The following is a 57,671-nucleotide window of genomic DNA, read 5'->3' on the forward strand; positions in this document are numbered from 1 at the left end:
GACTTTTCTAGAAAGAAAATAGAAAAACCCCGAATGGTAGTCACTTTTTAAGTGTCTACCATTCGGGGTTCAGTTCAAGAGCAGATATAGCTCTTTTGAAAATTCATAAGTCTGCCGCAATCATTTTACTTGTTTCCGGATCCCTCCATGGTATTCTATCCATTATTAATTTTAATGAATATTTAAATGAATATGGAATAATTCCAAATACCTTGGGAATAATCGGTTTTCTAAGTTGTATTGTTTCTACAACTTTTTTTTATATGAGGAAGAGACTTAAAATACCAAAACTTTGGATATTGCACCATAGGTTTTATGCTGTAGTAGCACTATTTGCTTTGATTGGACATATCGTCTTATCCATCTAGAGTTATAAGACTCTATTGTTAATATGTACGATTCCCTACTTCCATTGCCGCCAGTTCCTGAGGGAAAATATCTTCCGGAGGTACCATGCGCTTTGGGAGGGTCCGTCCCGACATAATCTCTTGAGTTGCCTGCATCAATAGAGGCCCAAGGAGTGGATTGCATTCGACGACTGCATTAATATTCCCAGCAATCATTTGTTCAAAGGCCCGCCGCGTCCCATCAACAGAAATAATAATAATATCAGTACCCGGCTTCAGTCCGGCTTCCTCAATCGCTTTTACTGCACCAATGGCCATGTCATCATTATGGGAAAATAGCACCTTCGGCCATTTATCGTTAGGGAGACTTAGAAATTCCCTCATAACTTTATATCCCCCTGCCATAGTAAAATCTGCAGATTGCGTCAACGTAATATCAAAGGTATTCTGCCCCTTGATCATTTTCCGAAACCCTCGTCCACGGTCAATCGAAGGAGTTGATCCAATCGTACCCTGCAGTTCGGCAATTTTTATTCGTCCTGAATAGTTACGCATTTTGTCCAGCATATATTTAGCGGCCTTTACCCCTTCTTCAAAAAAATCGGAACCAATGCAGGTAACATATAGCGAGTGGTCTTTCACATTAACAGCGCGATCAAGAATGATGACAGGAATACCTGCCTGTTTGGCTTCCTCGAGAATATCATCCCAACCGGTCTGCACGACAGGCGCGATTGCGATAACATCTACTTTGCTCTCTATAAACGAACGGATTGCTTCCACTTGGTTTTGTTGGGATTGCTGAGCATTTTTCATAATCAAAGTAATGCCAGCCTCAAGGGCTGCCGCTTTTATAGAATTCGTATTTGCAGCTCTCCAAGCACTCTCTGAGCCTAACTGGGAGAAACCGAGTACAATCGTTTTGGCTACAGGGAGCTCCACAGATGGAATATTGATATTTAGTGGAATTTCCACTGGCGTAATCGAAGGTTGGGCGATCCTCTCTCCTGTTTCAAAACAACCAGTTAACAACAAAAATACTAGGCAAATCAACCATTTCACCACGTTAACTATATCCCCCCTTTAACCAATGATAGCGATTACATAAACACACAAAAAAACACCGGATAACCAGAGCTGGATTCCGATGTTAATTGTATCAACATTTCTAGCGTAAGGACAGCTGTTACTGCTTTAAAACAGAACGTCTTTCACTAAGTATTCGCTGAAACAGAATAAAGATGAAAAGAAGCAAGCCGATAACAATTTTAGTCCACCATGAGCTGAGCGTGCCATCAAAGCTAATTAGGGTTTGGATTACTCCCTGAATCAGGACACCAAAAAAGGTTCCAAGGACATAACCGACCCCTCCGGTAAGTAAAGTTCCACCAATTACGACTGCAGCAATCGTGTCAAGTTCAAATCCAACTGCATGTAGCCCATACCCCGACAACATATAAAACGTAAATACAACACCGGCTAATGCGGAACAGAATCCGCTAAACGTGTAGACCAGTACTTTGGTTCGCGCTACCGGAAGCCCCATGAGGAGCGCCGATTGCTCGTTCCCTCCAAGAGCGTACACATTACGGCCAAACCGAGTATAGTGTGCGATAAAGATCGCAGCGGCTGTGACAATCAAAGCAATAATAGCGCTAATAGAAATAAAGCTTCCTCCTGGGAGCGTGATCTTCGTCTGAGCAACAGCGGTATAGAAGGCATTATCTATCGTTATCGTATCAATGCTGATCACATAGCATAATCCACGAGCCAAGAACATTCCTGCTAAAGTCACGATAAAAGGTTGAATTTTAAAATAATGGATAATGGCTCCCATTCCGGAACCGAATAGGGCACCCATAACCAGTACTAGCGGAATAACGATTGCTGGAGACCACCCCTGCTGCTGAATCAAGCTCGCTGACACCATTGTCGTGAGCGCAATCATCGAACCGACAGACAAATCAATGCCACCCGAGAGGATGACAAAGGACATACCAACAGCAGTGATCAACAGAAAAGCATTATCTACGAAAAGATTCAACAGCACTTGAAGAGAGAAAAAACCAGTATAAAGAAAAGAACCTACAGCAAACATGACTAGAAACAGCGTTATCGTTACAATAATGGGAATGTACTTGCTTTTAAGATACATGGCGTGAAATCTCCTTCTCTCCTGGATAATGCCGCGTTCTCCAGCGCAAGGCGATGGCGGATCGGAAAGCAGATGACTGGACCAAACAGACCATAAGAACTACGAAAGCTTTGACAACTAACGTAATCTCCGGCGGAACGCCGATCATGTAGATCGTTGTAGTCAGCGTTTGGATAATCAAGGCGCCTACAACCGTTCCGAGCAAATAGAATCGTCCTCCGTTAAGTGAAGTACCGCCGATTACGACTGCGAGAATGGCATCGAGTTCATACCATAGTCCAGCGTTATTGCCATCCGCGCTAGATACGTTCGAACTTAACAGCAATCCGGCTATGCCTGCGCACAATCCGCAAAACATATAAACAGATATGATAACCGAGTGGGCTCGAATACCAGACATCAAACTCGCTACCGGGTTACAGCCCACCGATTCGATGAACAGTCCAAGTGCAGTTTTACGTGTGAGCAGTGCTGCAATTACGAGAACAGCCGCAACTACAAAGATGGAGAATGGTAATGTGGCAAGGGACCCGGAACCGATGTAAGAGAATTTTTCACTAGTTACGGTGATAATCTGCCCTCCCGTAATGAGTTGAGCTATTCCCCGCCCGGCCACCATAAGAATCAAAGTGGCAATGATCGGCTGAATTCCAGCAGCGGATACCAGCACCCCATTCCATATACCTAGAATAAGAGATAGTCCCACTGACATAAGTACCGACAACAGAATCAAGGAGAGCATATTCTGATCCGAAGCTTTACTGATAGAAAGACAGGAAATAGCACCTGATATCGCCACGATTGATCCGACGGACAAATCAATCCCTCTTGTAGCCACTACAAGAGTCATCCCAATCGCTACCAGGATCAGAGGGGCCCCAAAGTTGAGAATATCGATCAGACTACCGTATAAATGTCCGTTTCGCAGCGTAATTGAGAAGAAATCAGGAGAATAAATAAAATTAAATAACATCAGTGCAGCCAGTACGCACAGTGGCCAGAATAAATGATGTTTATAAATGGTTTTCATATGATCTCAACTCCCTGCTATCGCCTGCATGATTGTATGCTGGTTCATATCCTTATTTGAAATTTCCGTTACTATATGGCGGTCACGCAGCACGGCGATTTTATCGCTGACGCGTATTACCTCTTCCAGCTCTGCAGAAATAAACACAAAAGACATTCCCTCACGTGAAAGTGACAATACCAGCTTCTGAATTTCCGCTTTTGCACCGATATCAATACCGCGGGTCGGTTCGTCCAGTATTAACAAGTTCGGCTCCGTCAAAAGCCATCTGGCGAGTAATACCTTTTGCTGATTCCCTCCGCTTAAATTCTTGATCAGATGATCAGGATTGGGAGGATTAATATTTAGAATGCGGATATATTCATCCACAATTTCGTCCTGTCGCTTTCGGGATATTGTCTTGAACCAGCCCTGTTTGGCCTGCAAAGCCAAAACAATGTTTTCCCGGATCGTAAGGTCTCCGATAATGCCTTCCGTCTTTCGATTTTCTGAACAAAAGGCAATCTGCCGATGAATCGCATCACGCGGTGAATGTATGCTTTCTCCTCCATCAGCAAACTTCAGCTTGCCGGTATCGGCCTTATCCGCTCCAAACAATAACCGTGCTGCTTCGGTGCGGCCAGAACCCAAAAGACCTGCAAGGCCAACCACTTCTCCCTTATTGATCGTCAGATTAAATGGCTCAATTGCTCCCTTTCGACCAAGACCTTCAGCTTTGAGGAACTCCTGGCTTGGTTTATCTTTATTCGTTCCTGACAGAACAGGCAGTTCCTCCAACAAATTCAGTTCCTTGCCGATCATCTTCAAAACAAGATCAAGCCTAGTTAAATCTTCCGCCAGATATTCACCTACAAATCCACCATTCCTAAGAATAGTCACCCGATCCGAAATCTCATACATCTGATCCAAGAAATGAGTGACAAAAAGAATGGCAAGGCCGTCACTTTTCAACTTTCTCAGTACAAGGAATAATTGCTCAACCTCATTTTTATCCAAACTCGAGGTTGGTTCGTCCAGAATCAGAACCTTCGCAGAAATATTTAAAGCTCTGGCAATCGCAATCAGCTGCTGAATAGCCACAGAATACATGTATAAAGGCTGATCTACATCTATATCCAGATTCAGGCGATCCTTCAGTAGCTCTTCTGCCCTTCGGTTCATTTCTTTCCAAAAAATTCGGCCTAGTTTACGCGGTTCTCTCCCAATAAAAATGTTCTCAGCCACTGTCAGATTGGGACATAGATTGACTTCCTGGTACACCGTACTGATTCCGGCCGCCTGTGATTCTAACGGACTGTGAATATTTATCGGGTTACCTTCCATCTCAACAGTCCCTTCATCGATGGAATACACCCCGGTCAGTACTTTGATCAACGTGGATTTTCCTGCACCATTCTCACCCATCAGTGCATGAACCTCTCCAGGAAAGAGGCGGAGACTTACATCGGAAAGTGCTTTGACTCCAGGAAAGCGTTTATGTATGTTGGTCATTTGCAATAAGGGTGTAACATCGCTCATATCTTCATCCACTCCTTGGCTTATGAAACTACTACCACTCCGCTGGCTAAGAAGGGGGGCGGAGTGGCGATGTAAACATTTTTTTGATGAATATGCTAGGTTTAATATTGACGGTTCGGCAAGGCTTCTTTGGCTTCTTCTGAAGTAAACGTCGTTTCTTCAGTCACAATACGGGCTTCAACCGACTTTCCATCGACAACATCTTGAACCACCTTCATTAACTGAGGTCCGAGCAACGGGTTACACTCCACTATGAAGTTGATTTTTCCTTCGCTGGCAGCCTGCATTCCGTCCTTAACCGCATCGACTGAGATAATTTTAATATCTTCTCCAGGCTTCAACCCGGCAGCTTCAATAGCTTGAATTGCACCAAGCGCCATATCATCGTTATGTGCATATAAAACATCAATATCTTTATGGGCTTTCAGAAAAGCTTGCATAACTTCTTTCCCCTTGGCCCGTGTAAAATCGCCAGTTTGGGAAGCAATAATCTTAAGATTTGGATTGCTGGAGATCACTTCTTTGAATCCCTGCATCCGATCATTTGCAGGAGCAGAACCTGTTGTCCCTTGTAGTTCAACGATATTAATATCTTCAGCGGCATCCTTATATTGCTCAGTCAACCATTGACCTGCTTTCCGCCCCTCTTCTACAAAGTCAGAGCCGAGGAACGTCACATATAGCGAAGTATCCTTTGAGTCGACAGCCCGGTCAGTTAGGATAACGGGGATTCCTGCATCCTTGGCTTCTTTAAGTACCGTATCCCACCCGGATTCCACGACCGGTGAGAAAGAAATGACATCCACTTTTTGCTGAATAAATGAACGAAGAGCTTTGATTTGATTCTCCTGTTTCTGCTGTGCATCCGAGAACTTCAAGGTGTATCCGGCCTCTTTCGCGGAATCCTGAATTGATTTTGTGTTTGCACTGCGCCAGCCGCTTTCTGCTCCTACTTGAGAGAAGCCAAGCGTGATGCTGTTCGTTGATTTTGTTCCGGAATTTCCAGAGTTCTCCTCTGCAGTACCTCCGCCGTTATTACTACTACAAGCTCCAAGCATCATCATGGACAAGGTTAACGATAACACTAAGCTTATTCTTCCAAATTTCTTCATAACTGCTGTTCTCCCCCTCATCAATCACCATTCCTTGGCGTTGGCCTAATTATAAACCGCTTACAAAACAACATGATATGGACTGTCTTATGCGTTTGTTTCCTATTTTTTGATTTTCATGACAATCTTGTTCTTCATAGTGTAATTTTTTAATTGAAAAGTATAATATTTGGTTGCGCTTTCTTTTTCTACTTTCGAATAGATCATAGTTGGTATACACTATAAGTTGTTAGAACCATATCCCCTGAGAGGAACAAACTGATGAGGATGAAGCGATGGATTTCGTCAAGTCTAAGGACAAAACTATTGGCCTTGTTTATTGTCCTCACCACCATACCGCTAATGACGGTGGGAATGATTTCATATCAGAAATCCTACCATTCAGTTGCAAGCCACAGTAAAGCCTCCACTATGCTCCAAGCTGATATGCTAGGGACAAATATTGATAATTTGTTTATAGATACCGAGAGGCTTCTAGAATTAAGCAATAACCCCGAGGTTATCCATTTTCTCCTCTCACAGTCGGAGACTTATAAGGAAGCCAAAGATATTCTTCGGACTTTTTCTCTTTACCGAGACACATACAAATATGAAAGCGTGCTCAATATTAGCTTGATTAATCTTTATGGAAAAGGGATCAGCGAACGCAGAGGGATTTTTCAGTCCAATACGAATCCGCTGCGGAATCAACATTTTCAGACGCTTGCTGAGAACCCTGATTCCGTGCTGCGAATTCCATCCGCGCAAATGAACAGCCTTGATCAAATCGATGGTTTTACTTATGAAGATCGGGGAGTCATTTCGATTATGGCAGCAGTCAAGCAAAAAATTACCCATGAAGTAATTGGGTTTATTACAGTGGATTTAGACGATTCGTTTATTAAGACGTTCTGCGATCAGGTAAAGATCGGCAAGACGGGATTTTTTTATATTCTTGATCAGCATAACGATCCGATTTTTGTCTCTCCCATAGGGAACGATAACAGGAACATCATTCAAAATACGCCTCTTCCTTTTCCCGATCAGTCCAGTAGAGACGGATATGTACTGCGAACGGGCGGTCAGCCACGTTTTATCGTACATACGGCTTCTATTGCTACAGGCTGGACGATTATCGGTATGGCTCCGCTACAGGAGATCGTTGCCGAAGCTAACAGCATCAGGCAGCTGATCATACTTAGCGTAGTGCTCAGTATCGTATTTGCGATTACTCTTCATTACTTGCTGACCAAGCGACTAACCCGGCCTATCCAGCTTCTTCAGCATAAAATGAGACTTACTGCAAGCGGTTATCTTGAAGCTAAAGTCAAACCGGTTGGAACGGATGAAATCGCGGATCTGGGACAAAGCTTCAACATTATGGTGGAGAAGATAAAAGAACTTTTGGAACAAAGTATAAGGAAACAACAGCAACTGCAAAAAGCTGAACTGCGAACACTACAAGCTCAAATCAATCCCCACTTTTTATACAACACACTTGATTCAATTATCTGGATGGCCGAAGCGGGCAAAAACGATGGTGTAATCCAGCTCGTCAAGGCATTATCTGACCTGTTCCGAATCAGCTTAAACAAAGGTCGGGACTGGGTAATGATTCGCACTGAATTAGCGCATGCCAACAGCTATTTGGTCATTCAACAGATGCGATACCGGGATATTCTTGAATATCGGATCGAAATCGATCCTGAACTTTTAGATTACCCGATTTTAAACATGACTCTTCAGCCACTGATAGAAAATGCCTTGTATCATGGGATTAAAAATAAAAGAGGGAAGGGCCTTATTGTCATTGGAGGTTATTTGGAATTATCTTCCGTTATTCTTACCGTTACGGACAACGGGATAGGAATCCCAACAGACCGACTAGCTTTGCTAAGACAACAGCTCGAACAACCACTCCAGTCTGAGGAAGAAGAACCCGCCGAAGGAGGTTTCGGACTGCAGAATGTACATCAACGATTACGACTTTATTTCGGCAGTGAATATGGAGTCGATCTAGAAAGCATCGCAGGTGCCGGTACAACCATTTTTGTACGCATACCTAAGAACAGGGGGAACTGACTATAAAGAAGATCGTACTCGTCGATGATGAAATTTTGATTCGTGAAAGCATCCGGGATTCTATAGATTGGAAGAAGGAAGGTTTCTTATATTCCGGTGATGCTCCTGACGGAGAGTTAGCACTACCGCTCATTGAAGGACAAGTACCAGATATTCTAATTACAGATATTAAAATGCCTTTTATGAACGGTCTCGAACTTGCTTCCGTAGTTAGGCAAAGATTTCCTGACATGAAAATCATCATCTTAAGTGGACATGATGATTTTCATTATGCCCAAACAGCACTTCGGCTTGGCGTCGAGGATTACTGCCTGAAACCAGTCAGTGCTGCGGAACTACTCCAGTTGCTGAATGCTGTCAGTACGAGGATTGATGAAGAAAATAGAATGAAACAGAAGAATATGTATAGTCCTGATAAGCTATATGCCGACCTTTGCGGAGGACTAATTGGCACAGGAGCCGCGATCGAAGCTGCTGCTGAGCTGAATCTGCAGCTTATAGCCCCTTATTACGCTGTCGTGATCTTATCTATTGTTCCATCCATCTTGGACGAATCCAATCTTGTAAATTCTAAGATTCAGGCAGCGGAGCTTATCGTTACGAATACACTGATTGAATACCCCGAGCTTTATTACTTTAGGCGCAGCCGTACTGAAACGGTGATCATTCTAAAGGACGGCCTTCCGGATCAAATATCAAGCAGAATCGATCTTCTGATCCAAGTACTGGAACAACAAAGTATCCATTTTGGCTTGCAACTGTCCGTAAGCTGCGGAAGCGTCCACGAACGCCTTCAAGGTATACATCTTTCCTTCCAAGAGGCCGAAGATGACCGAATGATAAAGAAGCTGTCGAAGCAGAACAAAGCAGCTCTGATTGAGTCCTCGATCGACCAGACACCAGGCAGTGTGCTGCTTGACCGCTACCGCCTAATTGAGTTTCTAAAGGTAGGTAATTCCCAAGAGGCTCCTTCTTTTATTCGTCAGCTTGGGGTTGGCCTTCGTCAGATAAGTTTTAACTCGATGTATGCCTACTACCTGATCAATGACATTACCTTAGAATTAGTCCAGACCGCAAAGTTAACTTTTCGTACAGAAGGAAATCAAGCAGAAATGATACATGAGTTGCAAAAAGAAATTCGGAAAATTTCAAATGTTGAAGAGTGCCTTGATTATTTACTTGGAGTATATGAACAGCTATGGGTCTGGCGGTCTGAAGGGTCTGACAAGTATGGAGAGTTAATTGAAAAAGTCAAACTCTATATTCGGCAGAATTATCACAATGACCAGCTCTCCCTTCATGAAACTTCAAGACAGATTGGAGTCAGCTCCAGCCATCTCAGTAAGGTCTTCAGCCAAGAAACCGGGCAGACCATGACAGAGTACTTAACCGCCACGCGGATCGGCAAAGCGAAAGTGCTGCTTAAAACAACCCGCTGCAAAACCTTCGAGATTGCTTTTCAAGTAGGTTACAGTGATCAACATTACTTCTCTAACCTGTTCAAGAAGGTGACCGGAATGACACCAATGGAATACCGCAAACATGGCCGTGATGGTGAGTCGGTTGCGACCACTGCGAAAGAAGGAGATCGCTTGTGAATTTCCGATTCAAAGCCGTTCAGACGCTGACGTTACTACTTGGTATCATATTTATTCTCTGTGGATGTTTGGAGACTCGAACTACAATGGATACATGGAATCAGAATGAAGAGGTTCTTTCGCTCCCTTCAAAAGACGTTCCCGAGCTAACCTTTGGCATCATCTATCCTATGGTAAACGACACATACGAGATGATAACGGAAAATGCGGAAGACTCAGCCAGCGATCATAACATTAAACTGATCGTTCAAGCACCAGATGAAGCAAACCTAGAGCAACAGATTCGAATCATGGAGATGATGATCAAGCAAGAGGTTGACGGCATAGCTATTATCCCGGTTGACTCCGAAGCTCTAATTGACGTCATCAACAAAGCGGTGTCCAGCGGAATCATTGTGATATGCTTCGAGTCGGACTCTCCGTCCAGTAAGCGGAATCTATTTATCGGTGCGGATAACTATAAGACGGGTGCAATAATTGCCCAAACCGTAGACAATTTGCTTGGCGGAAAAGGCATGGTCCTGGTCCAGTCTGGCATGCCGCAAATGCTTGGATTAACTCAGCGGCTAAAAGGGCTTCAGGATTATTTAGATGAGTATACCGAAATAGACGTACTCGAAGTTCGCCATAACCATGCCAGCGAAGAAAAAGCCATTCAGCAGTTGGAAGAAATGATTACGGCTCACCCGCATTTCAGTGCGCTAATCAACCTGGATTTCGTTTCAAGTTCAAGTTCGGTTCTAGTCTGGAAAGCCAAAGGGCTTAAAAGATATAATGTCGCGCTCGGTCTTACTCCCTATGTCAATCAATCCCTCGAAAACGGTCAAATTACCCGCATCATCTCCCAAAATGAGCAGAATTGGGGCCAAGCGATCATTAACACCTTGCGCAGTCTATCACAAGATAAAACATTACCAGAATTTATTAATACAGAAATCACAGAAATGCATAGTTAATCATAATAACAAAGGCGAAGGGCATTCCCTAACTGGGATTGCCCTTCGCCTTTGTTTATAGATTTCACTTTATAACTTGATTACATCACTCTAAAACAACCCTGACTTTTTCATCAGTTCATGAGTCAATTTTGCCACTTCAGCGCGGGTAATATACGCTTTGGGCGCTAGAGTCGTTGCGCTTCTTCCGGAGACAATGCCTGCCTGCAAGCTATCTGCCACACCCGATTTTGCCCAGCTAGAGACGCGGTTTGCATCTTCATAACTGCTCAGTATCTCTTCCACTGTCCGTTCTGCCAACGTTCTCTTAAGCTCAGTAATTTCCATCGCTTGAGCAATAATGTGCATGGCTTGTTCCCGTGTAATCTTCTCATTAGGCCGGAAAGTGTCGTCTTCGTACCCAGTGATAAGGCCGTATGTTTGTGCCGTGTTTACATTTTCAGCAAACCAATCCGTTGTCTTTACGTCCGTGAACCCAAGTTTTCCTTTCTCTGATCGAAGTCCAAGCGCCCGTACTAGCAGTGCAGTAAATTCAGCACGGGTGATTTCCGTATTTGGATGAAATAAACCATTTCCCGTTCCGTCTATAATCATCCGAGATCCGAGATTGTTGACGCTATCCTTTGCCCAATGCGAGGTCAGATCCGTAAATTCTACCGAGTTCGTGACCACTGCAAAGGTACCGTGGGACAAGCTGCGAATTTTCCCGTAACGTATTCCATTCTCTGTAACGACTTGAGTTGGCACCTGATAAACTGTACCCTTTGGTTCGATCACAATACCGGTGGATAGCTGGTTAGCTGATGAATTATCCGACAGTGGAATCATTCTCTCCATATATCCATTAAGTGGAGTGACTTCTGTAACGTTATTTCCTTGTATCGTTGTAACTTTAAAGTCGAGCAGATCCGAGCTAAGCTTAAAGCCTTTTACCTCTGCTGCTTGTTCTGCAACCTTGGTCATCGATGTTGCTGGAACAGCAATCTCAATTTGAATCGTCGTCTTTGTGCTCGTTCCATCCCCTGATGACGCCAAGGTATTCAAACTGATTTTGGAAGCTGGAACCTTGAAGATCCCAAGGTCGGTCCGTAGTTCGATTACGATCTTCTTATCCTGAAGGGCTTTTAGAACATCCTTGTTAAATTGAGTAATTACACGCTCTGAGCTTGCCTTAACCGTAACGGCAATCACATCGGCCTCATTCGCTGAAGAGAGCCAAGTTTCTAGCTTTTTCTGATCAAGTGCAATTGTCGTTATTTTATGGTCTTGCTGCGTAGTCGTACCGATCGTACCCAAGTCCACTTCTTTGTCGCCAACTTTTATTTCTGCATCATTCTTACCGACAGGTAATGCTGCCTGTGGCGCTGTTGGAGTCAAAGGTCTATCCGATGGAGCTGGTGTAGAAGGGGCAGGACCCGGAACAGTCGGCGTACCGCTTCCTTCGTCTTCGGTGCTTACCTTAATTGTAATATGAGTAGTAATCTCTTTGCCGCCAGCGGTAACGGTTAAAGTCAACGTGCCATTGCCAGCTGAGATTCCCTTTACATTTACCGTCTCTTTATCACTGTCACCTGTAATCTCAAGATTATTAAATGCTTCCCAGCGGTATGTTGGATTTGTCGCATTAACTGGATTCAGCTGAGAATCAAACGTAAGGGAACTGTTCACTTTAACCGATGTAGCTTCTCCTAATATGGAGACAGACTCCAGAGGAATAACTTCCGGTTCAATAATACTCTTCGTAAAGTGCCAGTAATCCATTCGAAGGGAATCCTGACCTTTTGTCTTAAACATAAAGAAGATATTGTGAACACCGGTAACAGGTTTGACGTCTGTCTTCAGCGTCTTCCACTGATTCGCGCCGCCAGTTGGCTTCACATCAAGTGTACCAATGACATCTCCGACGGGACTGTCCTGACGTATTTCAATCGTCCCCCCAGTGGTTGTTGCTACGCTAGCTTCGAAAATACCTGGTCCACTCGTACCGAAGTCTGCGTTTGCAATTGCAAGCCAATCTCCATCATTTACATCCGTTATATTGAGGTTGATGCTGTCCACCATGCTTCCGGACTGTAAGGATTTCTCCGTCATAATTCCGGCCTGCCATGCCATGGTTTCAGCCTCGGTGCGCTGATAAGGAATCAGAGCAGCTAACTGTTCCACTCCTTCCATATCTCCCTTAATCGGTTTAATTAATCCGTTGTCATAAAACTCCACTTTATTGATATGTGTGGAGCGATATCCTTTTGCTTTATCCATAGCCTTAGCAAGCGTTTGGGCGTGATAGGCAACATACCACTGATCTTTAAATTCGAAAATGGCATGATGATTGTTTCCCCCAACATCGAAAAACACGTTTGGATTTTGCAAAATGGTTCCCACGTAAGTAAATGGCCCCATCGGATGATCGCTGACCATGTATGCAATTTCTCCCTTCGGCGGCGAACCTTCCAGATGTGTGCCGGCGAAATTGGAGCAATAAGAATAATAGTACTTACCGTTATATTTGTGAATTCCGGAATCTTCAAAAAGATAAGGAGCATCTATGAGTTTGGCTGACCCTACTGTGCTTATCATGTCGTCACCCAATTGAATTACTCTGCCGCTCTTCGGATGAGCAATTTGCTCTTCAGTCGGATTATTCCCGCCGGGAAGTCCCCCACCGAAATACAGATAACCCGTTCCATCATCATCCACCAGAACAGCCGGATCAAACATCCACACTACCCCGTTCGTTCCTGGAACACTGCTATTAATAAAGGATTTCCCCAGCGGATCAGTCCATGGTCCGATTGGACTATCGGCGGTAAGGACACCAATGCTGGAAGCATTATTAGCAAAGTACAAGAAAAATTTATCCTTTCCTTCAATTACCTTATGGGCAATAGCAGGAGCCCAAGAGTTATTAGCCCATTTGGCAGCGCCATTCGGACCTGCTACGGGAATCTCTCCATGATCGGTCCAGTTAACCATATCATCTGATGAGATGACACTGATTGTGTTGATCTTGGAATAACTATTATCTTTCAGGTTTCCATTTGCATCATATTCAAAAGCATCGCTTGTCATATAAATATATACTCTATCGTTAAAGACAAGCGCATATGGATCTGCCCCGAATTTATGACTGACTAGCGGATTCGCATATCCAGGTACTTTGGCAAGAGCTTTCGTGTCCAAAGCTTTCAAATCAATAGTAGCCACTGCTTCACTCACGTTGTAAACCACATGGCCACCTTCCGTTTTAATGTAATCTGTTCGGATTTTAACCACTTGATCCTTCGGAACAAAATCTTTCATTTTCAGTTTAATCGTGGCGAACAGGTCAGATGAGGTATTCGTGAAACTCACGTTACTGCCGGATACCTTCAGTTCCAGCCTGCGGTCAGCAAACGCATAGGATGGTGTACCACTAATATTGTCTGTATTAAATGATACTCCGGTTACGGATACGAAATCCGGAATATCGAAGGAAGCAGAAATTCCATTGTAGGTTCCATCAGGCAATGCCTCCATTTTTACCGGAACTTCGAATTCTATATTCGGAACGCCTAGAACGTCCGAGACATCATCCAGACTCGCTGTAAGAATGGGAGCTGACTCCCCCGTTCCTGTCATCTTGCTGTCTACTCTAAAATAGTCGAAATCGACATATCCACCTACCGTTTTGGTAGCATAATTAAATAATGCATAACGATAACCCATAAAATGAGGCAGGGTATACGACATTTGCAGTTGCTCTCCAATTGCTGTCCAACTTACTCCGTCAAGACTGTAATAGAAATAGGCTTTGTCTGTTTGCTTTTTGAAATCCATATCAATTTTCAGATATACTCGATCCTCAGCAAGCGGAATGCTGGCAACTTCTTTCGGTTGTTCACCGCTGCCGTTCACCATTACGATCGATTTAGAGGTTCCTGACTTTTTAACACCGACATAACCATAATTTTTTTGGAAAGCGGCAAGACCTGCTACATCTCCGTCTTTCATATGATCTGTTTCAACGGCAATGTAACCTGAACTTTCCGGTCCAAACGTTCTTTGTGTCAGTGTATTGCGTGCATCCAGAATTCCTGTGCTTTTTCTTCCCGTTGTAAGACGTAAGAATCCGGAACGCTGGGTCAACGACCAGTTGTTGTTATCTGGATTATGGTTCCACTGCCACGAAAGCCCTAGATTAGAGCCATTATCTTCACTCTCTCCTGGTTTTTGAGTATCCGGAATGGGAGCGGACGAAGCTGTAAATGAGATGTCGTCAACATAGAAGTCCATTAGATCTGTGATTGGGTCCGGGGTTCCGGTCCATGGTGTCTCAATGAAAATAAAAGTGTGAGATAAATCCGCATCTGAAGGGAGCGTATAAGTGCCACGGACTGTTCCCCACTCCCCTTTCTTCATCGTAGCCGAACCAAGCACCTTGATTCCTTGCCAGCTCGGACCGTTCTGAATATTAAAGTTGAACTGTTTCTGCTCTGGCCCTTCATCGTACCTTACCTTTGCAGAGAAGGAATAAGTGACATTGGTATCTACCTTTCCGGTAATCAACTGCATTGGTCCGTCTCCAGTCGCCTTGCGTCCAGTCGTCTTCAACGCTGAAACACCGCTGTTATATACATCATTTGTAACAGATACAGATGCTGCGCCATTAGCGGTCCAAGGTTCGATACCGCTTTCAATATCGCTATTGATAATAAGTTCCGAGACCGAGGTATCTGCAAAAGAAATGTCATCGACATAGAAGTCCATCAGATCCGTGTTTAGGTCCGGCGTCGCGGTCCATGGTGTCTCAATAAAAATAAAAGTATGGGATAAATCGGCGTCCGATGGGAGTGTGTACGTGCCTTGGACCGTTCCCCACTCTCCTTTGCTGATCATAGCCGAACCAAGCACCTTAATTCCTTGCCAGCTCGGACCGTTCTGTATGTTGAAGTTAAACTGTTTCTGCTCTGGCCCTTCATCGTATCTTACCTTCGCAGAGAAGGAATAGGTGACATTGGTATTTACTTTTCCGGTAATCACCTGCATGGGACCATCCCCGGTCGCTTTCCGTCCCGTCGTTTTCAGAGCGGATGCGCCGCTGCCATAAACATCATTAGTAACGGACACGGAGGCCGCACCATTCGCTGTCCAAGGTTCGACACCACTTTCGATTCCACCGTTAACTAACAGTTCCCTCCCAGAAGATCCTCCAGCCGTCGCAAGAATATCAGCTTCCGAGAGTTCTGAAGATACATCTGAAGTGCTACTGTCTTCAAAAGTATATGGGAGACCTGACCGTGTTGAGCGATTATAGAACTCATCAGAACTTACGATATTGGATTCCCCTTTATGTAATGGAAGAGAGAGTTCAGTAGGTACTTTGCCACTGACACCAAATACCGGCCAGTCGTTTTCCCATGTGACGGAAACTAAGTAAGGAATACGTCCGACGGAACCACGGTCACCAAAAAGAAAGGCATACCAATCTCCTGAAACCGTATCGATCAGTCCACCTTGTGCAATCCCCTCATCTTTCAGTACGACTTTTCCTTCATAGGGGCCGTCGATGGTGTCAGAGCGGAACACCAATTGTGTTCGCATGCCGCCACTCGGCCATGTAATTAGAGAAATATAATATTTCCCATTTATTTTTTGGATATGAGCACCTTCAGCTTGAAGTCCCACATTCGGTCCTGCAACTAGACTCGAATCCTTAATAATGATTTTATTCATTCCGTCTTCTTTCACCGCAGTGGCATCCGAATTCAGCTCGACAATACGAATATCGCCGCCTCCATATACGAGATACACTCGTCCGTCGTCATCGAAAAGAAGAGACATATCGTGATAAAAAGGGAGCGTTGAGTGTGTCCATGGTCCATTTTCGATATCCGTCGTTTGATAAATATATGTCTTTCCTGTTGTACTGGAAGAAAACACTACATAATATTTACCGTTATGGTACCTGAGACTGCTAGCCCAGGAGCCTTTTCCATACTCATTTTCATTATTACTCAATCTTTGATTATCGGTCTCATCCAAAGTATCATATACATAATTAACAATATCCCAATGTACTAGATCATACGATTTCATAATCGGAACGCCTGGATTCATGTGCATCGTCGTACTGGTCATATAATAGGCATCACCCACACGAATGACATCGGGATCAGGCACATCAGCCCAAATAATCGGGTTATTCGTACTTCCCAGCTCTTTGGGGGTTTCCTCTGCAAAAACAAGCCCAGCTGGCATCAAATTCAGAAATAATGCAACCGTTGTAAGAATCGAAATTAGCTTCTTTTTCCCCACTATACTGATTCTCCTTTAATATAATAATAAATAAAGCGCTTTCTAAAATGGCGAAAAAGTGTAACCGAGCTCGATATTATCCGATTGCCTCCCTCCTGGTTAATGTCGTTATAACTACTTTGTTTAAAGTTCGAGTTCATTATATCTTGCCCCTGCAAAAATCACGATGTAATATCTTTTTTAAAAGGTGAATTTTTTTGTTTTTCAAAATGGAACAGCCGCTTAGCGGACATCTTCGGCAGCCGTCAACGTTGAACTCTTCAAAATAAGCTACATCCTCTGCATTCCTTCTATGTATACAAAAATACACATACGTTCACGTATACGTAAACGTATGTGTATAATATTGGTGTACTATACTAGTCTCTTTACTTCGCATCACAGCTATGTATACCATATCTGTTTCTCTCAACTTTTACTTATGCGTTATTCAACAACTTCGGTAGATGTTTGATTGATTCCATTCATGGGCTCCAATCGTTTATGATGAATAAAATAGTAAAATACGATAGAGGCCAGCGCGACAATGCCAGCAACTGTAAACATCGTGCGATAGTTCGTATGAGAACTGATAGAGCCCATTACATAGGATCCAACCCCATATCCCAAATCAAAAAGGAGAAAAAATGTACCATTTGCAGCTCCTGTTCGGTGTGCGGGGGAAAGCTTCATGGCAAGTGCCTGGAAACAAGGAAAGAGTGCCCCAAAACCGATCCCCATAAATACTCCAGATATCAGCACAGTAGCTCCTGAATGCGCATGGCTCAAAAGGAGCAATCCGCCCCCAAATAGAATAATGCCCGGATAATACAAATAATGCTCGCTATACTTGTCAAAAAGTTTACCAACCAGCGGCCTAAAAATAACAATCATAATTGCAAAAACAATGAAAAACGTACCCGCCACTTCAGAATGATGAATTTCACTTGTGAAAGGAGCCATAAATCCCGCAATAGGACTATAAGAAAACGCCAGAATAAATCCAACAATTGAAATGGGTAACGCTTTTGTTTCAAAGATGTCTTTGATATGAAATTTATTTTGGGAAGCAAGTTGCTTCTTATCCTCTTTAGAGCGGCTTTTATCTTTTAGTGGAAGTACTAATAGCAAAGATATGAAGGCTATAACACTAATCGCAGCCAGAAGCAGCATCCGGTTTTGATCTTTCCACAGCAATAGGCCTAAAGCAGGTCCAATAACCATGGCTATACTCATAAACATACTAAAGTACCCCATTCCTTCTCCTTTTCGAGTGTACGGAATCATCGTAGCTGCTAGGGTATTTGTTGCCGTTGAAGCAACAGCATAGCTCATGCCATGTACAAAACGAATGAACAAGAATAGAACGATACCTTTTGCACCGAAATAGCTAATACAAGCGAGCGAGAAAATAATCATCCCGATCAGTGCAAGATTCTTTTTACCGAAACGATCTACCCACAGACCGGAAAATGGCCTGATCAAAACGCCTCCGATAACGTAGATGGTAATCACTAATCCCATTTGCTGTGCATTGCCACTTAAACTATCTCGTAAATATAGTGGAAAAGCTGTAGCTGAAACGTAAAAAGTAAGGAACATAAAAAAACTGCTTAAACAAATAATGACGAAATCTTTCGTCCATATCTTCTGTCGTTCTTCCGACATTTCTACCCCATCCTTCTAAGCTGTATGATATGTAAATTATTATACATACTATTTTTTATCATGTATAATACTAATTATATGATTTATATATTACATTGATGTGATATGGAGGATATGTATGGAATACCTGCAATTAAAGTATTTTCAAGCCGTTGCCCAATATGAAAACATGACCAAGGCATCCGCAATGTTAAACGTATCTCAGCCGTCTCTAAGCAACGCTATTAAACGTTTAGAAAATAAAATAGGTGTACCCTTATTTGACCGACATGGGAAGCATTTGAAATTAAATCCATATGGTAAAGTTTACTTAGATAAAATTGAAGAGGCATTTCGTGCATTAGGAGAAGGCGAAACGGAGATTAGAGAAATGGCCGGATTACGTCGAGGCCATCTTACGTTATGTATGATGCTTCCCCACATTATGCCAACACTATTAAAGGAGTTTTTGGCGGTTTATCCTGATGTCCGCATATCCCAGCGTCAACTAAACTCTACCACGGAAATGAAGATGGAATTAGACAAATCTAATATTGATTTCTGTCTATCAACCTTTCCGATCATCGGTCCCGATATTGAATGGCTGACTTTAGTGGAAGAAGAAATGAGCTTAACCGTTCCGAAGAACCATCGATTAGCTTCAAGAGAAAGCATTCGTTTGAGTGAAGTGTCTAACGAACCCTTTATTTCTTTGCCTCCTAGAACGAGCTTTCGAGATATTACGGATGAATATTGTCGTCAGGCAGGATTTGAACCTAATGTAGCCTTTGAGCTAGAAGAAACAAGTGCGATCCTAACATTAGTTGAGATGGGGCTTGGTATAACTCTTACACTTCCTTTATCACTTGGAAACAGAGTACATAACAAAGATACTGTTCAACTAAAGATTATTGAGCCCATTTGTATAAGAACGTTTGGAATTGCCTGGAACAAAAAACACTATTTATCTCAAGCGGCTGTTCATTTTCTCCAATTTGTTAAACAATACTTCTCCAATTACAAGTAATTTGCTACGAAAAATCCCCTCCATTCAACTAGATTAATAATACTCTAGAAACGTTTACAGTGCTCCTGGCTGATTTTCGGTCTGGGATTCCCCAGGAAGTTCGAAATGATTACTGCAAAAAAAGAGGTCTTATTCAGACCTCTTCCCTTAAAGATAATATATCTTTCTTAGGATGATTTAATGGTTGTTACTCTAGTCCCATCTTTCTCAATGATGTACTCTAGTATTTCGCCACTCCAAAAATGAAACTTCAAAGTCACTTGCCCGTCTTTGATCTCATCAAAGAAAGCTTTTGTTAATTTGATCTCATTTGTCTCATAGGATGGAACGAATGAGTGCCCAAATTCTTTAAACGAAGTCCAATCCGCTGGCCCTGCATTTCGCCCATCCTCATACAGCGATTCCATAGTAGCCAGTTGGTCTCCATTAAATTGTACTGGAATGATCAGTTCATCCGAAGATCCAGATGTCTCACTTAGCTCAGGTACATCGTAGGTAATAATGTTAAGTTTCCAATCGGCTCCTGAAGTAAAATTGATATTGAGCTCTGCTTGCTTCCCATAAGCAGTATCAGACCACTGACCAAGGAAATTGGCTTTTAGAGTGAGTATGTTCTCATGTATTGTGTAATCTTGATCTTTCTTTAGTGTCTTTCCGTTCATATTTACATTTTGAAATTCATTTCCGTTCGGCTCAAGAGGAATGGATACGTCCTGAACATTCTCTCCCTTTTTCAGATAGACAAGATCAGACATCGCATGGGAGGAACGACCTTTGAAACCAGCTTTGATAACAGCATACAAATCTTCATCAAACCAATTGAACTCCCTGCGGTTAAAGTGTTGACCATTATCCCATAGCATCGTTGTAAACCCTTTTTGCCCGGCATAATCATTTACAAAATCAAAGTATTTCAGTTTCTCTCCGTGCTGGATGGTCCCCAAAAACTTGTCAAAGCCCAATAACCCGAACTCACCCACAATGACCGGAATACCTTCCTTCGTAAACCGCTCATATGTCCGATCAAACGTATCTATGATATCTTTTTGAGCGTCTTCATTAAACTTAGTTGCTCCCGCCATATTGACACTAAAAGGATAAAATCCGTAATAATGAATGGTCGCAATCAGATTAGAATCGTTATAACTGGTTATTGTCTTGTATAGTTCCTCTAATCTGGCTTCGGAAGCAGAGGCCGTTATACTTGGAATAACTAGCGGGCGCTTTCCATTTTTCCCTCCAGAAGTCCGCACGATGTGATGAAAAGAATCATTCAATTCACCAAGCATCGTAAAATATTGAGGTTCATCTTTATTCCAATCCTCTGAGAATCGAGGTTCATTAATGCTCTCAAACATTAACTTGCTGGGATGATCTTTGAAATGATCTGCTATTTGTGTCCACAAGGCATTGAATCGCTCTAATACTTCATCATGATTCGTATCCATGTACCTCACCCATTCGCTAGAGTCGTGATGGATATTAATCATGACATAAAGGTCTTCATCCAGTGACCAATCTACAACTTCCTCAATTCTTCTCATAAAATCCGGATCAACCGTATAGTCAGGAGCGTCGCCCATACGGTGCTCCCACGTAATTGGAATGCGGATACTATTGTACCCTTGTTCGGCAATCTCAGCGATCAACTCTTTGGTGGTGAGTGGGTTTCCCCAAGATGTTTCATCACCCGTCGCATCAAACGTATTTCCGAGGTTCCATCCTGGCTGCATTTTTTCTACATAAGTTTGCATTTTACTCTTCTTCTGCTTTTCAGCTGAAATGATGGGACCCACTACAAAAATAACGCCTGCTATTAAAACCAAAGAGATCAGCATTGCCCATAAAGGAAAACTCTTTTTATTATTCATACCAAGTCCTTTTTTCATATTTTTGGCGTATACCATATGATGAATGGATCACGAAGATGTAAGCTGCTATTCGATGGTTCTCTTTACAAAGGTAAGAAAATACATTCCCTCCACTGTGATAATCTGTTAGAACATTGTGACGTGGATACGATTAAGGAGTAAGCTAACAAAGAGGAGAAGGATCACCTGCTTTCTTTTACTGTAATCGCTTTCTTTATCTGTGAGTATAAGCTTAACCCTTCTCTAACTCAATAGCTATAAGAGACATGAACCTTATATTTATTAACGAATTATGACCCCGCTCGTTAATACTAATGAAAGCAACGCGAAAAAAGTCGCCATATAGGCGACTTCTAATGGGACTATCTGCTTCTTTCCGAATAACTCCATTGATTCATCTTAACAACCTTAGAAAATAACAACCAAATTCAGACTCTTAATAAGCCACGAAAACCTCTGACACCATAATAAGAATCTGCACCATTGTGGTACACAAAAACAGTGTCGTAGCGACGATCACAAAAGATGGCACCGCCGAGTTGTCTAATATGATCAGGTGTTTTCACCCAGCTCGATGTCTTCGTATCAAATTTCCCAAGTCTCTGCAGCTCCCGGTATTGCTCTTCTGTCAGAATCTCAATCCCCATGTCAACTGCCATATCCATAGCACTATTCTGCGGTTTGTGTTGTTTCCTTGATTCCAACGCGGCCCGATCGTAACACACACTTCTGCGGCCTTTAGGGCTTTCTGCCGAACAATCACAAAAAACATATTCACCCGTCTCTTTATCATAAAAAGTAACATCAGGTTCGCCGCCGGTTCTTTCCATTTCAAAAAGTGACCACAGTTTTACTGCATTCTGTTCTAGTTTTGCTTCTACCGCAGCCCATTCAAGTCCTTCATGGCGATTCATGTTTTTCTCAAAACGAGCTTTTAATGTTCCGAGTATTTCGTCACGTTGTTCTGGTGACAACTCTTTATTTTCGTTGTTCATACTGAACCTCCCCATAATATGTTTAGATCTATATAAAAGCATCATCACTTTCATTTCTCGCTTAGAACATATGTAATTATTCGGTTAATTTCCGACTGTTTTCGCCAGTAATAATTTTATAATCGACCAAATAATAATTAGCCCCGGCAGTATCGTTCTTAAAGTATAGTTCGACGTTGTCCTCTTTGGGTCCTACTCTACATAAGCTTATAGTTAGCTCGAAGTATTTCCCACCATTCATTGCATCTACATTTATGCTTCTTTTTTCACTCTGATCTCTCATTGCTTCGGGCTGCTGAATATTTGATATCTCTGTACATCCAATCATAACATATTCTGTTTTATAAATACTTTTGAGTGCTCCAGTTATATTTAAATGAAGCTGTTGCAATAAAGCTTCCTCAAGCTGCTTTTCCCTAACATCTGGATTTGAAGCAAACGAAAGAGTTGGAATACTGAAAAAAGCACTCATTAAGATGACAAGGACCACACATTGCTTTAAGTTCAAATGAAACATCCTTTTTTAATATACGGTGCTTCATTTATATGGAATTTATACAATTCTTGCGTTTATTTCTCACACTATTCGGAAAGTTAACATACCAAAAAGCAACTGATCGCACTGACCAGTTGCTTTGTTTATATTCTAATCCTCTCAGCGGAATCGTCCCTCTACGGTGATTCGAGTGGTGACGGAGCCCAAAACACTCTACCCCTTATATGTAAAAAAATATTTAAAAATTTATACATTTGGCTCTATAATTGATATATACTATTTATACGAAAGAAGCAATGTCGGTACTTTTTGCTATAAGAATTTCATTCTACTTCGAAGACAGGTGAACCAAACTGAACATAGAATTATTTAATCAGGCTGTAACTGAGCTGCTGAAACGCTCAGGTAGCCGTGCGCTTGTCCAGATTGAATCCACTTTCCCGGACAATCGCCTCGTTGGTGGCAAATACCACATGAATAGCCATACCGTGTATCTATATCAAAAAGAAATTATGGAGCAATGCAGAATGTTATTCGGCTCACTCGCTCCCTTACATTCATATATTTCTGTCATTCTAGCTCATGAATTGGGTCATGCTGAGGATGCAGAATTGGAACATCTATCAGGTCTTCTTGATGGGCCTCTCACTGTCTCTGAACAAGCCGAAATCCGGCTGCGCATTGAAGAGAATGCTTGGCGTTATGCGGAATCACTACTATGGGACATAGATCCCGTTTTCTTGCATACCATCATTGACGAATCCCTATACAGTTACCATCAAGCTATTGAACCACATATCGCCTAACGTTATCCATGATACAGCCTTATAAATACAAGGTCAGTCTTCCCTTTTTCATAGGTGAGGTCTGGCCTTGTTTTTCTTTGCTGCACTTCATGATTAGACATTGAATATAACATCTATATCTTTATTACCCTCTCTTCGGGCTGTCAAACATACTTTAATCCTTTTCATATTCAGTCAAAGCAAGACTTTCGAAGATTGAATTCCTTGAAACATTTACATACTCTAGCTGCTTCATCCGTTGAAGAAAAGCAGGTTTCTGATCTATCATACAATTTTCTATGTTTAGAGACCTGAGACGCTTAAGTTTTTCTAACTCAATTGGTAGTTCTTGGATCGAAGTGTAATTGATCGTTAGCTGCTCCAACTGCTCAAGTTCTCCAATCTCGGGAGGAATACGATTTAAACTGATCTCTTCCTTTGATTTCGTCCGCCAAGTGGAATCCGGTCTATCTGAACTAGCACAATTGATTTGAAGCTCTTTTAGGTTCTTTAACTTGGAAATGGATCCGGGAATGCTTTCAAGGTCTGCTGTCATGATCCTCAAACTTTCTAACTTACTTAACTCGAACAATGCTTGAGGTAACCGATAAAGATCTTGTTCAAATATTTCTAACCATCGTATCTCTGTAAGTTCGCGGATTCGATCTGGTAGTTTGTTCAGTCTATATCCACTTATATATAGCCGATCCGTTTTTTGCTTAATAGCATCATCCAGCAGACGATTGAAGTCGCGGTGAGCCTCTATTTCTATGAAAAGTCCTGTAATTTGATCCATCAGCTCGATCGCTTCGTTCTCTGTCACATTTATCCCGTACATACCCTCATGCACAACGGAATAAAGATAGTCTTCGCCATCTTTTTTTAAGAAGCACAAGTCTTCTAGTAAATTAGGGAAAATCCAATCCGATAGGCTTCCTGCAAATTGCTTTAATAGAAGACCACTTTCTTCACAGGATTTATAAAAATAGTAGGTTCCCGAACAATAAAAGGCATGACTGCGATATGCTTCTCTTATTTGTATGACTTCCTCCATATTGTTGTTTTTGATCACAATTGTTTTGATTAAATAAGGTTTCAATTCTTCCAGTACACTTTGATACTTTTGATTCTCACTAGGCAAATCCCCCATTTTGTAACCCAGCACAAAACATTCCGAATTCTGTATCGCTACATCTATAACTTGTTTATAAGCTTCACCTTTAGGGTCTGTATACATTCTTAACATACTAGTTCTCCCCCTATAAAATACATATTATTCCTATTATAGATTAGCATCTCTTTCTCTCCAACTAAATATGAAAACGACACGAAAACAACGAAAATCCATCCATCTCATTTATGAGATGAATGGGTTTTAGGAATCCGTCTACGTTTCGTCATAACAATTTAATAGTCTTACTTATATATCAAGCAATTAATTGTGACCTACTATTGGGTGCGGTACATATGGCTCTTCAAGGAACGAAATTTCTTCAGGTGTTAATGTAACCGATAGAGCTTCTATCGCGACTTCAAGGTGAGATATCTTCGTCGCTCCGATAATAGGAGAAGTTACACCCTCTTTCTGCAGCAGCCAAGCAAGAGCGATCTGAGTACGGGGAACACCAAGTTTTTCTGCGATAGATGCAACACGCTCTACTACGATCCGATCCGCATCCATAGTTCCATCGTACTTAGACTTTTGAATTTCGTCAGTTTCGGAGCGAAGCGTAGTTTCTGACCAATCACGTGTCAATCTCCCGGATGCGAGCGGGCTATATGGAGTCACCCCGATTTTTTCTTCCTTACATAGAGGCAGCATCTCCCTCTCTTCTTCACGGTAAATAAGATTTAGATGATTTTGCATAGACACAAATTTCGTCCATCCATTCTTTTCCGCTACATGTAATGCCTTTTGGAACTGCCATGCAAACATCGCAGAAGCACCAATATATCTTGCCTTGCCTGCTTTTACGATATCGTGCAATGCTTCCATCGTTTCTTCAATGGGTGTATTGTAATTCCATCGGTGGATGATATACAGATCTACATAATCCGTTCCCAGTCTCTTAAGACTTTTATCTATTTCACTCATGATTGCCTTTCGAGAAAGCCCAGCACCATTTGGACCTTCATGCATACGGCCCCAAACCTTGGTTGCGAGGACAATTTCATCGCGATTTGCGTAATCTTTGAGGGCTCGACCTAGGAATTCTTCACTTTTCCCTATTGAGTACCAATTTGCTGTATCGAAAAAATTAATACCTTTATCCAAGGCTTTTTTTATAATCGTTCGAGAATCTGCCTCATTAAGCACCCATGGATGAACCCAATGCTTTGCATCACCAAAACCCATACATCCAAGACAAAGCTTAGATACATCTAAACCTGTGTTTCCAAGTTTCATATATTCCATTAGAATTCTCCTCTCTTTCGTTTGTTTTCAATCCGTATTATCTATCTCTCCCTTATTATGCAATAAATGGATGGATAAGTGTTATCCTATTTGTCTCAGTTCATTGCCCGATCCTCTCTGCAATATAGGATAGCGTCTATCGGCGATTGAGTTATCTTATGTATTGTTCGGTAACGAAAAACGGTAGCTGGAATAAGAGCAGCTACCGTTTTTATTATGATGAGTTTTCTCTGATCAATAGTTTTTCACTTTTCACGCTAGGATGTTCCAATAAGGTTTTGATCTGTATCCGCTTCTATTGGCTCAAATTTTTCCTTTAGTCGCTTTATGTCCGCCTTGGGAGGAAAGCCGAACATCCGAGAATATTCACGGCTAAACTGAGATGCACTTTCATAACCAACCCGATATGCGATCTCAGTAGCATCCCCTGACTCCATTAATAAAAGACTCCGGGCTTCTTGTAACCGAAGGTGTTTTTGAAATTGAAGCGGGCTCATATTAGTGATTTCCTTAAAATGTCTATGGAACGAAGAAGTGCTCATATTAGCGACTGCTGCAAGCTCTTCAATTCGTAAAGGTTGATCATAATGCTGGATAATTTGATCAATTGCTCCTCTGATACGATAAGTGTTACTTCCTTCCATTGCAATTTGTGCAAGCGCCCGCCCATATTGCCCCTGAAGGAGACGATAAATGATCTCTTTCTTATGAATAGGTGCAAGAAACGGGATGTCCCCAGGAGAATCGAGCAATTGAACTAAACGGAGCACGGCATCCAATATCGATAATTCAATCTGACCAACGAACATGGCTCTTGAAGCATTGTCCTTTGTATTGGTGTGAATTTTAGCGTCTTTCAACACCTCTAAAATTTCATTTTGATTAATCTCAAGTTTTAAACTTAAATACGGAACTTCAGGTGAAGCCTTTATTACCTGCCCAATTACCGGAAGATCCATAGAGGTTATCAGGTAATTCGACGGGCCATATTCCAGGCGCTCCTCAGCTAGGTAGATTTCTTTTAACCCTTGAGTAACAAAACAAAAGGAAGGATTAAATACTCTGTAGGCTGGCTCAAGCATCTTATCCGAACGAATAAGGTATAAAGAAGGAATCATCGTCTTTGATACTCCTGATTGTTTGCAATGGCGGTTAATCAGTCTTGTAATGTTTTTTTGTCTGATTTCTATTTCTTCAACCATTGGCCCCTCCTTAATGAGTGTTTTATATGATTATACGCATTCGTTTGTTGAAATGAAATCGTCTTGAGAGGATTAGGCAATGATTTGAGACGAATTAGATATCGGTTCTTTGTTCAGGGATGCATAATATAGACGTGCCCCAAAGGTATGACTATTAATAATAAGCGAGTTTTTTGGAATTAAAAGGAGCTTACATTAACTGCACTTTTCACAACTTATATCCGCTAGTCGTATGGCATGAGGGATAACTCTTTTATCGGGTAATAAATAAGATCAAATCTTATTTATAAATAACATTCAAAAACCAGGAGGATTTTACATGCAAAAAGTAACTTTAAATAACGGTGTTGAGATGCCGATACTTGGATTTGGTGTTTTTCAAATTGCAGATCCAAAAGAATGTGAACAAAGCGTTTATGATGCGATTACGGCAGGATATCGGCTGATTGATACCGCTGCCTCTTATGGAAATGAGGAATCCGTAGGCAGAGCGATTAAACGTAGTGGTGTGGCAAGAGAAGACTTATTTATAACGACGAAACTTTGGGTCCAGGACACTGGTTATGAGCGTACAAAAAAAGCATTTGAAAAATCACTGGAAAGATTGCAATTGGATTATTTGGATTTATATTTGATTCATCAGCCTTTTGGCGATGTTTATGGTTCTTGGCGTGCGATGGAGGAATTGTACCGTGAAGGAAAGGTCCGTGCAATTGGCGTTAGTAACTTCCAGCCTGATCGTCTAATCGATTTGATTATTCATAATGATGTAAGTCCTGCTGTAAACCAGGTCGAAACACATCCCTTCAACCAGCAAATGGAAAGTGCTAAATTCATGAAAGAAAACAATGTTCAGATCCAGTCCTGGGGTCCTTTTGCCGAAGGAAAAAACAACTTGTTCCAAAATGAGATATTGCTATCCATAGCTGAGAAGTATAATAAATCCGTTGCGCAGGTAGTTTTGCGTTGGTTGACACAAAGAGAAATTGTTGTGATTCCAAAATCAGTACACAAAGAAAGAATTGTTGAAAACTTCAATATCTTTGATTTCGAATTAAACCAAGAAGATATGGAGTTAATTACTACCTTAGATACGAAACAAAGTTTATTCTTCTCACATAACGACCCTGAAATGGTAAAATGGATTGGTACTCGTAAGCTTGATATCTAACAATATCTATTTCAAAACTAAGTAATGATCATCAACGTGAACAAGCTCTTACTCTCAGTTTGGGAGAAGAGCTTGTTTAATAGTTTAAGGGGGAAAACACTTAATGAGTGCGGATTTGTTAAAGAAGGTTACTTACGATGTGCTTGGGAAAATGATGATGGCAGTGTTTCCGACTCCATATGCTATGCAATAATTAGAGACGATTGGGAAAGTAATACATTAACATCTATTAAACTAAATGACTTACCTTTCTAAATACTACGCTCTTTAGCAACGATTAACGCAATCTATACAAAAAAAGCTCTATAGCCGTAAGGATCATTATCCATTCGGCCATAGAGCTTTAATCTAACTTATAATTAATTCCAGATCTCGTCAGCAATTTCTTTAATATATGCTAGCTTGCGCCATTGTTGCTCTTCTGTCAGGTGATTGCCTTCTTCCGTAGAAGCAAAACCGCATTGCGGGCTTAGGCATATCCGGTTTAAATCGACGTGCTGCTTCGCTTCTTCGATCCGCTTCAGAATATCTTCCTTGCTTTCAAGCTCGCCAAATTTGGAAGAAAACAGGCCCAACACGACCAGCTGATTGTCTTTCAGAAAACGTAATGGTTTGAAATCTCCTGCTCGCTCCGTATCAAACTCCAGATAATAGCCAGTATAGTTATTGATGTTTAGAAGCGTTTTCGCGATAGGCTCATATCCACCACCTACTCCTGCATAAGTAGAAACATAATTACCGCGGCATACATGTGTTGTTACAACGAGATCATCCGGAAGTCCTGAAACAACTTCCTCGTTCAATTTTGCAAATTCCTTTGCATATTCAGCTACATCTACGCCTATTTGCTTCATGATTTCCATGAACTGTTCGTCGCAAAGCGCTCCCCACGTACAATCGTCGATTTGAATACTGCGGCAACCCGCTGCATAAAAGGCAAGAATCGACGCTTTGTACGCTTTGGCAATATCTGAAATAAGTTCTTCACGATTGGGATAAATCAACTTCGTGCTTTCCTTATTTTCTGCCCGATCCAGCTCGAACAGGAATTGAGCAGCCGCTGGAATCGCTTGACGTGCAACGACATCCTCACCTGCAACTTCTTTTAAATATGTATAATCCGAAACGAATGGATGACTGCTGTAACTTATTTTCCCGGACAGTCGGGCAGTTTCAGGTCTAGACTCCGCACCGGTAAATTGATACCCTTGATCGATGATTGTCCGCTCTACACCGTCGAACCCCCAGAAGAAATCTAGATGCCACCATGAACGGCGGAATTCGCCATCCGTTACCGCTTGAAGACCAACCTCTTTTTGTTTCTGAACGAGTTTAACGATTTCGTCGTCCTCTACTTCTCTCAATTGCTCGGCGTTAATATCGCCGTTCTTGAACTTTAATCTAGCCTCTTTCAATGCAGGAGGGCGTAGAAAGCTACCAACGATATCATATCTAAATGGAGTAACAGTTCGTTTTTTAGGTTCGGTTTGAGTGCTCATAGATTATCTCCTCGTAAAATAAATTGTAAATTCAATATAGCACATCTCACTGAATGTACTGATCTACCAATAAGCTATGACAGGTTATAGTTTTTAGCTATAGCTAGATTTTTAAGATGATACATTCCGAATATCTTAATAATGAAAAACACCCGTTTTCCCCTTACATAAATGTAATTATATTGTAAGTAAGCTAAATAGTTTAACTGCATATTTGATAACTATAATGGAGCAAATATAACATGATGAGGATGGAGGAGAATGAGAGAAATGGACATAGTTATCGGGATCATCATGGGGATTGTAGAAGGATTAACTGAATTTGCTCCGGTTTCTTCAACAGGACATTTAATATTAGCTGGTCATCTTTTAGGCTTTGAAGGAAATCGAGCTTCCACATTTGAAATCGTGATCCAACTGGGGTCTATTTTAGCTGTCGTTGTTATCATGCGAAAAAAACTGCTCTCACTAGTCAGAATGAATCGAAATGTCTCTGCTTCAGATAATAAATTTGGATTCTTGCATATTATGATAGGCATGATTCCCTTTGGTATTGGCGGCTTGTTATTCTATGACTTCATAAAAGAAGTATTATTCTCACCCGAGACGGTAATTGTTACACTGGTTCTTGGAGGAATACTCATGATTCTAGCAGAAAGATTCAAGCCTACGCCTACGGCTGAGTCACTAGAGGCAATAAGCTATAAGCAGGCTTTGTTCGTAGGATTATTTCAGTGTCTTGCTTTAATTCCTGGTTTCTCCCGATCCGGAGCTACGCTTTCTGGAGGTATAATCTCTGGGATGAGTCATAAGACCGCTTCCGAATTCACTTTTATTATGGCAATTCCTATTATTTTGGCTTTCGATTTCAGATGTAGCTCCTCAGATGGTCAATAACCAAGTAATGATGCTTATAAATGTCATATCAAAGGCGTTAGGTGCGATCGACTATAAAATTGTTGATCAATTCATCATAGAAAAGAACCATTTAACAAACGAGTTAAACGGTTCTTCTCTATTTTGACTATTATATAAATCAACTTAAATTCTACTACCACTTTTGACTTCATCTACGTTTTCTACAATAGAAGAATAGTAAAGTTTCTTAGAAAATCGTTGATAATCACCAATTACATAGAACTCTTTTTTGGCGCGTGTCACAGCTACATTTAGTAGATTAGGCTTGGAACATGACCAGTTTGCTGCTCCATCTCCATTTTCGTCGGTTCCCGTTACTAAATAAACAATATCTGCTTCTTTTCCTTGAAATGTATGGACAGTACCTATAGAATTCCTCAACCAATCATTTAATATTTCTGTAGAAATCCCAAATTTCTTTAATCTTGCTTTTAGAATTTTTTTAATGCCATCCTTAACTGCCGTAAACGGAGAAATTATATATACATTGGGAGGAGCATTGTTTTTCTTCCATAGTTCAATAATATGGTCTGCAGCCAATTCTCCTTGTTCTTCCACAAATTGACGATTTTTAGCCGATCCTTTACAGTCATACCAGATACTCTTGCCTCGCCCCTCTTTACCCAATACCATTTTGTTATCATAAGCTATTTCGTTCGCAACAGTGAACATAGGATTTAAGCATCTTCTATGAACCCATAAGGGTATGCCAATCCATTGACCATAACCGTTCGTCATTCCATATCGATTGGCTGTATCTGCTATGGTTTGAACGGAGGTTCCCATTCCAATATATCTATCATTTACATTAAAATATTTCTTAATATCCCCTAAAATGGTTTGATCTAATGTGATAACTGGCTCAATTTGAATTGGGTCACCTACTACTACCACATTTTTAGATCTCCATATTGCACCCGCAGATTGTTGTGGACTAGCTTGTCCTGCCTCATCTATAAATAAATACTGAATAAAATCCTTTTCTATTCCTTTATACATCGAACTAAAACTTGCAAAAGTTGTACTTACCAACGGAGTAATTAAATGAACCGTTTGCCACATATTCTTCAAGTATTCTCTATGTTCCATATCGTTAAGATCTAGATTTGCACGATTGATCAATAAGCGTAAAGTTGATTTAATGGCATCAAAATTGAAGGCCAACATCATTTTATGGATTTTCATAGCCTTTAAAAACAGTAATCCTCTTTCGAAATTCAGTTCATCTGTAAGCCAAATCGTATTTAATTGCCGAAACTCGTATGCCTGTTGTGTGTCCGACCAATAATCTTCATCTGGTAATATTAGCCCCTGCATTTTATAATCTTCCAGATGTTTTGTAAAAGCAGATTCCCTTTCTTTGAGTTCCTCTATCATCTTTTTAGATTTTTCAACCTCTGTCTTTTTTATATAAAACTTATCCCCTTCGTCTTTCAACTGAGTGATAATATCGTAGAGTTCATTTTCCAATTCTATTTTTTTAATATTTTTTTTACCTAAGACCTTTTGTAAGAGAGAAAGTTTTGGTAGGGATCGAATTTGTTGTTCGGTGAGTTGCTTTTGCTGTTCTAAATGAGACTTCCCGTTCCCTAGATCCATTAGTTCTTGATTAAGTTCAGGTAATTGCTCCTCTAACTCTCTCAATAGGACAATAGAAGATTTTATGCTCTTATATTCGTCGTGATATTTCTGGAGACTCTCCTTTTTTTTCTTAACCGAGTTAAGCGTATCTTCAAATTCTTTTACAGCATTCTCCCAATCCTTTGTGTTTACTTGTTTACTATCTTGTTCCAGTTGTTGAAGAAAAGAAGTTCCATCCTCTTTCTTCCTAAACAAACTCCAAGCATACGTTGATATATTATCTGATTTACCAAGAGCTCCTGAAAATAATCCCCATGCCTCATCATTACTACCTAACAGATCCATTGCCGCAACTTTATACATCGATAAATCCTGCGCCTCTACAGCGTACGACTCTTCATAATGATTAAACTTACTTTTACCCGAAGAACGTATAACTTCATCTCGTTTAGGTAAATCCTTAGAGATATTTTCAACTGCTCCATTATTACTCGAAGCAACTACCATAGAGTACTCCTTAATGCTTGAATCCAATAAATAGATGGGATAAAATTGGCTATTCAAATTAATTGTTTTTACTTTTGTAAAAGCTTGGGTTGGGGTATCCAATTGCACTATTTTTTCAGCTCTTTGAACTACAATGTCAGCAAAGATGTCTTTTAATAATGTGGTCTTTCCTGTGCCAGGTGGTCCATTAACAGAACTGATTTTTTGATTACTATTTATAATTTGATTTACAGCAACTTGCTGCATTAAAGATAGTCTATGCTCTACTGGAGATGGCCACCTACCATCCGGTAAATGAATAGGCTGTAAAACATCTTCAATATATTCCTGATTTTCATTTATATCTAAGCGCTTTTCAATTGCTACTCCTTCTACAAACTGACTGAGCGCTTCGTTTTCTCCTTTCTTTAAAATGAGTTCCAAGTCACTTATATAGAAGCTATTAAAATTCTTTTGTTTAGAAATTTGACCAGCTCTCATCACTTCAATCTCTAAATAATGTAATGAATTATCATCTAATCTATGAAAAAATTGTTGGTATTCTTGTTGAATTAAGAGTAAGGATTCCTTTGTTACTCCATTAATAAAAATGGTTTGTGCTTGTTCTTCAAATAATTTCAATTTACTTTGAAAAGGAGTTAACAGATCCTCATATTTCACCTCTGAAGCTTTCGCCAAAAATTGTATTACATACATCAAAAAAGGAACGAATATTGACTCTTTTATATAATTACCTTGATCATCAACCAAAAAAGAAAAACTAAATAATGTTTTATTTTCCTTATTAACAATCTCATCCTGATTCATAAAAGCTTCACGTATAAAGCTGACAAGTTTATGATGCTCAAAACAAGCAAAGTAATAGCGGAATTGAACCTGAAATTTATCATTTTCCTTTACTATGTCGTTCTTCCACGGAGTTTCATTAAGATCAATCAAACGTGTGCGGTTCCGATTTTTATTGTCTGTGAAATAACTTCCTTTCACCGTTTCTCCCTTACCGGGCACTTCACTTGGGACCAACGCTTCAACTAAGTGCCAAGTCTTTAAAACCCGTTTGGTAATCTCCATCTTTTCACTCCTCTAGTATTCAGTTACATAATATTATAATAAAATTTGGGAAAATAGGTTATAAATCAATGAAATGAAATTAGGAGTCTAGGGATGAAACTAGGGAGCATATAAAAAAAGGGAGCGAAATCGCTCCCTTTACTTAGGTCAAATCATCTAACCTATATAATATTAAATAGCTTCATCTCAATCTAGGAATAGCTTAAAATGCATAGAATTAAATTACTTCCAAACCTCATCTGCGATTTCTTTAACAAAACGAAGTTTACGCCATTGTTGTTCTTCACTTAGAATATTGCCTTCCTCCGTAGATGAAAATCCGCATTGCGGACTTAAACATAGCTGTTCAAGCGGTACATAAGTTGCTGCTTCTGCTATGCGAGCTTTTACCTTTTCTTTATCTTCCAATTCACCTGATTTAGATGTTATTAATCCTAATACAATTTTTAGATTTTTGCGATTCACATATTTCAACGGTTCAAAACTTCCTGAACGCTCATCATCGAATTCCAGGAACAACCCATCCACATCTAAGCCGCCAAAAATCGTTTCAGAAGCATAATCATATCCGCCGCTAGCGAAAAAGTTAGATTTATAATTCCCACGACAAATGTGCATCGTGATCACTAAATCTTCTGGTTTATGGGCAATCGATTCATTAATCATGTACTGCATTACCTTCATTTCCTCGGCTGGATCTAAGCCTTTGGCACGCAGTTTGTTATGACCTTCTTCCGAGAATAAATCTGCCCAAGCGGTATCATCTAATTGTAAGTACCTACAACCCGCATCATAAAATGCTTGAATTGCTTTTTGGTAAGCTGCAATTGTATCTTTGAGGAATGTTTCTCGATTCTGATAAATCTCTTCATTATAATCAACCCGGTAGACTAGCATATTAGGACTTGGAATCGTTTGTTTTGCAACCGCATCCCCCGCATGATCATGAAGAAACCCGAAATGCTCTATGAATGGATGGGATGAAAAAACAATTTTACCGGTAATCCGGATGCCTTCCTTACGAGTCTCCATTTTATGAAAATTAAGCCCAGTCTCTTTTTCATAATATTCTACTCCATCAAGACCGCCCAAAAAATCAAAGTGCCACCAGCTTCTGCGGAATTCACCGTCAGTAATGCCCAATACACCATTTTGTTTTTGCTTATCAATAATGCGGATAATCTCTTCATTTTCTACGGATGTTAATTGTTCAAGTGGGATGATGCCGGATTTATATTGTTCACGTGCCTGTATTAGGTTTGTAGGACGCAGTAAGCTGCCTACATGATCATGATGAAATGGTATCATAGATGTCTCTCCTTGAATTTTGAAGTAACAAAAAGGATAGCATAATAAAATAGAAAGCATGTAATACCTAAAACCTATCACTTGCTATAGTTTTTAACTATAGCGACTTTTTCACTAGTAGAATCTTACACGTCAAGATCTTATTGGGTAAAAGGTTAGATTCCTCTTCGTCTCCAGCCAAATACTTTGACATGCACGATGGCTTTGGTTACCCAGTGCGAGAGTACATACAAGACTAGGAATAGAATCAATAACGGACGAAATAAGAACACGGCCACAACCCAGGTGAGCAATATCTGCCAAGTCTTCATTTTCCGCACAAATTTCCCTGGCCATAAAAACACTTTAAAGAGTACTTCGTTATGTTGAAGTGCCTCTAAAAATTCTTCCTGGTACAGCTTGCTGTCCGGATTTAAGCGAATTGCATTCCGCATATAAGTTTCCTTTAGCTTATACTCTCCACGCTCACCAGCCGCCCAGCCGAGATACAAAAAGACTTGAGACAATTCCGTATTATTTTTCAGGGCAAGTTTTTCTACCCTCGCAGAATCCTCATAGTTTTTGAGTAATGCTTCTGTATAGCTTAACAAAGCCAAATAGACCGGAGATTCCGGACGCAGTTCGAGCGCTTGTGAAAGGGCCGTCTTTGCTTGGTTTGGCCTGTCTATTTTGATATATAAATGCGCTTGTAAAAAATAATAATGAGGCTCGTAGGGATCAATCCGCAAGGCTTCCTGTATAGCTTCTTTGCACTCCCGATCTTGATTCGTATCGTAGTAAACGCCAACACGCACGAACCAAGCTAGTTCATGTTCTGGCTCTCGGGTAAGTGCTTGGTTCGACCAATACAGTGCTTTATCATATTCATCCATTAAAAGGTGAATTTGCGAAATCAACGCAAAAACATCCGGGTTCTCCGGCTCTTCGCTTAGAAGCTGCTCAGCTTCCTTTAGTGCTTCTTTGTACCGCCTCCATTCGATAAGCTGCTGCGCCTTCCTATAAGCGACGTTATCATGTACGTTCTCCACCTGCTCTGCCCCCCTGTTACGATTATGACTTCACACCATGCTTACTAATGTAATCCAGCACAATTTGATAATCGCGGTTCACATCACTGAACGTCGCATAATTCTTTGCTGTAGCAAACCAGTCCAGCGTTGTCGCCTTCCGTCCTTTAGCAGATCTCTTTAAATCGTCCTGAGTAATGGGCTGGATCTCACCCTTCTCAAAAGTACGCTCCATCGCAGATTCCACAGCATCCTTGACTAACTGCTCCAAATCAGCTCCCGAATAATGCTTCGTCTCTGCGGCAATTTTGTTCAGGTTCAGCGAACCCAGCGGCTTACCGGAAAGCTTCAGTTCTAGTATCGTTTGACGCTCATTCTCTTCAGGTGGCGGTACAAAAACAAGGTGGTTAAATCGGCCGGGACGTCTCAGAGCGGAATCAAGGTACCAAGGCGTGTTGGTAGCGCCGATGACAAACACGTGATCATTCTCCGCCTGCAGACCATCAAGTTCCAACAATAATTGGTTAACGAGCATGCGGTCATGATGCTGGCGCATTTGATGACGACTTCCTCCAAGGGCATCGATTTCATCAATGAAAATAACACATGGCTTGCTTTCTCGTGCTTTTTCGAATATATCGTGTAAGTTATGTTCGCTCTGGCCAGCATACATGGAAAGGATAGACTGAAGCTCAATATGCAAAAAGTTAGCATCGATCTCACCTGCCACCGCCCGCGCCAAGAACGTTTTTCCGCATCCAGGAGGACCGAATAAAAGAAGACTTCCTCCAGCTTGTTTGCCGTATGCAGCAAACACTTCCGGCTGTTGCAGCGGTAAGATGAAATTCATTCTGATTTTTTTCTTAACTTCTTCGAGACCACCGACATCAGCAAACGTCTCCTTTGGTTTCTCTGACTCAACAAGTGATTGATCCTCTTTGCTGAAATGAATCAGCTTTAAATTTTTGCGTCTTTGCTCTGCTAGTTCATCATGATCCGACATATCTGTTCTCTCCCCCTGCTATTTTTTTATTTAGTCTACCATATTTCCATAAATTGGGGGATGACTAAAGAAAAAAAACTACTCACTAGAGTAGCCTTTACGAACCGTCTCACCTTATGCTTCGCCTTATAAAACTCACGGTAAGCTTAATTGCCACTATTACAAAAAGCGTTGGCTACCAAGATACAGCACATTTTTGAGAGGTATTTCGCAAACTAATGGGGATAAGTCCCAGCGAATACCGAATATCAGCGTCTTTCTCAGTAACTTCCTAAAAATCAGATACAAGAAATTCGCCTGAGGTTATCTGGTACCCCCAGGCGAATTTTCTGATGATATATAGTCTAAGTACATAATTTCCGAACTGACTTGCATGAATACGCTTTCTGAAGACCGCTAATAATTTCATTAATCAAATAATTAATGTTTCAGAAGCAGGAGCTATCTTGCTCGGTGAATCCATTGCTGAAACGGTGAATCTCCACCAGCTTGAGACTCCCGTCCACGAGGGATCCGAGTACAAGCCGCCCGCTGGAGGCGCCGATATCGAAGGCAATATAATTTTTTATAGAGAATCACCAATCTATGGAAGATGGATTACAGAATTTTCTTAAACAAGGCGATAACTTCTTCTTTGGTAGGAATGAATGGGTTGCCCGGTGCACAAGCATCTTTCATAGAGTTCTCAGCAAGCAAGTCTATGTCGACTTCTCCTACTCCAAGCTCAGAAAGTTTTGTCGGAATCCCTACTTCTTTGGACAATGTTTTGATAGATTCAATGACGAAAGTTGCACACTCTTTATCACTTTTCCCTTCAACCTGCAGTCCAATCGCCTTGGCGATTTTCCTGAACTTATCAGGTACATATTTAGCATTTTCTTCCTCAACAAATGGCAACAGCATCGCATTACAGACGCCGTGCGGTAGATCGTACACACCACCAAGTTGATGCGCCATTGCATGCACATAACCGAGTCCAGCATTGTTGAATGCTAGTCCTCCCAGGAAGATCGCATACACCATTTGTTCACGTGCTTCGATATCGTAACCATTCTTCACCGTACGTGCCAAGTTGGAAAAAATTAATTCTACAGCTGCCAGCGCCGTAGCATCTGTCACAGGATAAGCACCAGGAGTAACTAATGCTTCAACCGCATGGGTCAACGCATCCATCCCTGTCGCCGCCGTAAGACTCGCTGGTTTATCGACCATCAATTCGGGATCATTCACTGAGATAGTGGCCAGACTGTTTTTGTCTACCATAACCATCTTCACTTTTCGATCCTCATCCGTAATAACATAGTTAATCGTTACTTCAGCCGAGGTGCCAGCAGTTGTATTAACCGCAATGATTGGCAGCGACTTGTTTTTCGATTTATGTACTCCTTCATATTCCTTGATGTTACCACCATTCGTAGCAATGATACCAATGGCCTTAGCTGTATCTTGGGGTGAACCGCCACCGAGAGAAATTAGGTAATCACACCCATTTGTCTTCAGAAAATCTACGCCATCGTGCACATTTTTACAACTCGGATTTGGTTTGACCTCATCATACACTGCATATTGAACTTCCGCTTCATCCAGTACAGACAATAGCTTACCGGCAATGCCACTCTTAACCAAAAATTTGTCAGTAACCACTAGAGCCTTCTTTAATTTAAGATCTTGAATGTAAGGCCCGATCTCTGTAAGACATCCCCGCCCCATAATGTTAATTGACGGAACATAGTACACATGAGTACTCATTGTTCAATTGCCTCCCAATTAGTTTTATTGTAGAAATTCAAAGGCTAACGATTTACCTCCGCAAGATAATAATTAACAGAAAACAGGAATCAAAACTCTAGTAATTTTGTTCTTATGAAGGGAAGATTAATTGTGTTCATCGTATCCCTCGATTTCTTTGTTGTCAACAGTTCTAACATTATTAATGTTGTTTTTTTCTGTATTCATGTCTTTTTTACAACAAAATAAAGATAAATACATCAAATATATGTTTGTTAATGTTGAAAACAAATTTTGGGAAGGAGATGATTTATACATGCATCTGAAAGTCGTAGAATACAGTTGATCTTGTTTATGAGTAATATATTAATAGTGGTTAAAGAAACAATTCGAGGGGATTTAGAGAAGCTTGAGTACGAAAAATTACTAAATCGCACTTCGAGGAAGCTATATTAAAACAAGTAAATTAATGAATACCTCATTTTAACTCCACAAAAGTTGCGCAACAATCTATAAACAACAAAATGAATTTCTAGGCTGATTTCATATGGATTCTATCTATAAAAAACTGCAAAATATCAAGAACATGATGTATGACGTATTTTCCATCCATAATCTGGTCTTTCTTTTTTTAGTTTATCCTGAAAGTGCCCTTACTGATTATGAACGAAGAGATGATATGTTAACTGAACAGGAACGTCTAAATCCACTCAAAAACAGCAGTCTGCTAGTTTCTTCAGCACTTATGTGCCAAACGCCAACTTGAAAATCACTAATAATCTTGCTGAATCTATGACAGCCGAAGATTTCCGTTTTTTGAGGGATGCTTGATTCATCAAATTAAAGTTCGACTAAACTGTCCATTTCCGCAAGCGCTAGTCAAAAGCGTCAGTATTAGGGCTGTACAATATCGTTTTCAGTTTAATCATTATTCATTTTCCTGCTTTCATTAAAAGTAAGCAAAAAACGCGCTGGCGAGAAATTTTTCTCTACCAACGCGTTAATTTTAATATTAATGAATATTTTGTTTTTTGAAGCTTCCGCCCTTAACTTCAGCTACATCGTATACGACAATAAAGGCGTTAGGGTCAATTTCATGGATGATTTCTTTTATTTTACTTTCTTCCATACGGTTAATTACACAAGTGATTTCTTTAAATTGCTCATTAGAGTAACCACCGTAAGCTTCAGTATAAGTTGCTCCACGACCTAATCGGTCACGGATGGTTTCTACCATGATTTCCGGTTTTTTTGTAATAATTTTGAACGTTTTAGAGCCGCTAAGACCTTCCTCAACAATGTGAATTACCTTAGAAGCAATAAAGTATGCGAGTGCGGATAAAATGGCCCCTTGTAAACCAAATACAGTAGAAACAACAATAAAGACAAACATGTTTAAGAACAAGATTAAATCACTTGTACCGAAAGGTAATTTTCTGGATAACAGTACAGCTAGCATATCGATCCCATCGAGTGCCCCACCATTACGCAAAGCTAACCCCATACCAAAACCGATGATAATCCCGCCTACCACGGTAATTAACAAGGTATCCCCTTCAATAATCGTTGGTACATGGTGCATAAGACTAGTGCTTACTGCCAGCGTCGCAATACCGATAACCGAATAAACAGCAAAGCTTTTACCTATCTGCTTATATCCGAGCCACACAAAAGGAATGTTAATTATTCCAATTAACACCCCTAGTGGTAATCCAAACAACTGGGAACCCACGATACTTAGTCCGGTTACCCCACCGTCAGAGACGTTGTTAGGTATTAGTACTGCTTCTAAACCATATGCAGCTATGATAGCCCCAATCATAATCAATAATACTTTAGAGATTATTTTTGGTGTGTTTAGTTTTTGTTGTTTCTTTTGAATCATTAAATTTCCCCCTTGGATAATAACTGCTAGAAAACAGTCTATAATAATTTTCACCAATTTGGCAAATAGATCGGCATTAATATGAAAAGGAGTTCTTCTAACTCGGATGGTGCTCATATCCATTCTTTCTTTTCTCCAAATAAACATACATCCAGCGGGTAAGAATGATAACGATTTGATCAATCGACTTTAGAAATGGGATTTCTTTTGTTAACGACGACAAAAAGAGGCAACCGATCGATTTGGCCGGCTACCTTCTCGTATTTTATCAGGCTATATTATTTCTCATTAGCGTTAATATATTCGGAAAGAATTCCCTCTACACGTTGCTTATAATCGTTCATATTATAGGTGGAATTATCGACTTTTTGCTTTACTATATTTAGACGGTTAAATATATCTTCTTCCCATTCCCTTCTTGCCTTAAGAACCTGAAGAGTTCCTTCTAATCCATGGTAACCCTGTTTTTGTCCAAATCCTTGGTTTGTGTAATATTCGATAAACCCCTCTGACCATTCTTTAGGTCTCTCCTTTACTGCTTTTCGGAAAGAGTGATCAAGATCGCTTTGTTCTACGTAAATTAACAGTGGGTTTAATTTCTCTACAATAGTAGCAAGTTCTATAACATAACTGATAACGTCTTCTTTCTTAGCACCATATTTAATCATTCCCATCGTTACAGGGTTCTGTATAAAACAACATTCAAAAACATAGATGTCTGGTCCATTCAAAATACGCTCAGTAAACTGCCTCCATCTTTCTGTAATCAGTTTCCTATTTTGATCTAGCGACAATTCATAGATATCGTTTTTAAACATTGCCTGCACTAATTCATTTGGGATACTTGTCCCATATTCATTTATTATTTTTCGATATTCTAGGAAGTATTTGTTGCCTTGGATAGTAGTATGGTTATTAAATAATTCTCTAAACTTTTCATGGGTCTTTAATAGTTCATCGTATTCATACTGTGTATAACAAGCGACTCCATCATAGTCTGCCGGATGATCCAAGTTCCCTTCTAAAAATAACTGAGAGTTCATGTTCTTCTCCGTGAGTATTTCATGAACGAGTTGAGCGGTTGTTGATTTCCCGAACCCTGGTAATCCTTCAATTAAAATTAATTTCGGTATCATAATAAAGTTCCTCCGTTCATTACTCTTTTGTTATGTATATTTGTTGTTTCCGGGAAGTTTCTTGATTTGATTCCAGCTTTCAATCGCTTCTTCCCGACTTTTCCCTTGATTTAGCGGATCAGCAAAAAAGTCACGAATGAACTGATTATATTCAAATTGTGGCGCAATGTTTTTCTTATAAGAGGGGTCTTTCTTTCGTTCTTCTTCCTCATACCATGCACCTACAACATCACGATATGTTTTTCCAACATTGTTTTTAAAGTAGTCTTGGATATAGGTAGAGAAATGAAATTTAGGGATAATTGTCTTAAAAAATGCTCTTACATCTTGGCTACAACGATGGCTTTCCGGAATAATTGTATCAAGACTTAAACTTACGGGAGACTCCATTATCTTATTCACTCTTGGTTTTATAATTGGTTTTTTTATCTCTCCCGTTCGAAGAAATGTTTCAATCCTATCGGAAATTTCTATCTTTGAGCCTGAAGCACTTATCCTGTTTTCCCTGCAAAACATTTGAAGTTCTTTTTTCAACCAATAGAAATCTATAAAACTTTGAATGTTAATATCTTTTGTTAGATTAGGTCTCAATACAACACATCCTTAATTTCTATATATATCCATTCTAGAATGTTCGTTCCTTTTAATCAAAAGAAATATAGATATAAACAACAAACTTCAGAAAATATGTGGCTTAAATAAAAAACAGCGTCAGCCATGGACCGAAAGAAAGTCCAAGACTAATGCTGTATTATTGAATGCGTATATTAAGATCGTGAAGTAATTATTTATTTAATAACAAGAAGACTACTATTAATAATCAATTGATTATTTCTATTTTTATTGCTTTCCCTTGAATCGGGTTGCTTTCCTCATATTGTCCTGTAGTCCAGACCTTTACTTTGTCACCCACTTCTGCAACGTAATCTATTTTCGTTGTTGCAAGTGTATAGATTCTTTCTACCTTTTCATTGAGTCCGCTTTTGGACACAGTTATTGTTGTCTCATCCTTGTTTACTACGGTAGCTTGAAAATCTTCATTAGTATCCACTATTTCTTGAATTCCCTCGTTCCTAGTATCGTTTTTGTTGCCTCCATTTGTTTCAGTAACACAACCAATCAATACGAATGACATCAGAAATGTAATAGACAAGATACTTAATAAAGCTTTCATAGTCAGCCTCCATATGATTACGTTATATGAAGATGGACGCAGAGCATGATAACTTAGTTCCATCAAAATAAAATAGTCTTCTTTTTTAGTTCTCTATTCCTGCAATTATATTTTCACCTTCATGAAACTATCCATCCGCTCAAGCGCTTGCGTTAATTTGTCCGTGGATACCGAGTAAGAACAGCGGATATGACCTTCTCCCCCTGAGCCAAACACATGACCGGGAACAGTGGCGACACCCGATTCCTTCAATAACTGATAGGCAAACGTCTCCGAGTCAAGTCCTGTGTGAGCGATACTTGGAAAAGCATAAAACGCCCCTTCCGGTACATGGCAAGGTATTCCGATCGACCGAAATCCGTTCACCAGAAGTTCCCGGCGCTTCCGGTACGCTTCTCTCATCTCATTCATCGACTCAAGGCCATGACGCAAAGATTCGAGTGCAGCAATCTGTCCCAGCACCGGGGCACACATTGCCGTGTATTGATGGATCTTCAGCATGGCTGCAAGCAGATCACGGTGACCACAAGCATAGCCGATTCTCCAGCCCGTCATTGCGAATGCTTTAGAAAATCCGCTGAGTACGATGGTTCTCTCCAGCATTCCTGGCAGCGAAGCAATGCTGACATGCTTCGAGTCATAAGTCAGTTCGGCATAAACTTCATCTGAGATGACTAGCAGATTGTACTCCTTAACGATATCGGCAATCGGTTGCCAATCCTCTGCAGTCATGATCGCTCCCGTTGGGTTGTTCGGATAATTCAGCATCAGCAGCTTGGATCGTGGAGTAATCGCCTGTCGCAATGACTCAGCAGTTAGCTTGAAACCCTCTTCCGCTCTCGTTTCTACCTCCACCACTGTACCTCCGTTCAAAGAAACGATCGGTGAATAAGCGATATAACTGGGTGAAGGAAGAAGAATTTCATCGCCCGGAGCAGTGAACGCTCGCAGTGCCAGGTCCAGTGCTTCGCTACTGCCTACTGTGACAAGCACTTCGCTGGCAGGATCGTAGCGAAGGTGGAAGTTTTTTTGAAGATAGCCGGCAATTTCCTCTCTAAGTTCGGGCAAACCTGCGTTGGATGTATAACTCGTTGCTCCCTGGTTTAATGCCTCTATGCATGCTTTCCTAATGTGTTCTGGAGTAACAAAATCTGGTTCACCTATACCAAGTGAAATGACGTCTTGATTGCCGCTACTTAGTTCGAAGAAAGCACGTATTCCAGAAGGCGGGATGTTCCTTACCTTTGGGGTAATCCAATTACTTAACATGAACCGTCACCCCTTTGTTCTTGCTACGTTCTGTCAGAGAACAGCTGATAATCCGGTCGAGTAATGAGCTGAAAGATATTCCCGCTGCGGCAGCACTTTTGGGAAGAAGACTCGTCTTTGTCATTCCGGGCAGCGTATTCATCTCTAGTACATAAGGAACACCATCCGACAACAGGATATCGACCCGGGCATATACACTGCACTTTAATGCTTTGTAACAGGTCATTGCCGTCTTACGAACCAACTGATCCAGTTCATAAGGCAGGTTCACCACCACCTCTTCCGCTCCGCCATCGTCATATTTAGCACGGTAATCGAACCATTCCGAAGACGATGATGTGATTCCTACCACGGGCAGAAGTTCCCCATCCAGAATGGAGCAAGTGATTTCCTGACCCGTGATATATCGTTCAATCAAGATCGACTGATCCGGGTCACTTTCAAAAGCCCTCATCACCGCGCTATGCAGCTCCTGTTCGTCGTTCACTTTTTCCATCCCTATGCTGGAACCGCCTGTATTTGGCTTCACCATTACTGGGTATCCCAGCTGCTGAACGGCTTCCGCTGAGTAGTCTTCCACACTATTCCAACACAGCCAGCCCGGCGTGTTTACTCCTTCATAGCGGAGGATTTTTTTGGACAAATCCTTATTCATGCACAGACTGCTCGCCAGTACTCCGCTTCCTGTATACGGTATACCTAGTGTCTCCAGCATGCCCTGTATCGTCCCGTCCTCACCGTAAACCCCATGCAGAGCTAGACAATATCAAGTCCCTTTACCTTCTCCACAAGTTCCGCAGGCTTACTAAATACAACAGGAATCACCTCATACTTATTACGGTCCAGATGATTCATCATCTCTCTGCCCGTGTTCAGTGACACCTCCATTTCGGAAGAAATACCTCCCATAATTACGCCAACCTTCAACATGATCATCATTCCTTCATCCCATTAATTTGTGCGCTGTTTTGCCAATAATCTCGATTCCCTTGCGGATATCCTCATCCGTCACTCTGGAGAACCCAAGCCGCATGGTATGCTGTCCCCCGCCATCGGTATAGAACATCTCTCCTGCCGTAAAAATGACACCTTGCGCACGACATGCCTCAAGCAGTTCTTTCGTGTTAAATCCATCCGCAAATTCCACAAACAAATGCAGTCCGCCGTCTCCGGTCAATGCCCCAAAAGGAACATGCTGCTTGCAACATTCCAGAGTCAGCTCATATTTCCGTTTATATTCCGCTTTCGCTTTTTTCAAATATTTATCTAGATTACCGTTGTATAAATATTGATAGAGTATCGATTGATCCAAGGTTGATGTATGAATCGTCTGCGCCCGCTTGATACTCTCCAGGTAATAGATCAGTTCCTCGTCGGCCAGCACCCATCCTACCCGAAGACCAGGGAACAAGACTTTAGAAAAGCTGCCTAGATAAATCACACTATTACCTGCACCGGCCGTTGCAATCAGCGGTGATACATGTGATCCCGAATAACGAAGTTCTTCATTAAAACCATCCTCAATGACCGGAATATCGTATCCCGCCATCAGCTTCATGAGGCCCTGTCTTTTCTCGGGGGACATAACAATCCCTGTCGGATTATGGTACGAAGGCACAAAGTAGGCACAATCGTACTCTCCTTCACTGAGCGCCTTCTCCAGCTTACCCAAGTGAATGCCATCCCGCTCCATAGGAATCCCCCTGATTCCGAAGCCTTTCAGTTTCAAATTCTTGATCGCCGTATGATGCGTCGGATTCTCGGTCAGGACCTGGCCACTCTTCCGGTTCAATGCGGAAAGCACAATGTTAAAACCTTCCGTAAAACCATTGGTAATCAGGATGTCCTTGCCCTTCATATCCACGCCCTTGTGCTCCATGTATTGGTGCAAATAATCAATCAAAGGCTTGTAACCTTTGGCATAGCCGTAGTTCAGCAGGACATTACCTTCCACGGCCATACGGTCCATGAAAGCCCGCTTTACATTGTCAAGGTCGAACAGCCCCTCATCAGGAGCAATACTGGTAAATGAAATCGTTCCCTTCTCCGCACGGATCCCGCGTTTCATGATATCCAGTTCTTCTGCCAGCAAGGCTTGGTCGTTCAAATGCTCTTTCCAATCCATCATTCGAGACGAGACCTTCATCGTGCCCGGTGCTGATGGGGCTACGTAATTCCCCTGCCCTTTAACCGCGTAGATAAACCCATCGTCCTCCAGCCCCTCATAAGCGGCGATGACCGAGTTGCGGCTAACCTTCAGCAGTACACCCATTTCACGTGTGGATGGGAGTTTTTGATTGCTTTGCAGTGCGCCTTTTATAATTAAGTGCTTCATATAGTCTTTGATTTGTATATATACCGGTCGTCCGGCAATGAGCTTAAAATCCTTAAACATCTATCATCGCCCCCATAGCTATCATGGCACAGTAAGCAAGGTAAAAAAAGAACCACGATCCCGGATTTTTTATCCAGTCGTGGTTCTTAGGTGTTTCCCTACTCTTTTATTAAAAGTTTCAGAAAATATGGTTTTAAATCAATAATGCGTAAATGTTGCGGTTTTTCGTTCGTACCGCATATGATAAGAGGAACGAGTGATTCTTTTTCATGAAGCGAACCGTGGCCTCCTCCGCCTTCATGTGTTGGGGAGCTTTTGTCAGCGAGTTCATATCCCGGTTTTGCCGTAACGACTAGAAAATCCCCCTGATGTGAATGTAATGCACCTGATAATCGCTGTAGTACGTCAGGGTATTTTCCATAAGACAATTTTTGATTCTTTGAATTTAATTTTAAATCAAGCACATCTAAATCTCGTTCAACTTTCCATTTTTGCTGATAGCTATCGACCATTTTCCCATTTGATTTATACTTCACTTCTTTATTTGTTTCTCCTTGCAATGCATAAACCCATTCGTTCTCCTTCCAAGATACTATATCAATACGGGGATCGAAGGTTAATGCATAAGCAAGATCTCTCAATGAATTTTCTTTATTAAGGTTGTAAACATAAGCCATCGTTTCATTTACGGCAAGTACAATATCTGTTTCGTCCGTAACAGATTTACCTTGTTTTAGTACACTGTATTCCTTAAGTAAAGAAGGTAAATCGACAACCGAATCGTTTTGAGCAGAATAAAGGGAAGTCATTCCGCTATCACCTGCAAGTATAAAAATGGTTTTATTTAACGCTTCCTCTGGTGAACCAAATTGTTTTAATAAAGAACCTAATTGCTTATCAAGTTCCTCTACTCCACTTCGTTCTTGCGGTCCTTTCTTATGTAATTTCTGATCAAGATCTGGCAAATAAACGAATAAGAAATCAGGTAATTTGTTCTTTTGAATCAAATACTTTACGGCTTCCATTGAATATTGATTGTTGAGACCCAGTCGTCCTGTTATACCTTCCGGCATATCTTTAACGTTCTCTAGTGGATTTGCAAGAGAACCTAAGGCTAAAAAATCTGGTCCCTTTACTTGAATTTCTTTTGGTAAAGAGGTAATACCTTTGAGCCAATCAGGAATCGTCAACCTATGATGAGACGCACCTCGGTAGATCAGGCCATTAATAGAACCTGATTTTAAACCATGCTTGGCCAAATCTTCATATATCGTAGGTATTTGCGGATTTAGATGTTTCCCATTCAAGTTGATTAGAGCATCCTGTAATACCTCATTACCTCCCTGTTTCCATATCTCCATCGGCCCAGTTCCATAATTGATTACTTTTTTCTCATCCGAAGAATACCAAGTAAGACCTGGTACATGATGACTGTTTGGGTATGTTCCCGTAATTAGAGAACTATCTATCGTTACTGACATCGTGGGAAATGAACTAACCATGTCTTTATAGTAAATCCCATGTTCCGTTAGATATTGAAAAGTAGGCAGCTTATTTTGTTTGATCCCATCATCAATGGCTTGAGACATTAAAGAATCGATCATGAGAAAGATTACTTTCTTAGAGTCTTCTCTCTTTATTGATTTCACTTGTACTAAATCTTGTTCATCAGGTTTTGCCTCTTCCTTTTGGCACCCAGAGGTCAACATAAAAACAATGAGCAAAGACCAAATTATTATTTTTCTCAACGGAGTCATTCCTCCCACCCGTAAGTTTTATAGCAACAACGCCAGAATAGGTGAGGTTTGCCCTGTGCAAAGTGTATCTCATTTCAGCCTTGATCATGTATGTGGTAATTTGGTAAATAATGAATGTGGCAAAACCTATGCATTAGCACAACAAAAACAACCGAACATGGTCCGGCTGCTCATTGATTCCATAAAGATATATCATTAACCTAAGATTTATTGATTACGAATCAGCTCTTGCCTCTTCCTGAACACATTTACGGAGCGTCTCCCTGATTGATGCGCGGATATCATATTCATGATATGTAAGAAGAGACATGGTTTCAGCTGGGTTGAGATAGGCATCTCTGTTTTGGATCTCTGCCATCATGCTCATATGAACACCCTGTTCTTTACCCGCTTCCGCATTTTTTGCATCGATCCGCTCCATAACTGGTTTCATCTGATCTAGTGGCACAACCTTGACTCTGCTATCTTCCTGTCCTAGCGCATCTACAACCATTTGATAAAACTCGCTATGCTTCATATTCATGCCGCAAATCGCATATTTGCCGCCATGTTCACCGTACTCCATCGCTCCGATCGTAGCTTCTGCTACCTGCTGCGCAGTGACCATTGCTGTACCTCCGCCAAGTACGGGAACGACCTTTTGATCTTTTACTCTATTTACAAACATGGACCATAGCGGCATACGTCCTGGCATCACACCAAAAATGTAAGGCAAACGAATGCTCATCACATCCATTCCTCCTTCACCTTCAAGACACGCTAATTCCTCTTGAAGCAATCGAGAGCGAGGGTAAGCATTTTGTTTCAAAGGAATGTCGGTCCACTCTTCTGCAAAATGCGCAAAATACGAGCTAAGTATGGCAAACTTTTTCACACCAGCTTGTTTAGCTAATCTAGCAAGACGCTGAGTAGGAAGTACATTTGCGTCATAAAAAAATTTCATTGCCGGAGCTTCAGGTAACGTTCGTTCATCTGCTCCAGCAGCATATACAAATCCATCAACGCCCTCTAGCATCTTCCGGATTTCTTCATCTGACATGTTATTGATATCCCCTACTCTGTGCTCAACTTCCCCAGGCAAAAGATTCTCTGTTGGCATGGGATGCCGCGATACAGTCGACACTGTATATCCTCGTCTCAATAATTCTTTAACTGTGAAATAACCTAGAAATCCAGTCCCGCCTAATACAAATACGTTCTTCATGAAGTCCATCTCCTATGCAGTTTTGTGAGGGAATAGCTATTCGTCATGATCTTCCCTTCTGTCCTTTACCCATTTTTGTAAACATAAGAAAAACCTCTTCCAATATCATTTAAAGGGATGTTACATTAAAAAGAAACCAGAAATTGGATTAACAAGGGAGGGTCTGTTATTGAATAATGATGAACGTTTAAATCGTTTGGAACAGCGAATCATGGAACTTGAAATAGAAGTAAGCGAATTAAAACAGCATAGAATATCGAAGAGAGTTACTACGGATACGGGACTTCCGTCCAAAACATTGATTGAAGGGCCTGTCCCCTTCGGTACATCATACGGTGAAACGAGAGAGCAAACGACACAGGAGAAAATCAGGCAAAAAGAAACCGATTGGGAACATCTCATTGCCAGAGTTTGGCTTCCTCGTGTATTCATGTTTGTCTTTTTAATCGGTTTAATTTGGGGATTTAAAGCGGCAGTGGATGGTGGTTATATTACTGAGGAAATGCGATGCATTATTGGTCTTCTCGGCGGTGCGGCTTTCGTTTATCTCGGTGCAAGACAACACAAGCATCAGCGTCTCTTGTTATCACAAGTGCTTTTGGCGGGTTCCATAGGGATCTTCATGCTTACCACATTCGCAGCGCATTACTTATATGACTTTATCAATGCACCCATCGCTTTTATTCTCAACGTACTTTGGACCCTATTGGGACTTTTATTCTCTTACCGCTACAAATCACAGACATTAGGCGTATTGGCCATTGTATCCGGAATCCTGACTCCCTTTCTGGTCGATAATAACAATCCTTCTACTGCTTTCTTTGTATGTTACGAAGTACTGCTCTACATTAGCGCCATGATCTTTGCGATCAAGCATCGATTTGTAACTTTACTCTATACCTCATTTATCTTGCTACACCCTGCTTTTATGATGTTTATGATTCTCAGTCTTGGTTCAATCTTCTCTGAAAGATGGATCGTCTACGGTGTATTGGTCCAGCATCTCATTCTTTTAGCTTCCATCTTACTTAGAACAGGAATTTTGAATCATCAACTCCGTGTACTGATAACCAGCTTTGTCTTAACCGCTGTTTGGTTCAGGTTAATCTTGGACTCGGACATCATTCTAATCTTGTTATCATTCACTCTGTTATATAGTGCGATCTCAGCTTACACCTGGAGAAAAGGTTTCAAAGATATATTACCTTATATGCTTGCTATATCATCCTACTCTTTACTTTTCTTATTGATGGAAGTTGTCGAAAATAAATGGGTTGTCGGACTTCTTATTATTGAAGGTTTTATCGCTCTTACTCTGGGTTTCATTATTAAATCATTATTCCAAAAAATAAACGGTCTTCTCATTTATCTTGTAGGATTTCTCGCTGGGATTGTAATCTTATTAGACGGCATGGATTCCCTTGCATCCGTTAATACCTTTATATGGATCGTGATCCTACTTACCTTAGCAGGAATTACGGTTTTATTGAGACATTATTCTGCTGAAAATCAAAATCAAACTAAAGAGTTGATTAGAGTCCTTTACTACGGACTCGGCGTACTATTCCTCATCTTTATAACCGATGTCACTACTGTACTCACACAAAATGTAAGTGAAAATGCTCAGCATTTAATCATTTCATCTACATGGGTGGGGTATGCCATCGCCGTTATAGCCTATGGTCTCAAGAAAAAAATCAAACAAGTTCGGCTTGCGGGTATCGCTCTCCTATTTCTAACTTTAATCAAAGTCATCTTCTTCGATCTTCCTACGGTTTCTATGATCATGAAGGCGGTCCTGTTTATCGGACTAGGCGGAATTGGTATATTGCTTTCTCGGTTCTTCTATAAAAAAGAATAGGATGAAACATCATAAAAAGGGTCTCTCTGTTGTAAAAGAGGCCTCTTTTTATATGACTATAAGAATTCGTACCCTCGCGTTAAGCGGAAGATAGGGGTTTGCTTTTTTACTCATTTAATCATAAGCAGTTATAAATAGTTAACTTTAATAATAAACACAGCTATGGACAACATAATAGGAAGACTCCAACCAAAATAACGGAGCGGGGAAGATACTTCCCTCTTCTGCTTTATAAACTCTTCACACGGGTCAAATCGTGTATACAGCCGCCTGCAGATCATGAAAGCGACAATAGAAGCAAAGCCTGTTATCAGCATGATTTCTGCACCGGGACCTCCAGGAGTAGAAATACTTTCAAGCATATCTCCTCTCTGTAGGTATGAGCTGACTACATAAGTCGAGTTCGTTATTAAATGCACGATAATCCCTGGGATAATCGAGCCTGATTTGATGACCAGTAAAGAGGAAACTAGAGCCGCCCCAAATAATTCGATCAGCCGGTAAGGATTGTCATGGAACAGGGCAAATAGAAAAGAGCTCATCACAGCTGAAAACCATATTCCGTGTCTGGCATACCCAGTAATGAGAACTCCTCGAAACAACAACTCCTCACATATAGGCGGGATAATCCCTATACTCAGTAGAAGAATACAAAAGGAAAAGAGCGAATCCGCAACTGGATATTGTGATGTTTTATAAGATGCTCCAAGCAAGACGGATACCACTTCCGTAATCTGGTGAAAAAACAGCAATATGATTTGACTGAGTGCAAAAATTACTATAGAGAGTAAGATATTTTTAAATGAAACTTTATGTAGCCTGAATACTGTACGAAGGGATATATGTCGGTACCGGCACCAGAGTACAGCGGGTAACACATTTAGTACAATTTGTCCGACCGCCACGTAGCCCAGAAATAAGAATAGATTATCGTGATGCGGGTTTCCATTCGAACTCATCCATCCAGACAGCATGATGCCGGTGACATAGGATACGAAAAATATCCATCCTGCATTCTTCATTGTCAATTTGTTGATCATGTGCCACATCCCTTATCATCTTAGCGCGTTTATCCTCCAGCCATTAGGTTCATATATACTCTAATCCGAGTTAGCTTATTAAATATTTTGTAATGAGTTTATTCTATATATGTCAGTCCAGGAAAAACAGTATATTGATCCACGTCAAAATGTTGGACCATTCTCATAGATTCTATTTTACCCTTAGTTATCACAAAATCCCACATCTGTCCTTTAAGCTCATCTTCAGATAGGATGACTTTTACTCTTACTTTTAAGGAATTCTTTATATGTTGTGCATCAACAATGGTATAGTCGATGATCGCCGGGTACATTCCGCCTATAGGTATCATATCAAAACCTTCAACGGTAACTGATCTAATCAGCTTATCATCTCTTTCATCGAAACCAATCATATATGTCCCAATAAGGTTTTTAACACCCGCCCAACTACTACTACTTAATTCAAGTTCCTGATTCCAAATATCATTTTGATTAGAACGATTGTTGTTATTAATGGTGATTGTTTGATTCTTTTGATCCCAGTTTACATTAGCGCCTAATGCCTTCGATATGACACTTATAGGTACCATAACTCGATTATTAACCATCTGGGGTGCTACATCTGATGTAATGATCTGATCATTAACTACAATTTTAATACTGCCTTTAGCAAAAGCTAGTCCAATGATGCTGCAAAAAGAACATAGAACAACAACAAGTGTGATATACAACTTCTTCTTCATTTTTTTCAGCCTCCTGTAAATAGTCGAACATAATAAATGACGTTACAGATTAGATATCGTTACATTTATTTTGATTTTCATATCCATTCTGTAATAGAAGGTTGTTCCCCAAAAGTAAAACTGCACCTCCGTTTGCTAGATGGTGTCTAACAAATGGGGTGCAGTTCATATAGGCGACTCTTTATCTATGGCATTTTCCCTCAACCACTCATGATTAAGCTTCGGATTATAGGAATGATTGGTTATTCTCTCATATTACTTCTCTTATTCATAAATCACTGTTACCGATGAAGCGACTCCCCAATCCCCGACTGGAGTTAACGTATATGCTGTGCCGGTAGTCAATTTGTCATTATTGCCAAGATCGAATACGCCCACCTGGCCTTTACGGCTCGAATATTTGTACGTGGCTGTCAGTACGTCACCGCTCGGCGATGTTAAAGTAACGCTTCGGCCTGAGAATAGCTCATCACCAGGATCTTGTGCAAGACTCACTTCAATCGACGTTTCGCTTAGAGCCTTAGCACTTGTAACCTGCAGTGGATCGAACGACTTCGCTATAAACGAAGCATTATTAATGTTGGCCCAATCAGAAGATACTGTATATTTAATTCCAGGGATTAAGGTTTCACCTACTGGCAAGCGGAACTTCGGCTCTTGCTTACCATCCGTTGATTGGGTGAACGGGACATACCTGGCAACGATCGGTTCGCCACCTTCCGGTGTAATCACTACTTGTCTTGCCTGCATAGAAGGGATGATCTGATACGTTTTCCCTCCGGCTTGCTCACGATCATCCAGCACAAACGCATTCGCTCCTCGACCACCGCTATATGCCGAAATAATATAACCGTAATCAACGACCCCGTTCTCTTGAAGCGCTGCAATCTCGAAAGTATCGTTCGTTACTTGACTAGCCGTTGTCATGCTTACCTTTGTTCCACTTCCCTCAAATGTTCCTGCTGCTTGGCCTTTATAGGTAAGGTTGTACACTTCCCCCACTTTCTGAACGGACGTCGGAACGATGTATGTTGCAATCGATCCTGTTTTCAGGCGAGGCATATTCGTCAGCATGAGTCCACTGCTAAATGCAAAATCCGTTTGGGCCTTGGTGAACACTTCATCCTCTGCCCTAAGTGGTTTATCGAAAGAAACGATTAACGTAATTGCATTTAGTGATCTTACGCTTTTGATCTGAGCATGTTCGGATGAAATCGCCTGACGAGCTGTCTGCAGTAGAACTGCCGTTTCACCGCGCGTTGCTGAGCTGTTATCTAAATAGAAAGCACTCATCCAGTGGATAACCGATTTTATATCCCGTTGCATTGCTTTAGATACAACCTGTACCAGTTCTGCATCCGATACTTGACTATGCGGATTGAATTGACCGTTACTCGTCTCCATTATGCCAAGTCCGGCAACCTTCGACGCATACGGCGCATACCATGCGTTCGAATTTACGTCCGTTAGTTCTGCATTCTCTCCTGTCTTGTCCTTTAGATGAAACGTTTTGTATACGAGAGTCGCCAATTCGGCTCGGCTAATCGCTTGATGTTCTCCCATTGAACGGTCTACATATCCATTCATGATACCGAGATTGTTTAATTCCTTAACTGCTGCTTCAATCTGCTGATTGGTAAGCTGAGCTGTTGTTGTGGCAGAGTTAGTAACGTATGTAACTGCATGTGCATGATTCGCGGTTAGTGGCAGTGCTCCTGCTGCTAAGGCAGTTATGGTTAAAAATGCGGCGATTTTTTTTGCTGTAGGTTTCATGTTAAAATCCTCCTCTATTCATTGTTGTTGCCTGTAACTAAAGAATAGAGGATAAAAAGAAACTCCCTAGGATAAAAACATTAACAAAATATAAACTGCGTCTAATTTTTATCGAAACTTATACAGTGAACCGATAACCGGCGCCCCACACGGTTTCGATATATTCCGGATTCTTAGGATCGGCTTCTAGTTTTCCGCGAAGTTTACGAATATGCACAGTAACCGTTGCGATATCTCCGCTAGAGTCCATATTCCAGATCCGTTCGAAGAGATCTGATTTGCTAAATACGCGGTTTGGATGACTCGCCAGAAATACAAGTAAATCAAATTCTTTCGTCGTAATCGCCACTTCTTCGCCACTCACGAACACACGGCGTGACGCCTTGTCGATATGCAGTCCGCGAATGTGGATTTCATCTTGTTCAGCAGGCTTCCTTTTCCCAAGTAATCTCTCATATCGAGTCAGATGAGCCTTCGCTCTTGCAACGAGTTCGCTTGGGCTAAAAGGTTTCGTAATGAAATCGTCAACACCGAGATTGAAAGTCCGGATCTTATCAATCTCCTCCTTCTTTGCAGAGACGACCAGGATCGGCACCTCTTTTACCTCACGAATGCGTCTACATAATTCAAATCCATCCAAACCCGGAAGCATCAGGTCAACAATAATGAGACCATAGTTTTCCTTTAAAGCCAGCTGCAGCCCTTCATCACCGGTATGACACAGCTCCACAGAAAATCCGTTGAGCTCAAAATAGTCCCGTTCCAGTTGCGCGATCGTTGTTTCGTCTTCAATGATCAAAATGTTAGCCATTTCCATTCCCTGTCTCCTCGTTAGTCAACCTTTTCAGTTGGATATAGATCGTCGTACCGATATTTGGTTTACTATTCGCCCAGATGAATCCCCCGTGCCCATCGATAATTTGGCGGGCAATGGCGAGCCCTAACCCACTACCGCCTGTTGAGGAATTACGAGATTGTTCTGCTCGGTAAAATCGTTCGAATACATGAGGCAAAGCCTCCTCTGGTATACCTCTGCCATTATCCTTGAACACCATTGTTATCCATTCCAAATCTGCTTGAAGCGTAATGCCGAGTCGCTTGTTTTCGTTGTCCATATATTTGAGCGCATTATCCACTACGTTGACAACCGTACGCTTTAATTTATCCAGATCCACAGAAGCCATAACGGGTCCAGTAGCTTGGTTATCCCAATCAAAGGCAACCTGCTTGTCCTCTAGATCGTATCTGAGTTCTTCAATGCTGTCTTCGAGGAAATCGACAATGTCCACCACTTTAAATAAGAAAGGTTCCTGATTTAGGTCGAGTTTCGAATATAAAAAAAGTTCATCCACCAACTTGTCCATGCTGACGGCTTTTGAATGGATGATATTCACATATGTCTCCATTTTCTCGGGTGTACTCGCCACTCCATCACGTATGCCCTCAATGTATCCTTTTATATTGGTTAGCGGCGTTCGTAGATCATGCGAAATGTTGGAAATGAGTTCCTTACGGTTCGCTTCATCTTGCTGTCGAAGTTCATTGGATTGCTGTAATTGATTCCGCATACTCTCAAAGGCTCCACTCAGTTGGCCCACCTCGTCGTTTGAACTCAGCTCGAGTTTGAAGGCAAGATTACCTTCCTTGATTTGTTCCGCAGAGTTCCTTAATTGATGTAAGGGTTTAATAAAGCTGCGAGTAATCCAGCGGAATAATAGCAGGTTGGCTATGATAAGTACACCGATCAGCAGTAGCGACATCATTGGCAACAGCTTGCGAGTAAGTTCTGCAAAAGGACTTCTTTCCCGAATTACAAAGACGCTTCCCCGCTTCCCATCCGAATACTGAAAATCAAATTTCGCGTAAGCGTAGAATCTTTCACTAATGTTAAAGGTGCTGCGGATCTGATAATTGTTCAGATCATAAGCAGGCAATGCTTGCTTTAGTTCCGGCTGATGAAAGGTCAGTGATTCGAAGATTTGGCTGTCTTCACGCCTGACATAGAGGCCCGACTTCTCGGCTCGAAGTTTCATGTCATATTCACGCAGCAGAACTTTATTCTGCAGTGCGTCCGGATCGTTTTTAGCTAAAAACTTCATCTCTTGGAAGATCGATTCTCCCTGTTCAGTCAATGGATTGACCTGATAGTGCACCTTATAAATATCACGAAAGCTTTGAAGATCTCCTGTCGCCGCAATCGTATAAAGACTTGCCGTAAGTAGAATAAAGA

At 41.1% G+C, this 57,671-nt stretch carries 41 protein-coding genes and 2 pseudogenes (1 of these 43 running past the window's edge); 9 read left to right on the forward strand and 34 right to left on the reverse strand.

Annotated features, from left to right (window positions below; translation table 11 throughout):
* Positions 1-386: 386 nt before the first annotated feature.
* The 5 genes from H9647_RS15145 to H9647_RS15165 all read right to left on the reverse strand — a co-directional run bounded on the left by H9647_RS15145 (position 387) and on the right by H9647_RS15165 (position 6,162).
* Positions 387-1,412, reverse strand: coding sequence for an ABC transporter substrate-binding protein (locus tag H9647_RS15145; RefSeq protein ID WP_318245321.1), 1,026 nt, complete (start codon positions 1,410-1,412; stop codon positions 387-389).
* A gap of 121 nt (positions 1,413-1,533) precedes the next feature.
* Positions 1,534-2,502: a galactofuranose ABC transporter, permease protein YjfF gene (gene yjfF, locus H9647_RS15150; RefSeq protein ID WP_191801410.1), complete on the reverse strand. Its 969-nt coding sequence runs from the start codon at positions 2,500-2,502 to the stop codon at positions 1,534-1,536.
* Positions 2,492-3,532 carry an ABC transporter permease gene (locus H9647_RS15155; protein WP_191801412.1) on the reverse strand — a complete coding sequence of 347 codons (1,041 nt, stop codon included), beginning with the start codon at positions 3,530-3,532 and terminating at the stop codon, positions 2,492-2,494. The genes yjfF and H9647_RS15155 overlap by 11 nt, the downstream gene beginning before the upstream one ends.
* A gap of 6 nt (positions 3,533-3,538) precedes the next feature.
* Positions 3,539-5,050: a sugar ABC transporter ATP-binding protein gene (locus H9647_RS15160; RefSeq protein ID WP_191801414.1), complete on the reverse strand. Its 1,512-nt coding sequence runs from the start codon at positions 5,048-5,050 to the stop codon at positions 3,539-3,541.
* A 101-nt stretch (positions 5,051-5,151) separates the two neighbouring features.
* Complete coding sequence (locus H9647_RS15165) at positions 5,152-6,162, reverse strand: ABC transporter substrate-binding protein (protein ID WP_191801415.1); 1,011 nt, start codon at positions 6,160-6,162, stop codon at positions 5,152-5,154.
* A gap of 261 nt (positions 6,163-6,423) precedes the next feature.
* Here H9647_RS15165 and H9647_RS15170 point away from each other — a divergent pair, with 261 nt between their 5' ends.
* The 3 genes from H9647_RS15170 to H9647_RS15180 are packed head-to-tail and all read left to right on the forward strand — an operon-like array spanning position 6,424 to position 10,777.
* On the forward strand, positions 6,424-8,223 hold the full coding sequence (locus tag H9647_RS15170) for a sensor histidine kinase (protein ID WP_191801417.1): 1,800 nt from the start codon (positions 6,424-6,426) through the stop codon (positions 8,221-8,223).
* 11 nt (positions 8,224-8,234) lie between these two features.
* Positions 8,235-9,821, forward strand: a complete 1,587-nt coding sequence (locus tag H9647_RS15175; protein ID WP_318245327.1) for a response regulator — start codon at positions 8,235-8,237, stop codon at positions 9,819-9,821.
* Positions 9,818-10,777 carry a sugar ABC transporter substrate-binding protein gene (locus H9647_RS15180; RefSeq protein ID WP_191801427.1) on the forward strand — a complete coding sequence of 320 codons (960 nt, stop codon included), beginning with the start codon at positions 9,818-9,820 and terminating at the stop codon, positions 10,775-10,777. The genes H9647_RS15175 and H9647_RS15180 overlap by 4 nt, the downstream gene beginning before the upstream one ends.
* Positions 10,778-10,867: 90 nt before the next feature.
* Here H9647_RS15180 and H9647_RS26195 read toward each other — a convergent pair whose 3' ends face one another.
* The gene (locus H9647_RS26195) at positions 10,868-17,071 is read right to left on the reverse strand and encodes a family 43 glycosylhydrolase (RefSeq protein ID WP_318245322.1); all 6,204 of its coding nucleotides are present in this window, start codon (positions 17,069-17,071) and stop codon (positions 10,868-10,870) included.
* 426 nt (positions 17,072-17,497) lie between these two features.
* Complete coding sequence (locus H9647_RS15210; protein ID WP_191801429.1) at positions 17,498-18,718, reverse strand: MFS transporter; 1,221 nt, start codon at positions 18,716-18,718, stop codon at positions 17,498-17,500.
* Positions 18,719-18,836: 118 nt separating this feature from the next.
* Here H9647_RS15210 and H9647_RS15215 point away from each other — a divergent pair, with 118 nt between their 5' ends.
* The gene (locus H9647_RS15215) at positions 18,837-19,724 is read left to right on the forward strand and encodes a LysR family transcriptional regulator (protein WP_191801431.1); all 888 of its coding nucleotides are present in this window, start codon (positions 18,837-18,839) and stop codon (positions 19,722-19,724) included.
* Positions 19,725-19,891: 167 nt separating this feature from the next.
* Here the strand turns inward: H9647_RS15215 and H9647_RS15220 are convergent, their stop codons facing one another.
* The 3 genes from H9647_RS15220 to H9647_RS15230 form a co-directional block, all read right to left on the reverse strand.
* Positions 19,892-21,595 carry a cellulase family glycosylhydrolase gene (locus H9647_RS15220; RefSeq protein WP_191801811.1) on the reverse strand — a complete coding sequence of 568 codons (1,704 nt, stop codon included), beginning with the start codon at positions 21,593-21,595 and terminating at the stop codon, positions 19,892-19,894.
* 428 nt (positions 21,596-22,023) lie between these two features.
* Positions 22,024-22,590: a DUF4256 domain-containing protein gene (locus H9647_RS15225; protein WP_191801813.1), complete on the reverse strand. Its 567-nt coding sequence runs from the start codon at positions 22,588-22,590 to the stop codon at positions 22,024-22,026.
* A gap of 76 nt (positions 22,591-22,666) precedes the next feature.
* Positions 22,667-23,098, reverse strand: a complete 432-nt coding sequence (locus tag H9647_RS15230; RefSeq protein WP_191801433.1) for a hypothetical protein — start codon at positions 23,096-23,098, stop codon at positions 22,667-22,669.
* Positions 23,099-23,559: 461 nt separating this feature from the next.
* Here H9647_RS15230 and H9647_RS15235 point away from each other — a divergent pair, with 461 nt between their 5' ends.
* A complete protein-coding gene (locus H9647_RS15235; protein ID WP_191801435.1) occupies positions 23,560-23,892 on the forward strand; it encodes a hypothetical protein in 333 nt (110 codons plus the stop codon).
* Between the two features lie 154 nt (positions 23,893-24,046).
* On the opposite strand, the gene H9647_RS15240 is transcribed toward H9647_RS15235, so the two are convergent.
* From H9647_RS15240 to H9647_RS15250, 3 genes are all read right to left on the reverse strand, one after another.
* Positions 24,047-25,117 carry a leucine-rich repeat domain-containing protein gene (locus H9647_RS15240; protein WP_191801437.1) on the reverse strand — a complete coding sequence of 357 codons (1,071 nt, stop codon included), beginning with the start codon at positions 25,115-25,117 and terminating at the stop codon, positions 24,047-24,049.
* A gap of 189 nt (positions 25,118-25,306) precedes the next feature.
* Entirely contained in the window at positions 25,307-26,287 is a 981-nt protein-coding gene (locus H9647_RS15245; protein ID WP_191801439.1) for an aldo/keto reductase, read from the reverse strand.
* 257 nt (positions 26,288-26,544) lie between these two features.
* Positions 26,545-27,489, reverse strand: coding sequence for an AraC family transcriptional regulator (locus H9647_RS15250; protein WP_191801441.1), 945 nt, complete (start codon positions 27,487-27,489; stop codon positions 26,545-26,547).
* A gap of 319 nt (positions 27,490-27,808) precedes the next feature.
* Between H9647_RS15250 and H9647_RS15255 the strand changes: the two genes are divergently transcribed.
* Entirely contained in the window at positions 27,809-28,660 is an 852-nt protein-coding gene (locus H9647_RS15255; RefSeq protein ID WP_191801442.1) for an aldo/keto reductase, read from the forward strand.
* A 359-nt stretch (positions 28,661-29,019) separates the two neighbouring features.
* Here the strand turns inward: H9647_RS15255 and H9647_RS15260 are convergent, their stop codons facing one another.
* Positions 29,020-30,159, reverse strand: a complete 1,140-nt coding sequence (locus H9647_RS15260; protein WP_191801444.1) for a 5-methyltetrahydropteroyltriglutamate--homocysteine S-methyltransferase — start codon at positions 30,157-30,159, stop codon at positions 29,020-29,022.
* A 270-nt stretch (positions 30,160-30,429) separates the two neighbouring features.
* On the opposite strand from H9647_RS15260, the pseudogene H9647_RS15265 reads away from it, so the two are divergent.
* Positions 30,430-31,020 (forward strand): annotated as a pseudogene (locus H9647_RS15265) (undecaprenyl-diphosphate phosphatase); the annotation flags it as partial.
* A gap of 180 nt (positions 31,021-31,200) precedes the next feature.
* Here the strand turns inward: H9647_RS15265 and H9647_RS15270 are convergent.
* From H9647_RS15270 to H9647_RS15290, 5 genes are all read right to left on the reverse strand, one after another.
* On the reverse strand, positions 31,201-34,236 hold the full coding sequence (locus H9647_RS15270; RefSeq protein WP_191801448.1) for a DEAD/DEAH box helicase: 3,036 nt from the start codon (positions 34,234-34,236) through the stop codon (positions 31,201-31,203).
* A gap of 222 nt (positions 34,237-34,458) precedes the next feature.
* The gene (locus tag H9647_RS15275) at positions 34,459-35,544 is read right to left on the reverse strand and encodes a 5-methyltetrahydropteroyltriglutamate--homocysteine S-methyltransferase (RefSeq protein ID WP_191801450.1); all 1,086 of its coding nucleotides are present in this window, start codon (positions 35,542-35,544) and stop codon (positions 34,459-34,461) included.
* A 155-nt stretch (positions 35,545-35,699) separates the two neighbouring features.
* Positions 35,700-36,572, reverse strand: a complete 873-nt coding sequence (locus H9647_RS15280; RefSeq protein WP_191801452.1) for a tetratricopeptide repeat protein — start codon at positions 36,570-36,572, stop codon at positions 35,700-35,702.
* Positions 36,573-36,594: 22 nt separating this feature from the next.
* Positions 36,595-37,554: an ATP-binding protein gene (locus H9647_RS15285; protein WP_191801454.1), complete on the reverse strand. Its 960-nt coding sequence runs from the start codon at positions 37,552-37,554 to the stop codon at positions 36,595-36,597.
* 597 nt (positions 37,555-38,151) lie between these two features.
* A complete protein-coding gene (locus H9647_RS15290; protein WP_191801456.1) occupies positions 38,152-39,303 on the reverse strand; it encodes an iron-containing alcohol dehydrogenase in 1,152 nt (383 codons plus the stop codon).
* A 526-nt stretch (positions 39,304-39,829) separates the two neighbouring features.
* On the opposite strand from H9647_RS15290, the gene H9647_RS15295 reads away from it, so the two are divergent.
* A complete protein-coding gene (locus H9647_RS15295; protein ID WP_191801458.1) occupies positions 39,830-40,048 on the forward strand; it encodes a hypothetical protein in 219 nt (72 codons plus the stop codon).
* 246 nt (positions 40,049-40,294) lie between these two features.
* On the opposite strand, the gene H9647_RS15300 is transcribed toward H9647_RS15295, so the two are convergent.
* The 10 genes and pseudogenes from H9647_RS15300 to H9647_RS15340 form a co-directional block, all read right to left on the reverse strand.
* Complete coding sequence (locus H9647_RS15300; protein WP_191801460.1) at positions 40,295-41,167, reverse strand: YitT family protein; 873 nt, start codon at positions 41,165-41,167, stop codon at positions 40,295-40,297.
* A 97-nt stretch (positions 41,168-41,264) separates the two neighbouring features.
* Positions 41,265-41,390 (reverse strand): hypothetical protein, encoded by a 126-nt coding sequence (locus tag H9647_RS26025; protein ID WP_263621323.1) that lies wholly within the window; start codon positions 41,388-41,390, stop codon positions 41,265-41,267.
* A 55-nt stretch (positions 41,391-41,445) separates the two neighbouring features.
* A complete protein-coding gene (locus H9647_RS15305; RefSeq protein WP_191801462.1) occupies positions 41,446-42,303 on the reverse strand; it encodes a P-loop NTPase family protein in 858 nt (285 codons plus the stop codon).
* A 30-nt stretch (positions 42,304-42,333) separates the two neighbouring features.
* Positions 42,334-42,894 (reverse strand): DUF6434 domain-containing protein, encoded by a 561-nt coding sequence (locus H9647_RS15310; protein ID WP_191801464.1) that lies wholly within the window; start codon positions 42,892-42,894, stop codon positions 42,334-42,336.
* Positions 42,895-43,123: 229 nt separating this feature from the next.
* The gene (locus H9647_RS15315) at positions 43,124-43,477 is read right to left on the reverse strand and encodes a DUF3221 domain-containing protein (RefSeq protein WP_191801465.1); all 354 of its coding nucleotides are present in this window, start codon (positions 43,475-43,477) and stop codon (positions 43,124-43,126) included.
* Positions 43,478-43,582: 105 nt separating this feature from the next.
* The gene (locus H9647_RS15320) at positions 43,583-44,746 is read right to left on the reverse strand and encodes an aminotransferase class I/II-fold pyridoxal phosphate-dependent enzyme (RefSeq protein WP_191801467.1); all 1,164 of its coding nucleotides are present in this window, start codon (positions 44,744-44,746) and stop codon (positions 43,583-43,585) included.
* A pseudogene (locus tag H9647_RS15325) lies at positions 44,736-45,673 on the reverse strand (D-alanine--D-alanine ligase). Before H9647_RS15325 ends, H9647_RS15320 begins: the two are co-directional and overlap by 11 nt.
* 16 nt (positions 45,674-45,689) lie before the next feature.
* Positions 45,690-47,141, reverse strand: coding sequence for an aminotransferase-like domain-containing protein (locus H9647_RS15330; protein WP_191801470.1), 1,452 nt, complete (start codon positions 47,139-47,141; stop codon positions 45,690-45,692).
* 98 nt (positions 47,142-47,239) lie between these two features.
* Positions 47,240-48,838, reverse strand: coding sequence for an alkaline phosphatase family protein (locus tag H9647_RS15335; RefSeq protein WP_191801472.1), 1,599 nt, complete (start codon positions 48,836-48,838; stop codon positions 47,240-47,242).
* Between the two features lie 214 nt (positions 48,839-49,052).
* Positions 49,053-50,042 (reverse strand): NAD-dependent epimerase/dehydratase family protein, encoded by a 990-nt coding sequence (locus H9647_RS15340; protein WP_191801474.1) that lies wholly within the window; start codon positions 50,040-50,042, stop codon positions 49,053-49,055.
* A 169-nt stretch (positions 50,043-50,211) separates the two neighbouring features.
* Here H9647_RS15340 and H9647_RS15345 point away from each other — a divergent pair, with 169 nt between their 5' ends.
* On the forward strand, positions 50,212-51,903 hold the full coding sequence (locus H9647_RS15345) for a DUF2339 domain-containing protein (RefSeq protein ID WP_191801476.1): 1,692 nt from the start codon (positions 50,212-50,214) through the stop codon (positions 51,901-51,903).
* A 128-nt stretch (positions 51,904-52,031) separates the two neighbouring features.
* On the opposite strand, the gene H9647_RS15350 is transcribed toward H9647_RS15345, so the two are convergent.
* From H9647_RS15350 to H9647_RS15370, 5 genes are all read right to left on the reverse strand, one after another.
* Positions 52,032-52,943 (reverse strand): type II CAAX endopeptidase family protein, encoded by a 912-nt coding sequence (locus tag H9647_RS15350; RefSeq protein ID WP_191801478.1) that lies wholly within the window; start codon positions 52,941-52,943, stop codon positions 52,032-52,034.
* A gap of 98 nt (positions 52,944-53,041) precedes the next feature.
* A complete protein-coding gene (locus tag H9647_RS15355) occupies positions 53,042-53,668 on the reverse strand; it encodes a copper amine oxidase N-terminal domain-containing protein (protein WP_191801480.1) in 627 nt (208 codons plus the stop codon).
* A gap of 264 nt (positions 53,669-53,932) precedes the next feature.
* Positions 53,933-55,441 carry an S-layer homology domain-containing protein gene (locus tag H9647_RS15360; RefSeq protein ID WP_191801482.1) on the reverse strand — a complete coding sequence of 503 codons (1,509 nt, stop codon included), beginning with the start codon at positions 55,439-55,441 and terminating at the stop codon, positions 53,933-53,935.
* A 118-nt stretch (positions 55,442-55,559) separates the two neighbouring features.
* Entirely contained in the window at positions 55,560-56,252 is a 693-nt protein-coding gene (locus tag H9647_RS15365) for a response regulator transcription factor (RefSeq protein ID WP_191801484.1), read from the reverse strand.
* Positions 56,245-57,671, reverse strand: partial view of a sensor histidine kinase gene (locus H9647_RS15370; RefSeq protein ID WP_191801486.1) — the 3' portion only. It continues 58 nt past the right edge of the window; 1,427 of the gene's 1,485 nt are visible here — the last part of the coding sequence; the start codon falls outside the window, past its right edge; the stop codon is at positions 56,245-56,247. Before H9647_RS15370 ends, H9647_RS15365 begins: the two co-directional genes overlap by 8 nt.

Source organism: Paenibacillus gallinarum, from assembly GCF_014836635.1.
Taxonomy (GTDB): Bacteria; Bacillota; Bacilli; order Paenibacillales; family Paenibacillaceae; genus Paenibacillus; species Paenibacillus gallinarum.

Bases quoted from the DNA above. Each gene is read 5' to 3' on its own strand.
- yjfF (WP_191801410.1), bottom strand. From the start codon at position 2,502: ATGTATCTTAAAAGCAAGTACATTCCCATTATTGTAACGATAACGCTG.
- H9647_RS15155 (WP_191801412.1), bottom strand. From the start codon at position 3,532: ATGAAAACCATTTATAAACATCATTTATTCTGGCCACTGTGCGTACTG.
- H9647_RS15160 (WP_191801414.1), bottom strand. From the start codon at position 5,050: ATGAGCGATGTTACACCCTTATTGCAAATGACCAACATACATAAACGC.
- H9647_RS15165 (WP_191801415.1), bottom strand. From the start codon at position 6,162: ATGAAGAAATTTGGAAGAATAAGCTTAGTGTTATCGTTAACCTTGTCC.
- H9647_RS15170 (WP_191801417.1), top strand. From the start codon at position 6,424: ATGAGGATGAAGCGATGGATTTCGTCAAGTCTAAGGACAAAACTATTG.
- H9647_RS15210 (WP_191801429.1), bottom strand. From the start codon at position 18,718: ATGTCGGAAGAACGACAGAAGATATGGACGAAAGATTTCGTCATTATT.
- H9647_RS15215 (WP_191801431.1), top strand. From the start codon at position 18,837: ATGGAATACCTGCAATTAAAGTATTTTCAAGCCGTTGCCCAATATGAA.
- H9647_RS15220 (WP_191801811.1), bottom strand. From the start codon at position 21,595: ATGAATAATAAAAAGAGTTTTCCTTTATGGGCAATGCTGATCTCTTTG.
- H9647_RS15225 (WP_191801813.1), bottom strand. From the start codon at position 22,590: ATGAACAACGAAAATAAAGAGTTGTCACCAGAACAACGTGACGAAATA.
- H9647_RS15235 (WP_191801435.1), top strand. From the start codon at position 23,560: ATGAATAGCCATACCGTGTATCTATATCAAAAAGAAATTATGGAGCAA.
- H9647_RS15240 (WP_191801437.1), bottom strand. From the start codon at position 25,117: ATGTTAAGAATGTATACAGACCCTAAAGGTGAAGCTTATAAACAAGTT.
- H9647_RS15245 (WP_191801439.1), bottom strand. From the start codon at position 26,287: ATGGAATATATGAAACTTGGAAACACAGGTTTAGATGTATCTAAGCTT.
- H9647_RS15250 (WP_191801441.1), bottom strand. From the start codon at position 27,489: ATGGTTGAAGAAATAGAAATCAGACAAAAAAACATTACAAGACTGATT.
- H9647_RS15255 (WP_191801442.1), top strand. From the start codon at position 27,809: ATGCAAAAAGTAACTTTAAATAACGGTGTTGAGATGCCGATACTTGGA.
- H9647_RS15260 (WP_191801444.1), bottom strand. From the start codon at position 30,159: ATGAGCACTCAAACCGAACCTAAAAAACGAACTGTTACTCCATTTAGA.
- H9647_RS15270 (WP_191801448.1), bottom strand. From the start codon at position 34,236: ATGGAGATTACCAAACGGGTTTTAAAGACTTGGCACTTAGTTGAAGCG.
- H9647_RS15275 (WP_191801450.1), bottom strand. From the start codon at position 35,544: ATGATACCATTTCATCATGATCATGTAGGCAGCTTACTGCGTCCTACA.
- H9647_RS15285 (WP_191801454.1), bottom strand. From the start codon at position 37,554: ATGTCGGATCATGATGAACTAGCAGAGCAAAGACGCAAAAATTTAAAG.
- H9647_RS15290 (WP_191801456.1), bottom strand. From the start codon at position 39,303: ATGAGTACTCATGTGTACTATGTTCCGTCAATTAACATTATGGGGCGG.
- H9647_RS15295 (WP_191801458.1), top strand. From the start codon at position 39,830: ATGGATTCTATCTATAAAAAACTGCAAAATATCAAGAACATGATGTAT.
- H9647_RS15300 (WP_191801460.1), bottom strand. From the start codon at position 41,167: ATGATTCAAAAGAAACAACAAAAACTAAACACACCAAAAATAATCTCT.
- H9647_RS15305 (WP_191801462.1), bottom strand. From the start codon at position 42,303: ATGATACCGAAATTAATTTTAATTGAAGGATTACCAGGGTTCGGGAAA.
- H9647_RS15315 (WP_191801465.1), bottom strand. From the start codon at position 43,477: ATGAAAGCTTTATTAAGTATCTTGTCTATTACATTTCTGATGTCATTC.
- H9647_RS15320 (WP_191801467.1), bottom strand. From the start codon at position 44,746: ATGTTAAGTAATTGGATTACCCCAAAGGTAAGGAACATCCCGCCTTCT.
- H9647_RS15330 (WP_191801470.1), bottom strand. From the start codon at position 47,141: ATGTTTAAGGATTTTAAGCTCATTGCCGGACGACCGGTATATATACAA.
- H9647_RS15335 (WP_191801472.1), bottom strand. From the start codon at position 48,838: ATGACTCCGTTGAGAAAAATAATAATTTGGTCTTTGCTCATTGTTTTT.
- H9647_RS15340 (WP_191801474.1), bottom strand. From the start codon at position 50,042: ATGAAGAACGTATTTGTATTAGGCGGGACTGGATTTCTAGGTTATTTC.
- H9647_RS15350 (WP_191801478.1), bottom strand. From the start codon at position 52,943: ATGATCAACAAATTGACAATGAAGAATGCAGGATGGATATTTTTCGTA.
- H9647_RS15355 (WP_191801480.1), bottom strand. From the start codon at position 53,668: ATGAAGAAGAAGTTGTATATCACACTTGTTGTTGTTCTATGTTCTTTT.
- H9647_RS15360 (WP_191801482.1), bottom strand. From the start codon at position 55,441: ATGAAACCTACAGCAAAAAAAATCGCCGCATTTTTAACCATAACTGCC.
- H9647_RS15365 (WP_191801484.1), bottom strand. From the start codon at position 56,252: ATGGCTAACATTTTGATCATTGAAGACGAAACAACGATCGCGCAACTG.